We start from the raw sequence: 57,671 nt of genomic DNA on the forward strand, positions 1-57,671 counted from the left end.
ACCAACGACCGGCTCCGCCGGACGGGTTCCGTGGGTGAGGCGGCCGGCGGGCTGTTCGGCAGCCTGCCTGTCAACGAGCGGTCGTACCGTCGGTTTCCCGAGCCGCCGGAGGTCGTCCGCGCGTCCAGCCGTCCCAACGAGCGGGTCCGGGACGACGACGAGCCGGGCTTCGTCATCCACCTGCCGATCCGGGTGCCCGACCTGGCGGCGGCCACCGTGCTGGCCGGTCGGGTCGCGGAATCCCTGGGTTTCCTGCCGGAGCTGGACGCCGGCGAGACCACCGTGTCGAACGCCGACGACCAGAACAACCGGCACCGGGTCTTCTGCGACCTGCTGCTGCCCGACCGGTCGCGCTGCCCCCAGGGGTACGAGCACGCCGGGCCGTGCGGTGAGCTTCCGGCGCCGCCGGAGCAACGTCCCGCACCTCGCTCGGCCAGCGGACCGTAGGCTGTGCCTCGAACAATTCCGCACCGAGAGGGAGCCCTTCAGCGATGCAGAAGTGGGAATATTCCACGGTCCCGCTGCTGGTCCACGCGACCAAGCAGATCCTCGACAACTGGGGCGAGGACGGGTGGGAGCTCGTCGCCGTGGTCCCCGGCCCGAACCCGGACCAGCTGGTCGCCTACCTGAAGCGGCCCAAGGCGTGAGCGCGAGGAGTGCAGCGCAGCGGAGCCCCGCAGTCGCGAACCACGGGGTGACGCGATGAGCAGCGGCCCGCACGCGAAGCTCGCCGAGCTGGGTCTCGAACTGCCCGAGGTGGTGCCGCCGGTGGCCAGCTACGTGCCGGCCGTGCAGTCCGGGCAGCACGTGTACGTCTCCGGTCAGCTTCCGATCGCCGAGGGGAAGCTGCTGGCGACCGGCAAGGTCGGCGCCGGCATCTCCGCCGAGCAGGCGAAGGATCTGGCCCAGCGCTGCGCGCTCAACTCCCTGGCGGCGGTCGATTCGCTGGTCGGTCTGGAGAACGTGGTCAAGGTGGTCAAGGTGACCGGATTCGTGGCCTCCGCGCCCGGCTTCACCGGCCAGCCCGCCGTCATCAACGGCGCCTCCGACCTTTTCGGCACCGTCTTCGGCGAGGCCGGACGCCACGCCCGCAGTGCTGTAGGGGTGGCCGAACTCCCCCTGGACGCCCCGGTCGAGATCGAGCTGATCGTCGAGGTCGCCTGACCCGTCCGCCTCCCGCGATCTTGCACTTTCTGCCCCGACGAATGTCGTGAACGGGCACGAATCAGGTGCCGCAAGTGCAAGATCGCGGGGCGTGGCGAGCGGGGTCGTACGATCGCAGCCATGAGTGGGCACGTGACGGGGGCGGTGGCGGCGCTTGCCGACGAGCTGCCCCGCTGGGTTTCGCTGCTGCGTGCTCCCAACCCGGGGCCGATGACCCTCGACGGCACCAACACCTGGGTGCTGCGCGCCCCGGAGGCGGACCACTGCGTCGTGGTCGACCCGGGGCCGGCCGACGAGGGGCACCTGGCCCGGATCGCCGAGCAGGGCCCGGTCGGGCTGATCCTGATCACCCACGGCCACCTCGACCACACCGAGGGCGCCGCCCGGCTGAGCGAGCTGCTCGGCGGCGTGCACGTCTTGGCCGTCGACCCCGCACACACCATCGGCGGTGACCCGCTCACCGAGCCGGCCGAGCAGCTCGGCGGCTTCGGCCTGGAGATCCGCCTGCTGAACACCCCCGGGCACACCGCCGACTCGGTCTGCTTCCTCGTCGAGCACGGCGGCGAACGGGTGGTGCTGACCGGTGACACCATCCTCGGCCGGGGCACCACCGTCGTCGCCCACCCGGACGGGCACCTCGGCGACTACCTGCGCAGCCTGGAGCTGCTCTCCGCGTACACCGGGATCCCGGCTCTGCCGGGCCACGGCCCGGCGCTGGCCGACTGCGCCGCCGCCGCCGACTTCTACCTGGCCCACCGGCACGCCCGGCTGGACCAGGTCCGGGCGGCCGTCGACGCTGGCGCCCACACCCCCGCCGAGGTGGTCGGGGCGGTCTACGCGGACGTGGACCGCTCGCTGTGGTGGGCGGCCGAATGGTCGGTCCGTGCCCAACTGGAGTATCTGGGCGTCGGCACCGGGGAATCAGCGCCGGGGGTCAGTGGGTTGGAGCACACGTGACCTGCCCGGTGTGCGGAACCGTCGCCGTACCCGGCGCACGGTTCTGCCACAACTGCGGTGCCGCGCTGCCGGCCGCCGCGACGTTGCCGGCGGCCGAGCGCCGGGTCGTCACCGTGCTCTTCGGCGACCTCTCCGAATTCACCTCATGGTCGGAGGATCTCGATCCGGAACGCGTCGGCGCGGTCACCGACCGGGTGCTCGCCGCCCTCGCGGGCGCGGTGAAGACCTTCGGTGGGCACGTCGACAAGCTGACCGGCGACGGGATCATGGCGGTGTTCGGGGCCCCGGTCGCGCACGAGGACGACGCCGAACGCGCGGTCCGTGCCGCCCTGTCCATGCAGCGGGCGGTCCGCCGGGTGCTCGACGACGAGCGGGGCGGCGGTGCGCCGCTCGGGCTGCGGGTGGGGCTCAACACCGGTGACGTGATCGCGGGCATCCAGGCCGCCATCGAGTACACGGTCATCGGGGACACGGTGAACACCGCCGCTCGACTGGCCGACGCCGCCGCCGTGGGCGCGGTCTACGCGGGTGGCCGGACCGCCGCCGCCACCCGGCACGTCGCGTCCTGGCGGGCGCTGCGTCCGCTGCGGCTCAAGGGCAAGCGTGAGCCGGTCGAGGCGTACGAGCTGCTGGGTCTGCTGGACGCGCCGGGCACCCGTTCGGGGCTGGGCGACGAGGCACCGTACGTGGGCCGGGAGACCGAGATCGGCCGGGTGGCCGGCCGGCTCGCCGAGGTGATCGACCAGGGCGACCCGCGGGTGCTGTTGATGACGGCCGAGGCGGGCATCGGCAAGTCCCGGTTCGCCGCCGAGGTGGAACGCCTCGCCGCCGGGTACGACGTGGGCGCCGGCCGGTACGCCGCGCACACCGGCGCCCGGGTGCTCTCGGTGCACTGCGCCGCCTTCGGTGAGCGACGCCGACTCGCGCCGCTGGCCGACCTGGTCCGCGCCGCCGTAGGCCTGCCGAGTGACGCGGCCACCGCGTTGACCCGCCCCGCCGTGGAGGAGCGGCTGCGTCGGCTCGGCCAGCGGCTCGTCCGTGCCGACGCGGACACGCCCCCGATCGCCGTCGACCAGTTGCTCGCCCTGCTCGGCTACGCCGAACTCCCCGTGCACGCCGGCACCGACAACGGCGAGTGGGGCGGCGCGGGCGTGCCAGCCGACGCCGAGGCGGTGCCGAACGCGGTCGCCGACCTGCTCAGCGGGCTCGCCGCCGAGGCACCGCTGGTGATCGTGGTGGACGACCTGCACGACGCCACCGCCGAGACGATCCGCGCCCTCGGGGTGACCCTGTCCCGGCTCACCGGCCCGGTGCTGGTGCTGCTGCTCGGTCGGCCCGAGCTGGTGCGTACCGCCGGCGCCCTGACCCGGGTCGCGGACGCCGAGGTGCACTCCCTGCCGCCGCTGCGCGGCGCCGACGCGGCTCGGCTGCTCACCAGCTATCTCGGCGGCGGCAAGCTGCCCCAGGCCGACGCCGACCGGCTGCTCGCCACCGCTCAGGGCAACCCGTTCTACCTGGCCGAGCTGGTCACCCTGCTCATCGAGCGGGGCGCGCTCACCACCGCCGAACGGCCCGCCCCCGGCGTACGGGACCAGGGTCCGGCGTCCGGCTGGCGGTTGGTGCCCGGCTCACTGGGCAGTCGGCTGCTCTCCCGGGACCTCGCCGCCGTGCTGGCCGCCCGGATCGACGCGCTGCCGACGGACGCCCGCTCGGTGCTGCGCGACGCCGCGGTCGTCGGTGACACGGTGCCGACCGGTGCGCTGGAGGCGCTGCGGGAGCAGCGCGCCGGCCGGGACGGCCGGCCGTCGGCGGTGGTCGCTGTGGAACTCGACCGGGCCGTGGAGGAGCTGCTGCAACGCCGGATGCTGCACCGCACCCGTGCCGGCTACGCGTTCGCGACGCCCCTGATGCGGGAGGCCGCGTACGCCGGGGTGAGCAAGGCGGAGCTGGCCGAGCGACACGCCGCGCTGGCCCGCTGGGCGGCGCCGGTGGACGGGACTACGGCCGGCACGGTGGGCGGGTTCAGCGAGGAGGCCCGCGACGACTTCGTGGCGACGCACGTCGAGCGGGCCGCGAGGCTCGCCGACGCGGTGAAGCTGCGCCCCGACGCGCCGGCCCGGGCGGTGGGCCCGCTCGGGGTCGCCGCGCTCGGTCGGGCCGCCCGCCGCTCGCTGTCCGCCGGGGAGCCGGCGATGGCCGTGGAGTACGCCGAACGCGCCGCCGACCTGGCCCGCGACGGGGTGCCGCCGGCCGACCGGGTCGTGCACGCGCGGGCGTTGCTCCAGATCGGCCGGGTCGTCGACGCGCTCGCGTTCGCCGAGAAGATCGCCGCGAACACGGGCGACGAGGCGGTGCGGGCCAGTGCCCTGCTGCTCGCCGGTCAGGCCCAGCAGACCCTCGGCGACCAGGACCGGGCGGTGTCCGCCTGGCAGGAGGCGTTGCAGGTCGCCACGGCCGGAGGGCTGCCCTCCCTGCGCGCCTCGGCGATGCGCCGGCTCGGCATGGCCGACTTCGTGGGTGGGCGGTTGAGTCAGGCGAGCAGCCGGCTGGCCGCCGCGTACCAGGTGAGCCTCGGCGCGCAGGATCGGCGCGGGCAGGCGTGGTCGTTGCAGAACCTGGCCTGGGTGACCACCACCCGGGGTGACTTCGCCGGCACCGACGCGGTGCTCGGTCGGGCCGCCCGGCTCTTCGCCGAGCTGAAGGACCCGTACGGGCGTGCCTGGTTGCGGGGCACCACCGCGTTCGCGCGCCTGCTCGCCGGCCGGTTGGGCGAGGCGTGTCGGCTGGCGCAGGTCTTCCTGCCGTTCGGTGAGCGGGTCGGCGAGGCGTGGGCGGTGGGCACCCTGCGCGCGGTGGCGGCGTTCGCCACCGCCGAGCTGGGTGAGCTGGCCGAGGCGGACCGGGAGGCCCGTCGGGCGTACCGCGAGTTCGCCGCCGCGTCGGACGACTGGGGGCGCGGGTTCGCGCTGGTGGTCCGGGCCGTGGTGGCGCGTGGGCTGGGCGAGCCGGAGCACGCGGCGGACCTGCTGACCGACGCCCTGTCGTACGCGGAGCTGACCTCGCATCCGCTGCTCACCGGGATGGCCGGGACGCTGCGCGGCTTCGTGGCCCTCGACATGGGCGACTGCGAGACGGCCGAGCGGGTGGCCCGTGAGGTGCTGACCGCCGTGGAGCCGCACAACCCGCAGGCGCCGGCGCAGGTCGCGCCCCGGGTGCTGCTGGCCACCGCCCGGCTGGCCGGCGGTGACTCGGCGACCGCGGTCGGGCTGCTCGCACCGGTGGCGACCGCCGCCGCGAGCGCGCCGTCACTGCTCTTCTCCCGTCGCCAGACGATGGCCCGGTACGCGTCGGCGCTGCTGGCGCACGGCCAGCGGGAGCAGGCGTTGGACTGGGCGCGGCGGGCGGTCAGCGCACCGGCCGAGGACGTGCGCAGCCAGGTGATCGCGGCCGGTGTGCTGGCCGAGGCGTTGGCGGCCTGCGGTCACCCGCAGGAGGCCCGGTCCTGCGCGGACGAGGCGGTCCGCCTGGCGTACGCCACCGAGCAACGCAGCGAACGTGCCGCCGCGGACGCGCTGCGCCTCCGCCTCTCTTCGTGACCTGAATCTGGCGGTTTCGGGGATGTGGTTCGTCGGGCCCAGGGGCTAGCGTGGTAGCACCGTCGACCGGTCCACAGTGGTGGCCGTCGCCGTCGTGCCTGGGGAGGCCTTTCATGAAGCTGCCGCGTTCCGTCGCGGGCTGGACCATCGCGGTCTTCGGTGTGCTGGCGCTGGCGATGGGTGCGCTCGGGCTGCTCTGGCCGGAGGCGCAGCTGCGCATGTTCGGGTTCGAGGTGCCGGCGACCCGTGCCGCCGGTGACTACACGGGCACGTTCCTGCTGGCGTCCTCGATGGCGGCGTTCAACATGGGCGTTTACTACCTGCTCGCCACGGTCACCGAGTGGCGGGTGTTCTACCGGTTCACGGTGGTCTTCCGGCTGGTCACGTTCACGGTGTTCACCATCGCGGTGCTGGCCGACATCGCGCCGGACCGGTTCTTCGGGGTGGCGGCCTGGGAGGGGCTGGGCGCGGTGGCCACCGCGATCGGTCTGCGCCTGGACGCCCGCAGGGCCGCGTCGGGCGACACCGACGCGACGTCCGGCGGTGCCGATGGGACGCCCTCCGGCCGCGACGTGACGTCGTCCGGTGGCGGTGCGGCGGGCGACGTCGGGGACGCCGGGGCCGCTCCGGCGGACGCGGTGCGCTGAGCCGTCGGCCGGGTTGGGTATTTTCGAGCAGTGACCGACACCCCGACCGGCGGCTTGCCGGTGCCGATCGTGCCCGGTCTGACCGATTTGCGGGTCTTTGCCAGGGGCGGTTACGCCACCGTCTACCAGGCCACCCAGATCTCGGTGGGGCGCGAGGTCGCCGTCAAGGTGGAAAACCGGACGCTGGGCAACGAGCGCGACCAGGCCCGCTTCCTGCGTGAGGCGCGGGCGGCCGGCCGGATGTCGTCGCACCCGCACGTGGTGGATCTCTTCGACGTCGGGGTCACCGTCGACCAGCACCCCTACCTGATCATGGAACTCTGCGACGGGTCGTACGCCGAACGGATGCGCACCTCGCCGCTGGGCCCGGTCGAGGCCCGCGATCTCGGCATGAAGATCGCTGACGCGCTCGCCCACTCCCACGCAGCCGGAGTGCTGCACCGGGACGTGAAGCCGGCGAACATCCTCTACTCGAACTTCAACTCGGCGGTGCTCGCCGACTTCGGCCTGGCCGTGCTCGCCGAGGCCCGGGACGCCTCGGTCACCCTGGAGGTGCTCACCCCGGCGTACGCGCCGCCGGAGATGTTCAGCCACAGCCCGCCGTCGCCCGCCGTCGACGTGTACGCCCTCTGCGCCACCCTCTACGCGGTGATGCACGGCCGGCCGCCGCGCTGGCAGTCCGAGCGCAATCCCAGCCTGGTCACCGTGCTGGAGATGTTCAACCAGCCGCTGCCCGGCCTGCCGGGCGTGCCGGACGAACTGATCGACGTGCTGCGCGCCGGCATGGCCAACGACCCGGCCGAGCGGCCCTCCGCCCTCGAACTGCACGAGATGCTCGCCGGGCTGCCCCTCGGCCCACCGTCGGCGCCGGTCAGCGGTGCCCCGGTCAGCGGAGGCGCGACCTACGCCGGCCCGTACGTCACCAGCCAGCCGCTTCCCCGCCCCGCCGTCGAGGACGCCCATCCGACGGCCCCCGCAGGTCGGCGCTGGCGGCGACGCTGGTTCCTCGGCGGTGCGGGTGCGCTCGCGCTCGCCGCCTCGGCCACCGCCGGTGCCTGGGTGGCCGATAGTTCACCGCCGGCCAACCCGTCGCCCTCGGCCAGCCAGGTCGCCGCGCTGGCGACCGGGCCGCTGCCCGGCTGCACCACCGGCCCCGGCGCACCGACCGCCCTGCCCGACGGTGCCCGTTGCCTGCCCGAGCTGGAGTGCTTCGGCCCGATGCGGATCCGCGGGACCCGCGCCGAGGCGGCCCGCGTCCCGTGCGCGGGGACGCACACCTGGGAGACGTACGCCGAGGGTCTGCTGCCGGTGTCGCTGGTCGGCGCCGAGTACGACGAGGTGGTCGCCGCCGAACCGGTACGGCAGGTGTGCAGCGCCACCACCTTCCGGTTGACCACCGGGATCGCCGAACCGACCGGCTGGCACCTGGAGGTGCTGCCACCCGTCGAGGGCAGCGTCGACCGCGCCTACCGCTGTCTGGCCGGGCGGGGCGTGAACGCGCTCAGCGCGCCCACCCTCACCGATCGCTGAGCCCGTCCGACCCGCGCCGCCGGTCGCGTACCGCACGTAACGCGTCCCGGCTGTCCAGCGCGTCGAGGGTGTCCGCGTCGATCCCGTACGGCATCAACTCGGGTGGGCCGGCCGCTGCCGGACGATCCGCCGGCTCGGGCGTGTCACGCTGTCGGGCGGCGGAGGTGGCGACCCCGGCGACGGTGGCCAGTAGGACGCAGAGCAGCGCGAGCACCACGCCGAGCAGATCCTGCCGACGCCAGACGATCACTGTGGCCAGCAGCGCGAGGGCTCCCAGCGCCGCGACCACCGCGACCGTCCGCGCATCGGGCCTGGGTAATTGACTCACCCCTCCAGCATGTCCGGCCCCGGTCGGCTGTCAACCGGAGAGCCGACGCCGCGCCGATCGTCCAATCCCGCCGGGTGCCCGGCGCGTGCGCGTACGCAGTGGACCGGAGTGGTTACTCTCGGTGTTCCGCAGGCTGTTGCGTCAGCGAGGTCACCATGAACCCACGTAGATTCCAGTCCCGGCTCCGCGCCGTCGCGACGACGCTGGCGGTCGCCCTGACCCTCACCCTGGCCGCCGCCGGCGGCTGTGACAGTCGCAAGGAGCCGGACCTGCCGTCGGTGCAGGAGAAGCTGCGCGAGACGCACATCTACGGTCAGTCGAAGCTGCGCATCGGCGTGGCCACCGACGAGCCGCTGATGGGCGACCTGCGCAACGGTCAACACGTCGGGTTCGACGTGGAGATCGGCCGTTACGTGGCCGCCTCCCTCGGCTACGAGGGGGACCAGCGTCTGGAGTTCGTCTCGGTGGCCACCGAGGACCGCATCCCGGCCCTGCAGGGCGGCATGGTCGACCTGGTGGTGTCCAGTTTCTCCATCACCGAGGAGCGCAAGAAGCTGGTGAGCTTCGCCGGGCCGTATTTCGTCACCACGCAGGAGGTGATGGTGACGACCCGACTCAAGGACAAGATCCACACCATTGAGGACCTGCGCGACCCGGCCTACAAGATCTGCACCAGCGGCGGCTCCACTACCGAGGCCGAGTTGGAGAAGCGCCAGGTCAAGGCGTTGGTGGTGAAGGACGTCGCGGACTGCGTCGAGGGCATCCGGGAAGGGCGCTACGACGCGGTCAGCTCCGACGAGACGATCCTCGCCGGATTCCTGGCCAGCTATCCCAAGGAGTTCGAGATCGTCGACCTGCCCTTCGGCACCAGCGAACTGCTGGGCATCGGCGTGCCGATCGGCGACCCGGCGCTGCGCGACCTCGTCGCGTTCTTCCTGCAGAAGAGCTACCAGCAGGGCCGGGACGGCCAGGCGAGCCCGTGGCAGACCGCGTACAACCGGACCCTCGGCCCGTGGCTGCGCGCCGAGAAGCGCCAGCCGCAGCCGCTGGACGTGCCGAAGCTGGTCGACTTCGACGACAAGGCGCCCTCGAAGTGAGCACGGCACCGACCGCCATCGGTGGCGACAGTCCGGTCCCACCGCCCCGGGCCGCCGTGCCACCCGACGCCGGCGCCGTACCGGCCGGGTGGCCCGCCGCCGTGCCAGTGGCCGAACCCGCCGAGCCGATCGCCGACCGGGCCGAGCCGGGGCGCGTGCGGTGGGATCCGGCGGAGCGACGCGCGCGGGCCAGCCAGTCGTTCTGGACCGCCGTGGTGGGCGTACCGGCGATCTTCTCGGTGCTGCGACTCGGCGTGGAGGCCGGCGGGGAACTCCAGACCACACTGCTGCTGGTGGCCAACGTCGGCCCGGTCAACCTGCTCGCCGGCTTCCTCACCACCGCCGCCCGGCTGCTGTCCACCGGGCTGGTCGCCGTCTTCGCGCTCGGCGCGGTGCTGGCCGTCAGCGCGGACCGGCTGCCGCCGGGCACCCGTCGTCGTCCGCTCTTCGCCCGCTGGGCCGACGTGACCCCCGCCTGGGTGGTGCTCGCCAGCTTCCTGCTCGCCCTGCTCACCTGGCCGCTGCTCTACCTGCCGCTGCTGCTGCCCGCGTTCGTGGCCGCGTTCCAACTGCGCCCCGAGCGGCTGCACGAGCGGCACCTGCCCCGTGTGCTCCTGATCGTCGCTCTGCTCGCCGGGTACGGCTGGCTCCTGCTGCCCACGCTGCGCGACGCAACGGCACAGCGCGAGTGGTTGGTGCTGGCGCTCGTCGTGGTGCCGCCGCTGCTGGCCGTGTTCATCGCCGGGCCGCTGCCCGGCATGGTGATCCGACCGCTGGCGACGGTGACCGAGGTGGCGGTGCTGGCCATGCTGGTCTGGGCCGCGGTCCCGGTGATCAGCACCCCGGTGCTGCCGCTGACCGTCACCACCGTGGGCGCACCGGGCGGCCCCACCGAGGACGTACGCGGGCACGTGATCACCACCGACGACGTCAACATGGTGATCCTGCAGGAGCGCGGCGGCGTGCGGTACGTCCCGGTCGACCTGGTACGCGCGCAGGTGCTCTGCCCGAGCGAGGAGGAACTGCCCCGGCACCGGCTGCGTATCCACGACTTCCACGTCGAGGACTCGCTGCTGGAGGGCATGGGTCGCCGCGTCCGCCCGGTGCACCGGATCGACGCCGCCTGCCGAGCGCCGGGCTGATCAACCGGCGGACGTCGCCTCCCGTGCCCGGCGGTTGTCGCGCACGAGTGCGAGGGTGGCCAATGGCACGCCGACCGCGCCGAAGGCCGCGACACCGGCGAGCAGGTAGGCGATGCGGTGGTTCTGCGGGGCACGGCGGTCGGCCACCTCCGCCTCCGGGTCCTGCGGGTCGTACACGATGGGGATCTCGTCGCCCAAGGCCGGAACGGCTCCGGGCGGCTCGTCGCCCTGACCGACCAGCGCCTGCGACCGCCGCCCGTCCGCGGTGTCGAATTCGACGTGGATCGGTAGACCCAAGGTCTCTTTAGGACGGTGTCAGTAGGACTTGTCCTGGCCGAGGGCGTGCTGGGCGACGAAGTTGAGGATCATCTCCCGGCTGACCGGGGCGATCCGGCCGGCGCGCACCGCGCCGAGCAGGGTGGCCACCCCGTACTCGGTGGTCATGCCCGCCCCGCCGAGGGCCTGCACGGCGGTGTCCACGGCGAGCGCGGCGGCCTCCCCGGCGGCGTACTTGGCCATGTTGCCGGCCACCCCGGCCTCCAGGTCCCGGCCGGCGTCGTACAGGGTGGCCGCCTTCTGAATCATGAGGCGGGCCAGCTCGACCTGCACCGCCGCGTGGGCGAGGGGATGCGAGACGCCCTGATGCGAGCCGATGCTGCGGCCACCCCAGACCTTGCGGGTGGCGGTGTACTCGCTGGCCCGCTCGATGGCGTACCGGCCGGTGCCGGCACCCATCGCGGCGACCGTGATCCGCTCCGGGTTCAACCCGGCGAAGAGCGCCGGCAGTCCGGCGTCCAGCGACTCGCCGACCAGCGCGTCGGCGGGCACCCGCACGTCGTCGAGGTAGAGCAGGAACTGGTTCTCCGGGGACACGATCTCCATGTCCAGCTTGGAGCGGGTCAGTCCGGCCGCGTCGGTCGGCACCAGGAACAGCGCGGGCTTCAGCCTCTGCGGAGACGCGTCCCCTGAGCCGGCTGGGCCGTCATCGACGGCGACACGGGCCACCACCAGCACGTGACCGGCCTCGTCGACGCCCGAGATGTAGCACTTGCGGCCATTGAGCAGCCAGCCGTCACCGTCGCGGCGGGCCACCGTGCCGAGGCGGTGGAAGTTCGAGCCGGCCTCCGGTTCGGTGATCGCGAAGACGATCTTCTGCGACCCGTCGGCGAGGCCGGGCAGGTGCCGTTTGCGCTGCTCCTCGGTGCCGTGCCGGTTGAGTACGGTGGCCGCGATGGCGGGGGACACCACCAGCAGCAGCAGCGGGCAGCCGGCCGCGGCCAACTCCTCGCACACGATGGCCAGCTCGGTGATGCCGCCGCCCCCGCCGCCGTACTCGGTGGGGATGTTGACCCCCAGGTAGCCGAGCCGTCCCGCCTCGGCCCACAGCTCGGTGGTGTGTTCGCCGGCCTTCGCCTTCTCGACGAAGTAGCCGTGGCCGTAGCGCCGGCCCAACGCCCGCACGGCGTCGCGAAGCTGGTCCTGCTCGGGGGTGAGGTCGAAGGTCATCGGGGGTCCTCCTCGGGGTTGACCACGGCCAGCACGGCTCCGGTGTCCACCTGGCCGCCGACCGGCACCGGCAGTTCCGCGACGACGCCGTCGGTCGGGGCGAGCACGGGATGTTCCAGCTTCATCGCTTCCAGGGTGAGCAGTGGATCGCCGGCCGAGACGCGCTGGCCGACCTCGACGTGCACCCGGGTCACCGCGCCGGGCAGCGGCGCGAGCAGCGACCCGGCCGCCAGCTCCACCGTGGGCAGCGGGAGACGGGGCAGCTCGGTGAGGCTCGCCGCCCCCGCCGGGCCGTCCACGAAGACCTCCGACCCCACCCGGTGTACGCGCAACTGCCAACGGCTGTCCAGCACGGTCAGCACCACCCGGTCCGGGGTGGCCTCCTCCAGCCGGGCCGGGACCTCACCGGCCGGATCCGTCGACCATTCGGCAAGACTGCCGTCGCGGTCCAACCGGTAGCGGACCTCGATCTCCTGCCCGGCCCGGTCGACGTACCGGGCCACCTGGGGGAACGCCGGCACGTTGCGCCAACCGGAGGGGAGCCCGGCGAGCACGGGGGCGGTCGCCCGCCGCGCGGCGGCCGAGGCGAGCGCGGCGGCCAGCGCCGCCACCGGCAGCAGGTCGGCGGGCAGCAGCGGGGCGAACACCTCCGCATGTCGGTCGAGGAAGCCGGTGTCGACCTCCAGCCCGCCGAACTCGGGGCTGCGCAGCACCCGCACCAGCAGATCCCGGTTGGTGGCCACACCGTGCAGTTCGGCCCGCGCGAGCGCGCCGGCCAACGCCCGGGCCGCCTCGGCGCGGGTGGGCGCCCACGCGATCAGCTTGGCCAGCATCGAGTCGTAGTGCACGCTCACCGTCGAGCCGTCCAGCACGCCGGAATCCAGGCGCAGACCCTTGGTCGGCGTGAACTCGCCGGTAAACCCGGGGATGGCGAACCGGTGCAGGGTGCCGGTGACCGGACGGAAGTTCTGGGCCGGATCCTCGGCGCAGAGCCGTACCTCGATCGCGTGGCCGTCGGCCGGCGGAGTCGTCGTGAGCGGTAGCGGCTCGCCCTCGGCGACCAGCAGTTGCAGCCGGACCAGGTCCAGCCCGGTGACCGCCTCGGTGACCGGGTGCTCGACCTGGAGACGGGTGTTCATCTCCAGGAAGTGGAACTGGCCGTCGGGGGCGAGCAGGAACTCCACAGTGCCGGCGCCCACGTACTCGACGGCCCGACCGGCGGCCACCGCCGCCGCGTGCAGCCGGTCCCGCAACTCCGGAGCCAGGACCGCCGGAGCCTCCTCGACGATCTTCTGGTGCCGGCGCTGGATCGAGCAGTCGCGCGCCCCGAGGGCCACCACCGTGCCGTGGGTGTCACCGAAGATCTGCACCTCGACGTGCCGGCCGCGCTCGACGTACCGCTCGATGAAGACCGTGCCGTCGCCGAACGCCGCGGCCGCCTCGCGGCGCGCGGAGGCGACGGCCTCGGCGAGACCGTCCTGGTCGCGGACCACCCGCATGCCCCGGCCGCCGCCACCGGCGGTGGCCTTGACCAGCACGGGGTAGTCGGCCACCTGGCCGGCGTCGGTCCACGTGGGCAGCATCGGCACGCCCGCGTCGGCGAGCAGCGCCTTGGCGGCCATCTTGTCGCCCATCGCGGCGATCACCTTCGCCGGAGGGCCGACCCAGGTCAGCCCGGCGTCGTCGGTGACCCGCGCCGCGAACTCGGCGTTCTCGGCGAGGAATCCGTAGCCGGGGTGCACGGCGTCCGCGCCGGACCGGCGGGCCGCGCGCAGGAGCTGCACCATGTCCAGGTACGTCTCGGCGGGTGTTTTCCCGGGCAGGTGTACGGCCAGGTCGGCCTCGGCGACGAACGGCGCGTTCGCGTCCGCGTCGGAGTACACCGCGATGGTGGTGATGCCGAGGGCCCGGCAGGTGGCGAAGATCCGACGGGCGATCTCGCCCCGGTTGGCGACGAGAAGTCTGGTGATCACAGCGCCTGCCTTTCGTTCGCGACCTCGGTACTCCGCTTCGCTGCGTTCCTCGCGCTCACGGGGAGCCCGCTCACATCCGGAAGACGCCGAAACCGTCGGCGCCCCTCACCGGTCCGTTGTGGATCGCCGAGAGGCAGAGCCCGAGGACGGTACGGGTGTCCCGGGGGTCGATCACCCCGTCGTCGTAGAGCCGGCCGGAGAGGAAGAGCGCGCCGGACTGCGACTCGATCTGCTGCTCGACCATCATCCGCATCGCCGCGTCGGACTCCTCGTCGTAGTCCCGTCCACGGGCGGCGGCCGCCTGCCGGGCCACGATCGACAGCACACCGGCGAGCTGCGCCGGGCCCATCACCGCCGACTTCGCGTTCGGCCAGGTGAACAGGAACCTCGGCTCGTACGCCCGGCCGCACATCCCGTAGTTGCCGGCACCGTACGAGGCGCCCAGGTTCACCGTCAGGTGCGGCACCGTCGAGTTCGACACCGCGTTGATCATCAGGGCGCCGTGCTTGATGATGCCGCGCTGCTCGTACTCGGTGCCGACCATGTAGCCGGTGGTGTTCTGCAGGAAGATCAGCGGAGTGTCGGAGGCGTTGGCGAGCTGGATGAACTGGGCCGCCTTCTGCGCCTCCGCGCTGAACAGCACCCCGCGGGCGTTGGCCAGCACACCGATCGGCCAGCCGTGCAGCTCGCCCCAGCCGGTGACCAGCGCGTCCCCGTACGCCGGCTTGAACTCGTCGAAGTCGCTGCCGTCCAGGATCCGGGCCAGCACCGCACGCGGGTCGAACGGCACCTTCAGATCGGAGCTGACGATGCCGAGCAGCTCCTCCGGGTCGTACTTCGGCGGCTCCGGCACCGCCGTGCGTGGTGGCGGACCGTGCTTGCGCCAGTTGAGCCGGCGTACGCACTGCCGGGCCAGCCGGATGCCGTCGCGCTCGTCGGCGGCCAGGTAGTCGGCGAGCCCGGACGTGCCGGCGTGCATCGCCGCGCCGCCCAGCGACTCGTCGTCGGTGATCTCGCCGGTGGCCATCTTCACCAGCGGCGGCCCGGCCAGGTAGACCTGCGACCGGTCCCGAATCATGATCACGTGGTCGGACATCCCCGGCACGTACGCGCCGCCGGCCGTGGCGTTGCCGAAGACCACGCTGACCGTGGGGATGCCGGCCGCCGAGAGCCGGGTCAGGTCCCGGAACACCCGGCCACCCGGGATGAAGATCTCCGCCTGGGTGGGCAGGTCCGCTCCCGCCGACTCGACCAGGTTGACCATGGGCAGCCGGTTGGCCAGGGCGATCTCACCGGCCCGTCGGGTCTTCGCCAGGGACCAGGGGTTGACCGCGCCGCCGCGTACCGTCGGGTCGTTGGCGACGATCAGGCACTCCACGCCCTCGACCACACCGATGCCGGTGACCACGCTGGCCCCCACCGGGAAGTCCGTGCCGTACGCCGCGACCGGCGACAGCTCCAGGAACGGACTGTCCGCGTCGACCAGCAGCTCGATCCGCTCCCGGGGGAGCATCTTGCCGCGGGCGTGGTGCCGGGACACGTACTTGTCGCCGCCGCCCGCCCGCGCCTGGTCCAACGCGGCGTCCAGCTCGGTCAGTCGCTCCAGCAGCGCCGCCCGGTTCGCCAGGTATCCGGGCGCGGCCGGGTCGATCGCGCTGTCCAGGATCGTCACGGTGCACCCTCGATTCGCGGCTGCGGGGCTCGCAAAACCGGCTCACTCCTCGCGCTCACGGTGCACCCTCGATTCGCGACTGCGGGGCTCGCAAAACCGGCTCACTCCTCGCGCTCACAGGCCCATGCCTTTTGCGATGATCTCGTTCATGATCTCGGTGGTGCCGCCGCCGATCCCGAGGATCCGGGCGTCCCGGTAGTGCCGCTCCACCTCGGCGTCGCGCAGGTAGCCGAAGCCGCCGTGCAGCTGCAGCGCCTGGTCGACGACGTGGTCGCAGGCGGCCACCGCCACGTTCTTGGCCATCGCCACCTCGGTCACCACCGGCTCGCCGGCAGCCACCCGAGCGGCGACCTCGTGCACGTACGACCGGGCCGCCTCGGCCCGCGTGTGCATCTCGGCCAACCGGTGCCGGATCAACTGCCGGCTCGCCAGTGGACGTCCGAAGGTCTCCCGGTCCCGGCACCAGCGCACGGCCAGCTCGACGCAGCGCTGCGCGGTCGCGTACGCCTGGGTCGCCAGCGAGAGCCGCTCCGCCGCGAAGTGCTGCATGATCGCCAGGAAGCCGGTGTTCTCCGCGCCGATCCGGTTGGTCACCGGCACCCGCACGTCGGCGAAGGACAGCTCGGCCGTGTCCGAGCAGTGCCAGCCCAGCTTCTCCAACCGGCGTCCCACGGTGAACCCGGGCGACCCCTTGTCGATGATCAGCAGGGTCAGTTCACCGCTGCCGGGGAAGTCGGTGCACACCGCCGTCGTCACGAAGTCCGCCCGGTGCCCGCTGGTGATGTAGGTCTTCGACCCGTTCACCACGTAGTGGTCGCCGTCGCGGCGGGCCGTGGTGCGGATGCCGGCCACGTCCGAACCGCCGTCCGGCTCGGTGATCGCCAGGGCACCGATCATCGTGCCGGCGAGGGTGGGCCGGACGTACCGCGCGATGAGGCCGTCATCGGCGGGCGGCGAGGTCGCGCCGAGCCGGCCGCCGAGCGAGCCGCCGGTGCGGGCACCGGCCGCCGCCACCATGTGCGGCAACGCGATGCCGTGCGTGAACAGCGCTGCGACCAGCCCGGACGAGCCGCCGGAGCGGATCAGCTCCTCGGTCACGATGATCGAGTCGAGCAGATCCCCGCCGCTGCCGCCGACCGACTCGGGGAAACCGATGCCGAGCAGGCCGAGCTTCGCGGCGGTCGCGTGCAGGGCACGGGGTACCTCGCCGGCCCGCTCCCAGTCGTCCAGGTGCGGCAACACCTCCCGGGTCACGAACGAACGGGTCAGCTCGCGCAGCTGCCGCCGCTCCGGGGTGTCCACGAGGGTCATCGGGCCGCTCCCGTCGGCAGGTCGGCCGGCAGGTCGACGATCCGGGCACGCAGCAGCTCACCGAGCGCCTTGGCCTGCGGGTCGAACCGGGTGGACGCGGCCACCCCCGCCCCGAGCAGGCCCTCGATCACGAAGTTGACCGCGCGCAGGTTCGGCAGCTCGTAGCGCCGCACCGACAGCGGCGCGGTCTCCGGCAGCAGTTCGGCCAGCCGCTCGACGGTCAACCAGGCGCGCAGCCACGCGTATCCGGCGTCGGAGCGCGCCCAGACACCCAGGTTGGCGTCGCCGCCCTTGTCGCCGGAGCGCGCGCCGACCAGCTCACCGAGTGCTCCGCGCCGGCTCGGACCGTCGACCGGCGCGTCGCCGCCCGAGGTCGTCCCGTCCGGCGCCGTGGGTGCGGTACGGATCGGCGGGGCGATCGGCACCCGCGCGCCGCCGGGCAGCACCGCGACGTGGTCGACCCCGTCCTGCGGCACCTCGTCGGCGGTGAAGACGCCGTACGGTGTCGCGTCGCCCGGCAGGGTGGTCAGCGTGCAACCCGGGTACGAGGCGAGCGCCAGCTCCACGGCGGCGGCCGAGAAGGCCCGCCCGGCTCGCGTCCGGTCACTGTCACGCAGGTGTACGTGCAGCAGCGCGCTCGCGGCCTCGGTGTCGGCGGCGTCCGGGTGGTCGGTCCGGGCCAGCGTGAACTCCAGCCCGTCCTTGCCCACCGACTCCTCGATCTGCCCCCGGACCAGCGCCGCCTTCGCGTCGATGTCGAGTCCGCAGAGGACGAACGTCATCGAGTTGCGGAAGCCGCCGAGGTTGTTGACGCCCACCTTGAGCGTGGGCGGTGGTGGCGTGCCCCGGGCACCGGAGACCCGGACCCGGTCCGGCCCGTCGGGGCGCAGCCTCACCGTATCCAGCCGGGTGGTCACGTCCGGCCCGAGGTAGGCGGGCCCGCCGACCTCGTAGAGCAGTTGGGCGGTGACGGTCTCCACGGTGACCGCGCCACCGGTGCCCGGATGTTTGGTGAGCACGGTGGAACCGTCCGCGTACACCTCGGCGATCGGGAAGCCGGGGCGGTGCCCGCCGTCGGGCAGTTCGGTGAAGAAGCTGAAGTTGCCGCCGGTGACCTGCGCGCCGCATTCGATGAGGTGCCCCGCGACGGTTGCCCCGGCCAGCTCGTCGAGGTCGTCGCGGCCCCACCCGTACCGGGCGATGGCCGGGCCGACGACCAGCGAGGCGTCGGTGACCCGGCCGGTGACCACCACGTCCGCCCCACCGTCGAGGCAGGCGGCGATCCCGAACGCGCCCAGGTAGGCGTTCGCGGTCAACGCGTCCGGCCGCGAGATGGCGTCACCCTCGACGTATCCGATCCGGGCCGGCAGGCCCAGCCGGGTGGCGAGAGTCTCGATGGCCGTGGCCAGGCCGGCGGGGTTCAACCCGCCGGCGTTGGTCACGATCCGGACCCCCCGGTCGAGGGCGGTGCCGAGGCAGGTCTCCAGTTGACGCAGGAACGTTTTCGCGTAGCCGAGGCCGGGGTCGCGCAGCCGGTCCCGGCCGAGGATCAGCATGGTCAACTCGGCGAGGTAGTCGCCGGTCAGGACGTCGAGTTCACCACCGTCGAGCATCTCCTGCCAGGCGGTGAACCGGTCGCCGTAGAAGCCGGACGCGTTGCCGATGCGGATCACGCCGGTGCTCCGTTCCCGCTGACCGGCTCCCGGCCGCTACCCGGCGGCCCGGCGAAGGCCTGCGCCACGTCGAGCCACTCCTCGGCGACCGGGCCGCTGGCGAGCAGGGCGAGGTCCGCGCGGTGGCGGCGCTGGGTGACCAGGAGGCAGAAGTCGAGGGCGGGGCCGCTCAGCCGCTCGGCGGCGTCCGCCGGACCCCAGGCCCAGGTGTCGCCGCCGGGCCCGGCCAGCTCGACCCGGATCGGCGTCGTCGGTACCGGACGGCCGTGGGCGGCGAAACCGTGCCCGAGGGTACGCACGCCCAGGTGCGCCACGTGCCGGAGCCGGTCGCTGGCGGGGCGGACGACACCGAGGGCGTCGGCCACGTCCTCGCCGTGCGCCCAGGTCTCCATCATCCGGGCGGTCGCCATCGAGGTGGCCGACATGCGGGTGCCGTACCAGGGCAGTTTCGCGCCGGCCGGGACGGCGGCCAGGGCGTCGGCCAGTGCCGCCCGACCGGCGCGCCAGCGGGCGAGCAGCTCGGCCGGTGGCGCGAGGAACGCCTCGGCGCCATGGTCGACGAGTCGGGTCACGTCCGGCGCCTCGGTCACCGTCGCGTAGAACGCCTCGGGATCGGTGGCGGCCAGCAGCGCCACGTGGTCGGTCCAGGCGAGGTGGGCGATCTGGTGCCCGATGCTCCAGCCCGGTGCGGGGGTCGGCCGTGTCCAGTCGCTCGCGGGTAATGGTGCCACCAGGGCGTCCAGGTGGGCGGACTCGTCGGCCAGGTCCGTGAGCAGGTCGGTGAGGTCGACCATGGTGCCTCCGGTCGGTGGGGGCCGGTGCGGCCGGCGGTCAGGGCGTGAGCAGGGTGGCGAGCTGCCGTTTCCAGGTGGTGAGCAGGGCGGCGCGGCGGGCCGAGTCGTCGCTGAGCAGGTTGGCCACCCCGAGCCCGCGCAGCAGGTCGAGGGTGGCCTGCACCGCCTCGCGGACGCCGGGTCGGCGCTCGTCGACGCCGAGCAGGGCAACGGTGAGGCGGTGCATCTCCCGGCCGACGGTCGCCTCCAGCGGCACGAGGGCGTTCCGAAGCTCCCGATCCGTGCGGGCGGCGACCCAGAGTTCGAGTGCGGCCACGAACAGCGGCCCGGTGAACGCCGCACCGAGCAGGTCGACCACCCGGTCCAGCCGTTGCGGGCCGGCCGGCAGGGCCTCGGCCTCGGTGCGCAGCTCGTCGGCCCGCCGTTCGGCCAAATGGGCCACGGCGGCCGTCACGAGCGCGGCCTTCGTCGGGTAGTGGTGCAGCTGAGCGCCGCGCGACACTCCGGCCCGGGCGGCGACGACCGTGGTGGTGGTGCCGGACCAGCCGTGCTCGATCAGGCAGTCGACGGTCGCCTCCAGCAGCCGGGCCTGGGTGGCGCGGCTGCGCTCCTGCTGAGGGACACGCGTCGATGCGGCGGACACGGGAACAGCCTGCGGCCTACGAAACAAACAGTCAAGACTGACTTTTTCCAGTGCGCCAACGGCCGACCGCGCCCGGGCGGGGCTCGCCTGGCTTCCCACCGCCCTCGGCGCGTCCACTGTCCGGCCCTGGGTGCACTCCCCGTAGCCTGTAGAGCTGCCCCGGATATGGGGCGGACCCTTCGAAGTGGACAGCACGGACAGCACGGGCAGCACGGACAGCACGAACAGCACGGACAGCACGAACAGCACGGACAGCACGGACAGCACGGGCTCCAGTTCTCCTGGAGCAGCCACACACGTGACCCGCCCCACTTCTGGGGCAGCTCTACAGGCTGCGGAGGACACCACCCCAGCCGCCGGCCATAACCCCACCCGGCACGGCCCGTGGCCTTGATGCGCACGACGCTGCTCACGAGCGGCCGCCACGAACCAGCGATTCTGCGGCGGGCAGACGAAACCGTCCCCGCCTCCCGTCGGTGACGAGAGGCGGGGACGGGACGTACCGCTCAGACGCGGGCGCGGCGGGCCAGGCGCTCCGGGTCCAGGATGATGATGCTCTTGCCGTCCAGACGCAGCCAACCGCGCGAGGCGAAGTCGGCCAGCGCCTTGTTGACCGTCTCCCGAGAGGCGCCGACGAGCTGGGCGATCTCCTCCTGAGTGAGGTCGTGGGTCACCCGCAGCACGCCGCCGTCGCGGGTGCCGAACCGGCCGGCCATCTGGAGCAGGTTCTTCGCGACCCGGCCCGGCACGTCCGTGAAGATCAGGTCGGCGAGCGAGTCGTTGGTCCGACGCAGTCGCCGGGCCAGCACCCGCAGCAGCTGCTCGGCGATCTCCGGGCGGTTGTTCAGCCACGGCCGCAGCGCCTGCTTGCGCAGTCGTACGAGCCGGGTGTCCGTCACCGCGGTGGCGGTCGCCGTACGCGGACCCGGGTCGAAGAGCGACAGCTCACCGACCATGTCCGACGGGCCCATCACCGCGATCAGGTTCTGTCGGCCGTCCGCGGCGCGGCGACCAACCTTGATCTTCCCGGACAGCAGGATATAGAGACTGTCACCGGGCTCGCCCTCATTGAAGACGACCTCGCCCTTGCGGACCTCGATCGTCTCCATCTCCTTGGCGAGCGCCTCGGCAGCTTCCGGGTCAACACCCTGGAAGATCCCGCTGCGGGCCAGTACCTCATCCATCGCGCACCTCCGGTTGCGCGTGCCGTCCGTCGGCCGGGGCCGCCGTCCGCTGATCCCCTCGCGCGCCGCCAAGTCTAGGCGCACGTGAGCACGAATCAGAGGTCGGCCCTGGAATCTTGATCGGTAGGCGTAACCTGCCCGACGTGCTGAGGGAGCCAACTCTGACCAGCCGGGTCGAGGACGGGCGGAACGTCCCGCTTCTCGTCTGGCGCGCCGACGCGCCCCTGCGGGCGGTCAGCAGCGGCCCGCTCGGCGGCGGAATCGGCGTCCGACGCTGGGTCCTGAACGCGACCGTGCCGATGTCGTACGACCGGGACGACCCGGCCGCCCACCTGGCCGCGCTCGCCGCGGACCTGGCCCTCGACGGGCCCGGGGTGGGTCTGCTGACCGGCGTGGACGTGACCGAGGTGGTAGGCCGCACCGACACCGGCGTGCGGGCCTGGGCGACGGTCGGCCTCGGCATCCCGATGCCCGCCGCGGCGCCGGCTCCGTCGGCGCTCGCGCAGCGGGTCGGCACGGTCAACATCGTGGTGTACGTGCCGGCCCGGCTGGCCGACTCGGCACTGGTCAACGCGGTGGCCACCGCGACCGAGGCGAAGACCCAGGCGATCATGGAGCTGGGGTTGCCGGGCACCGGCACCCCGACCGACTCGGTCACCGTGCTCTGCCCGGTGGACGGGCCGGAGGCCACCTACGGGGGGCCGCGCTCGACCTGGGGTGCCCCGCTGGCCCGCGCGGTGCACGCGGCGGTGCTCGCCGGCGGTGACCGGCCGGTGGTTCCGTGGTCGGAGCGGCTGACCAGCTGAACATTCGACCGATCGGCCCTCGTCGGCGCGTTTACGGCCCCGTAGGGTCGCGGGCGATGTACGCTCCCGCCCCCTCGCGTCCCGCCCGCGTCGCCGGGCAGGGCAAGATCACTGCGCCGACCGGCGGTTGACCCGCGGGGGAACGTCCGGGGCGCGACGTAGGCTGACCGTCGTGACCAGTAGCCCACCCGGTGCCAGCGAGACCGACCTCGGGCGCAAACGTCGTGCCCGCAAGATCGGCCGGGTGCTGGCCGAGACGCACCCCGACGCACACTGTGAACTGGACCACTCCAACGCACTGGAGCTGGCCGTCGCCACCATCCTCTCCGCCCAGTGCACGGACAAGAAGGTCAACGAGGTCACCCCCAAGCTCTTCGCCCGCTACCCGACCGCGGCCGCGTACGCCGGGGCCGACCGGGGCGAGATGGAGGAGCTGATCCGGCCCACCGGCTTCTACCGCAACAAGACCGACTCGCTGCTCAAGCTCGGGCAGGCACTCCTCGACCGGTACGACGGCAGGGTCCCGGGGCGGCTCGTCGACCTGGTGACGCTCCCCGGGATCGGCCGCAAGACCGCCAACGTGATCCTGGGCAACGCCTTCGACGTCCCGGGCATCACCGTCGACACGCACTTCCAGCGGCTGGTCCACCGGTGGCGGCTGACCACCGAGACCGACCCGGTCAAGATCGAGCACGCGATCGGCGCGCTGTACGACAAGCGCGACTGGACCATGCTGTCGCACCGGATCATCTTCCACGGGCGGCGGGTCTGCCACGCCCGCAAGCCCGCCTGCGGCGCGTGCACGCTCGCGAAGCTCTGCCCCTCGTACGGCACCGGCCCCACCGACCCGACGGCCGCCGCCAAGCTGCTCAAGGGCCCCCGGGCACGTGACCTCGCGGTGGCCGCCGGGGTCGACCCGGAGCTGGTGCCGGCCCAGGCGGTCGCCGCGGAGGTGCCGTGAACCGGCAGCCCGCACGTGCCGCGAAGCGCCGCCTCGCCCTGCTCGTCCTGCCGCTGGCGCTGATCGTCGGTGGCTGCACCGCGGGCACGGCCGACGACCCCGTACCGAGGCAGGCGGTCACCGAACGCCCGTCGCCGTTCCGGGACTGCGCCGCACTGGGCACGCCACCCACGGCCGCGTCCCCCGCCCCGTCCGTCAGCGCCACGGCGGCACCCGGCAGCGGGCAGGTGCTGCCGGAGCTGACCTTCGCCTGCTTCACCGGCGGTGCACCCGTCGCTCTGCGGGACGTGGCCGGGCCAGCCGTGATCAACGTGTGGGCGTCCTGGTGCGGGCCGTGCCGCAAGGAACTGCCCGCCTTCCAACGGCTCAGCGAGCGGACCGCCGGCCACCTCCAGGTGGTCGGGGTGAACACCCGCGACAGCCGGGGCGGCGCCCAGTCGATCGGTGAGGACTTCGGCGTACGGTTCCCGATCCTGGTCGACCAGGGCGACGCGCTGCAACGGGAGTTGAAGCGCAACGCCTTCCCGCTGACCCTCTTCGTCGACGCGCAGGGCCGGATCCGGCACATCGACGCCACCGGGGCCCTCGACGACGCCCAGCTCGCCAAGCTCGTCCGCCAGCACCTGGGCCTGGTGGTGTCGGCGTGACCCGCCAACCACCCGACTGGATCGAGCCGCTGCTGACCCGGCTGGGCACCGCCCGCGCCGAGGACTTCACCCGGCTCACCACACCGGCCGAGGGCGGCCGGGAGAGCGCCGTGCTGGTGCTGCTCGGTGAACAACCCGGCATCGGCCCGGACGTGCTTGTCCTGCAACGCGCCGCCACCCTGCGCAACCACGCCGGGCAGCCGGCCTTCCCCGGTGGCGCCGCCGACCCGGAGGACGCCGACGTCCGCGCGACCGCGCTGCGCGAGGCGAACGAGGAGGTCGGCCTCGACCCGTCCAGCGTGACCGTGCTCGCCGAGCTGCCGAAACTGTGGATCCCGGTCAGCGACTTCGTGGTCACTCCCGTACTGGCCTGGTGGCACGACCCACACCCGGTGCATCCCCGGGAGCCCGCCGAGGTGGCGCACGTGGCGCGACTGCCGGTCCGCGAACTGGTCGACCCGGCGAACCGGCTGCGGGTCCGCCACCCGAGCGGGTGGATCGGGCCGGCGTTCTCGGCGCGCGGGATGCTCGTCTGGGGTTTCACCGCCGGGGTGCTGGCGACCCTGCTGGAAATGGGCGGCTGGGCGCGTCCGTGGCCGCACGGCCGGGTGGTGGAGCTGCCCCCGACCGGGGCGACCCCGGCACCCTCGGCCGGCACCGACGAGATCGACGAGACGGCCCTGCGCTGATCGCGCGGTCACCTTCCGCAAGCGATGGTCATCTCGCGGGCGTCCTGCCCGTACGCTTGAGCCGTGTCCGCCGTGGATCTCGTCCTGTTGCTGCTCATGCTCGTGTTCGCGATCAGCGGATACCGCCAGGGCTCCGTCATCGGAATCCTGTCGTTCTCCGGCTTCTTCCTGGGCGCTCTGCTGGGCCTCCAACTGGGGCCGCTGCTGGCGCGACAATTCGTGGACAGCGGCATCCGGGTGCTGATCTCGCTGGTGGCGGTCTTCGGGCTGGCCGTGCTCGGTCAGGCGTTGGCCGGCTGGCTCGGCTCACACCTGCGTAAGACGATCACCAGTGAGGTGGGTAAGCGGGTCGACGACGTCGGCGGGGCGTTCGTCTCGCTGTTCGCGGTGCTACTGGTCGCGTGGCTCGTCGCGGTGCCGCTCGGGTCGTCCTCGTTGCCCTGGCTGGCCGCCTCGGTGCGCAACAGCGCGCTCATCACGGTGGTGGACCGGGTGCTCCCGGACCAGGCACAGCAGCTCTCCACCGCGCTGCGGGACACCGTCGACACCAACGGCTTCCCGGACGTCTTCGGTGACCTCGCGCCCACCCGGGCCCGGCAGGTCGAGCCACCGGATCCGGCGTTGGCCGGCTCGCAGGTCGTGGTCAACGGCCAGCGGTCGGTGGTCAAGGTGCTGGGCTCCGCGCCGAGCTGTTCGCGTCGCATCGAGGGCTCCGGTTTCGTGTACGCCGACGACCGGGTGATGACCAACGCGCACGTGGTGGCCGGCACCCGTTCGGTGTCCGTGGAGCTGGGCGGCAAGCGGTACGACGGCCAGGTGGTGGTGTACGACCCGGACCGCGACCTGGCCGTGCTGCACGTGCCGGGGATGCCCGGCCCGTCGCTGCGCTTCGCGGCCGGCAACGCGGGCAGCGGCGCCGACGCGATCGTGCTCGGCTTCCCCCTCGACGGCCCGTACAACGCGCAGTCGGCGCGGGTACGCGACGTCGACCGGATCACCGGGCCGGACATCTACTCCTCCGGTGACGTCACCCGGGAGATCTACACGATCCGGGCTCTGGTCCGCAGCGGCAACTCCGGCGGCCCGCTGGTCTCGTCCAACGGGCTGGTGCTCGGCGTCATCTTCGCGGCGGCTGCCGACGACCCCAACACCGGCTTCGCGGTGACCGCCGCGGAGGCCCGCCCGGTGGCGCTGGCCGGCGCCGAGCGCACCCGGGGCGTCGGCACCGGCGAGTGCACCTGAGCGTCGCGCCGGGTCAGCTCCGGGCCGAGACCGCGGGCCGCCCGGTTGGCAGCTGCGCCCGTCCCCACCGCAGTCCCCGGTCCAGCACCGCGCGCGCCATGATCGCGACGCAGGTGCCGCCGTTGAGGAAGGACGCCAGCACGTCGCTCGGGTGGTGCATCCCCCGGTACATGCGGGTCAGCGCCACACCCAGCGGCACCACCAGCAGCAGGGTCCACCAGGCGACCTTCGCCCCGGTGCTCCGCGCCCGCAGTGCCATCAGCACGGCGATACCGACGTAGAGCGCCACCGCCGCCGAGGTGTGCCCGGACGGGAAACTCGACGTGGGTGGCGAGACGTCCATGTGCTCCACGGCGGGCCGCTGCCGGTCGATCGCCAGCGTGGTCAGCAGGAACACCAGCGCCTGGGCGGTCACCGCCGCGCACAGGAACAGCGGTTCCCGCCAGCGCTTCAGCCAGAGTCGCAGCGCCAGCGCCACCAGCACGGTGACCACGACGATCATCTGGGTGCTGGCCAGGGTGCTGAACACCAGCGAGACGTCGTTCCAGCCGGCGGTGCGGTCGCCGGCGAGCTCCCGGTTCACCGCGTCCTCCACGGTGAACGGCCAGGTCCGGGCGAACACCCGGGTGACGAGCACCCCCAGCAGCACCATGAGGCCGAGCAGGAGGGACACCGGCAGCAGCACCCGCCGGACGATCTGGACCACGGTGTCGGACATGAGCCGGCCAATACCCGTCCGGCGTCGTCGGCACGCCTCAGGTCTCGTCCGGATGCCGATCGACCTCGGGAGCGATGCCCTCCCGGGCCGGCCGGACCGGTCGGAGGCCGGTGTGCGCCCGCCAGCTGGTGAAGGCGGCGGCGGTCGCCGCGACCACCGCCGCGCCGAGCAGCCAGCCGCCGACCACGTCGCTGGTGAAGTGCACACCCAGTGCCACCCTGCTCAACCCGGTCACCACGGTGAGCAGCACGGCGACGACCCACAGCATGACCCGCCACACCCCCCGCCCGGCGTACGGCAGGAGCACCAGCAGCAGCACCCCGGCCGCCAGGGTCGCGTTCAGCGCGTGCCCGGAGGGGAACGAGTAGCCGGCGGCCCGGGCCACCGGGTCGAGCAGCTCCGGCCGGTCCCGGCCGACGAGCAGCTTGAGCAACGGGCCCATCAGGCCACCGACCACCAGGGTCGTGCCGGTCCAGACGGCCAGCCGGCGGGCTCCCCGGCGGAGCAGCCAGATCACCAGGAGCAGGGCGGCGGCCCGCAACGGCATGGGCGCGAACACCTCGGTCCAGACCCGCATCAGCACGACCCAGGCGGGGTGGTCGAGCGCGTAGCCGTGCAGCGCGTCGGTCACCGACATGTCCAGCCGGTGCAGCGGCGCCCACGCCCCGAGCACCAGCAACGCGAGTAGCGAGAACGGCACCAGCACCAGGAACGCCGCCGTCACCGCCAGGGTCAGCCGCAACCCCAGCGCGTGATCCGGGTCGAGGCGGCGGCGCTGCCAGGACGGGCGGGCGGGGGCGACGGTGTGCGGGCCGGACGTGCTCATGGCGACCGTTCTACCCCACTTGCGGCCCGCTCAGCCCTGCCGGTGCGAGCCCGGGATCAGCGGACCCGTTGCCGGAACCGGCGCACCATCAGCGCCGTACCCGTCACCAGGGCGACGAAGAGCACCGCGCCGACCCACAACTGTTCGGGTGCCGAATCGGCCGGTGCGCCCGCCGGGCGGGCCGTCCAGCGGGTCTGGTGGCGGGGGGCGGTGAGCCCGAGCGGGTCGGTGCCCGCGCCGGCCACCGGGTTGTCGTCGGCGGAGCCGGGAGCCGGACCGAAGCCGACCACACCCGGCGACGTCTGGTCGTCCAACGGGTTGGCGGTCACCGGCGGCACCTGCGCGGTCAGCGCGGCGACCGGGTCCACCACCCCGTACCCGAAGCGGTCGTCACGGCCGGTCGGGCCGATGTCCCGGGCGGTGACCAGCAGCCGGTTGACCACCTCACCCGCGGACATCTGCGGGTAACGCGACCGGACCAGCGCGGCGGTGGCGGCCACCAGCGGCGCGGCGAAGCTGGTGCCCTGCACCCGCCAGTACCCGCTGGGAGGACGCGCGCCAACGAGACCGTTGGCGGGGGCGGCGAGCGCCGTCGCCCGGCCGGTGATCGACCCGGACCACAGGTTGTCGCTGTTGCGTTCCAGGCCGGACACTGCGATCACGCCCGGCTCCCGGGCCGGATACCAGACCTTCAGGTCGATGGAGGTGGCCAGGTTGCCGGTGCAGGCGACCACCACCACGTCCCGGGCGAACGCGTAGTCCAGGGCCGCGGCCAGCGCCGGGCTGTCACCGCTACCGCCCAGCGACAGGTTGATCACGCGGGCACCGTGGTCGACCGCCCAGCGCACGCCCTGCGCGACGATCAGGGCGTCGTCGTACCGGTTCCGCTCGTCGAGCACCCGCACCGGAAGGATCCGGGCATCCGGTGCCAGGCCGACGACGCCCCGCTTGTCGTCCTTGCGTCCGGCGATCAGGCCGGCGACGGTGGTGCCGTGCCCCACCGGGTCCGGTCCGGCGCCACCGGCGACGCCCACCAGGTCCTTGCCGGGCAACACCTGCCCGACGAGGTCCGGATGGTTCGCGTCCACTCCGGAGTCGATCACCGCCACCGTCACGCCTCGGCCGGTCGAACTGCGCCACGCCGTCTCGGCCCGCAACTCGTCGAGCTGCCACTGCTCGTCGCGGACCTGGTCGGTGCGGCTCACGCTGTCGCCGGGGGCCACCGCCAACGGCGCGCCGGCCAGCTGACCACCGGTGGTGGGCACGGCGACGGGGACGGCGGCTGCGGTCGGGGCCGCCACGGCGAGCACCGCCGCCAGGCCGAGAATCGCCTGCCGGGCCACTGCCGGACCGCTGTGCCGAACCCCAGTCACATCCCCAGCCATTCATCCCGACGGAACCATGACGATCGGAGATTACCGGTTTCCCCACCCGTCACGGGAAGAACCGGGGGGAACAGGTCACGGTGGCGGCAGTTGAGCGAGCTGCACGAGGCGTACACCCTCTCGACGGGTGACCAACCGACCACGGCCCGGCGGCAGCGGGCCGGGCCGGACCGGCCCGACCAGCGCGCCCTCGTCCGGGCTGCCGGCCATCACCAGACCGGCGGTGGACAGCTCCCGCAGCCGCTGGATCATCGGCTCGTACTGGGCCCGGCCCGCACCACCCGAACGGCGGGCCAGCACCAGGTGCAACCCCACGTCCCGGGCGTGCGGCAGATGCTCCTCCAGCCCCCGCAACGGGTTCGCCGGCCCGGCCGCCACCAGGTCGTAGTCGTCGACCAGAACGAACAGCTCCGGTCCGGACCACCAGGACCGGTCGCGCAACTGCTGCGGGGTGACCTCCGGGCCGGGGGCACGCCGCTCCAGGTAGCCGGCGGCCGACTCGACCAGGTCGGCGGTGTGCGCCGCCGCGGTGCCGTACCCGATCAGGTGGGGCGTCTCGATGGCGCCGAGCAGGCTGCGCCGGTAGTCGACCAGGATCACCCGGGCCTGTTCCGGAGTGAACCGGGTGACGATCGAGGTGGCCAGCGCGCGGAGGAACGACGACTTGCCGCACTCCGCGTCGCCGAAGACCACGAAGTGCGGCTCGGTGGCGAAGTCGAGCACCACCGGGCGCAGGTCCGCCTCGGCGATGCCGATCGGCAGCCGCAGCCCGGTCGTCGCGGTGAGATCCAGATCGGCGTACGACAGCACCGGCGGGAGCAGCCGCACCCGGGGTGCCGCCGGGCCATTCCACCCCTCGGCTACCCCCTTGACCAGGTCGGCGGTGTCCCCGCCAGCGGCGAGGCGGGGCAGTGCGGTGAGGAAGTGCAGGCTCTCCGCGGTCACCCCCCGGCCGGGGCGCTCCGGCACGTTCGCGGCCGCCCGCCGGGCCACCAGCGAGTCGGCCGGGTCGCCGAGACGCAACTCCAGCCGGGAGCCGAACAGATCCCGGATCGCCGGACGGAAGTCCAGCCAGCGCAGCGCGGTGGCGACGACGTGCACCCCGTACGACAGGCCCCGGGTGGCGAGGTCGGTGACCAGCGGCTCCAAGTCGTCGTACTCGCCACGGACGGTGCTCCAGCCGTCGATAACCAGGAACACGTCGCCGAACGGGTCGGCGCCCGGCTGGCCAGCCGTCCCCGCCGCCGCACGGCGCTGCCGGTACGCGGCCATCGACTCCACGCCCAACTCCGCGAAGCGGCGTTCCCGGTCGGCCAGCAGGGTCGTCATCTCGCCGACGGTGCGTCGTACCGCGGTCGGGTCGGCCCGCCCGCTCACCCCGCCCACGTGCGGCAGGTCGCGGACGGCGGCCAACCCGCCACCACCGAAGTCGAGACAGTAGACCTGCACCTCGGTCGGGGTGTGGGTGAGCGCAAGCGCGCAGATCAGCGTGCGCAGCACGGTGGACTTGCCGCTCTGTGGCGCGCCGACCACCGCGATGTGCCCGGCGGCGCCGTCCAACGCCAGCCACAGCAGGTCGCGGCGCTGCTCCAACGGCCGGTCCACGACGGCCACCGGCACCCCGAGCGCGCCGTGCAGCTCCGGGTTGCCCACGACGAGCCCGCGCGTCGGGTCCACCTCGACCGGCCCGAGTAGCTCGTCCAGGGCCGGTGGCTCGCCGAGCGGCGGAAGCCACACCTGGTGGGCGGGTGGGCCCTGCCCGACGAGCCGGTCGGCCAGCAGGTCGAGCAGTGTCTCCTGCCCGCTCTCGTCCTCGGCCACCATGGGCAGGGCGGGTGTGGCCGGCTCGGGCACCGGCACGACGTGGGTGGTGAAGGTGAGCAGCCGGGCTCCGCCGCCACCGGTGGCGCCCGCCGGCACGGCCCGGCGGCGCACCGCGCCGGACACGTACGCGGCCTTGAATCGGGCCAGCGGGTCGGTGCCGGCGCGCAGGTAGCCGTGGCCCGGCGAGCGGGGCAGCTCGTGCGCGTCCGGCACCCCGAGCACCGTGCGGGACTCCAACGCGGAAAAGGTGCGCAACCCGATCCGGTACGACAGGTGAGTGTCGAGCCCACGGAGCCGACCCTCCTCCAGGCGCTGACTGGCGAGCAGCAGATGCACACCGAGCGACCGGCCCAGCCGACCGATCTGCACGAACAGGTCGATGAAGTCGGGTTTCGCCGAGAGCAGTTCGGAGAACTCGTCGCAGATCAGCAGCAGCGACGGCAGCGGGGCCAGCGGGCTGCCGGCGGCACGCGCCCGCTCGTAGTCCCGCACGCTGGAGAAGTTGCCGGCGCGTCGCAGCAGCTCCTGCCGACGTACCAGCTCCCCGTTGATCGCGTCGACCATCCGGTCGACCAGGGGCAGCGCGTCGGCCAGGTTGGTGATCACCGCGGCGGTGTGCGGCAGACGGTCGAACGACGCGAACGTGGCGCCGCCCTTGAAGTCGACGAGCACGAAGTTGAGCTGCTCGGAGCTGTGCGTGGCGGCCAGCCCCAGCACCAGCGTACGGAGCAGTTCGGATTTGCCCGAGCCGGTGGCCCCGATGAGCAGGCCGTGCGGGCCCATCCCGTCCTGGGCGGACTCCTTGAGGTCCAACTCGATGGCGCCGCCGTCCACGCCCACCCCGATCGGCACCCGCAGCCGGTCCCGTGCCGACCGGGGCACCCAGCCCTGCTCGGCGGTGAAGCTCTCCGGGTCGCCGAGGCCGAGCAGTTCGGGCAGGCCCAGCTCGGCCTGGAGCGGGGCGTCCGGGCCGCGTGCCGCGCCGGCCAGCCGCAGCGGCGCCAACCGCCGGGCGACCGCCTCGGCGTCGGCCGGGTCGAGCTGGTCGGCCGTACCCACCTCGGCGTGCCCGTCGATCGACAACGAGTGCAGCCGCCGGCCGCGCAGTTCCAGCAGCAGCGCGTACCGGTCGAGCAGGCGCGGCGGCGGGGTGTCCAGGTCCAGGACGGTGACCGCGTCGATGCCGCCGTCGCCGGTCAGGTCGGTGGCGCCGGTCAGGTCGCCGCCGTCGAGGACCACCACCACGTGCGGGCCGTCGGTGGCCGGGCCGGCCGGACTGAACCGGGACCGGCTGGCCAGCACGTCGCCCAGCAGCCGCTCCAGCTCGACGGCGGAGCTGGTGACCAGCCGGACCGGGCCGAGCGCGTCGGTGCGGCCGGGATGGTGGGCGTGCGGCAGCCACTTCACCCACTCCCAGCCGGCCCGCCGTTCCGGTCCGGCGCAGATCGCGACGAGCAGCTCGTCGGGCGCGTGGAAGACGGCCAGTTGGGTCAGCATCGCCCGGACCAGCGCCTGTGCCGCCGCGTCGCCGGTCGGTGGGCCGGCGCTCGGCGGTCCGCCGCCGGTCCGGCCGGCGGTCCGCACGTACACCCGGGCGAAGCTGCGCAGCGACAGCGCCACCGGCAGGTCCGGCACCACGGAGTACGCGTCCAGGAAGCGACGCAGCGCGCCGGCCGTCATCGGCTCCAGCTCCTCCAAGGGCCGGGTGACCGGCGGGACGAGCGGGGTGGCCAGGGTCTGCGGCCCGACGGCGACGCGGACCACCGCGAAGTCCGGGTCGGCGGGACGGCGTTCCCAGACCCGGTGGCTGTCCACCGTCGACCACAGGCGGCCGGGGTCGGGGTGCCGGTAGTAGAGCCCGGCCCGCTGCCGCCCGGCGGTCTGCCGGACCCGGCGGCGCAACGTTGCCAGGTGCCGCAGGTACTCCCGTCGGGCGGCCATCATCTCGGACTTCTTCGGGGTGCCCGAGGCGCTGCCCCACGAGGTCACCAGCATCGCCAGCGAGGACAGCCCGAACATGCCGCCCACCACGTACGAGTAGGCGCCGCCGCCCCGGCCGAACATCATCGCCATCGCCACCGTGCCGCCCAGCATGGGCAGCAGCATGAGCATCTGCTGCCACCGCCCCCCGGTCACCGCCGGGATCTCCGGTGGCGCCTCGACCGGCAGCTCACCGGCGGGGATCTCGGGCGCCGGCCGGCGCGGCGGGCGCTTGATGACGACGGTGGACACTCGGCCTCCTGACAGCGCTGGGTAACCCGAGCCTGGCTCATGGTAGGTAAAGTCCTGTCGTCCGCGCAGCCTCCGATCCCCCTCGATATGGAGATCAGTCGATGACAACCGGGCTGGCCCGCGTCACCATCAGCGCGCCGCAACGGCGGGTGGACGTCGCCCTTCCGGAGCAGGTGCCGCTGGCCGAGCTGCTGCCCGACGTGCTCCGGCACGCCGGTGAGGGCCTCGCCGACGACGGCGAACGGCACGGTGGTTGGGTGCTGCGCCGTACCGACGGCGCGCTGCTGGCGACCGCCCAGGCGCTGCTTCCGCAGGGGGTCCGCGACGGTGAGGTGCTGCACCTGGTGCCGGCCCGTGCGCACTGGCCGGAGCTGGAGTACGACGACGTGGTCGAGGCGATCGCCGAGGGCGCCCGTCGCCGGGGCGGCGCCTGGTCGGCCGGAGCCACCCGTGCGGCCGCCCTGGCCGGTGCCGCCGTACCCCTCGGTGTGGGGTTGCTCGCCCTGCTCGCCGGTGGCCCCGGGCACCGGGCCGGCTGGCTGGCGGCGGCCGTGGTGGCGCTGCTGCTCACCGTCGCCGGCGCGGTCGCCTCGCGTGCCCACGGCGACGGCGCCGCCGGCGCGACCCTCGGCGGCTACGCCCTGCCGTACGCGTTCGTGGCCGGCGCCCTCGCGGTCGGCTCCGGCGACCCGGTCGGGCCGTTCGGGCCGGTGCGGTGGGTGGGCGCGCCCGAGTTGCTGACCGGGTCGGTGGCGCTGCTGCTGGCGGCGCTGCTCGGGCTGCTCGGGGTGGCCAGCCGGCTGCGGGTCTTCGTGGCCGGCGTCACGGTCGGTCTGGTGGGCGCCGGTGCGGCGCTCGGCGGGCTGCTGCTGCCCCCGGCCGGCACGGCGGCGGTGCTGCTCAGCGCGCTGGTCTTCGCCGTCGGGGTGGCTCCGCTGCTGGCCATCCGGTTGGGCAAACTGCCGCTGCCGCCGATCACCCTGCCCGCCGCGGGCCCCGCCGGGGAGCCGGAGCGGGTCCGGGACCTGCCCGACCGGGGCCGGGTGCACGCGGCGGTGATCCGCACCGAGGAGATGCTCACCGGGATGCTGCTCGGGCACGCCCTGCTCGTGGTGGCGGCGGCGGGCGTGCTCGGGGTGGCCGGCGGGACCTCCGGCCGGGTGCTGGTGGCGGTCGCCTCGGCCGTGCTGCTGTTGCGGTCGCGGCTGTTCGTGGCGCTGCGACACCGCGTACCGACGGTGCTCGCCGGCCTCGCCGGCTACGCGGTGCTGGGCGCGGTGCTGGCCGGCCGGGCCGACGACGCCGGGCGGCTGGCGCTGGTCCTCGGCGGCGCGGCGCTGGCCCTGGTGGCCGCCGCGGCCGGCACCGGGTACGCCCACCGGCCGGTCTCGCCGTACCTCGGTCGGATCGCGGATCTCACCGACACGGCGCTGGTGGTCGCCGTGGTGCCGGTGGCCTGCGCGGTGCTCGACCTGTATGACCGGGCCCGAGGGCTGCTCGGTTGAGCGGCTCCCGGGCCCGGTGTGTCAGCGTTCGTCAGTGGTTGGTCTCGCCACGCGCCTCGGCGTCCCTGGCCCGCTGGTAGGAGGCCCGGATCTCGGCCTCGGCCTCGGTGCGGCCCACCCAGGTGGCGCCCTCGACCGACTTGCCGGGCTCCAGGTCCTTGTACACCTCGAAGAAGTGCTGGATCTCCAGGCGGTCGAACTCGCCCAGGTGGTGGATGTCGCGCAGGTGCTCCTGGCGGGGGTCCTCGTAGGGCACGCAGAGGACCTTGTCGTCGCCGCCCTTCTCGTCGGTCATCCGGAACATGCCGATGGTCCGGCAGCGGATCAGGCAACCCGGGAAGGTCGGTTCGGGGACCAGCACCAGCGCGTCCAGCGGGTCGCCGTCCTCGCCCAGCGTCTCCTCAATGAACCCGTAGTCGGCCGGGTACTGGGTAGACGTGAACAGGGTGCGGTCCAGCCGGATCCGGCCGGTCTTGTGGTCCACCTCGTACTTGTTCCGGTGACCCTTGGGGATCTCAACCGTCACGTCGAAATCCATCTGCACGCTCCCTCGTCTGCCCACGCTGGCTAACGGAACCACTGGCGGCCCTCCGGACGGGTGAATGCCCACCCGCCGACTCCGGCCGCCGCATAGTCTTCGGACCGAAGTAGTGTCACCCAAGCCGATTTTCGCTGGGGGAGGAGGGGGTCGTGGGGAGGGAAGATTCACACTACCGCCCGGACGGGGGCGTCGCGCGCGGTACCGGACGATCCGGCGCCGGCGGTGCCACCGGGCGGGTTCCGGTGCCCGACGCGCACCTCCCGCGGGCTCCCGAGCCGCAGTCGGCACCGGAGCCGGTGACCGAGCGTCCCGCTCCGCTGCCCTGGCATCCACCTGCGGGTTCGGCCCCGGTCGTACCGAACTCGGGCCGTTTCCCGGTCGCCGGTGGTGATCGACCCACCGGCGCGCCGCCGCGCGGCAGCGCCACCGTCCCGACCGGCCCGGCCCGGCCCGGCTACGCGCCCGCCGCGCCGAACGCCGTCCCACCGCTGGGCCCACCGATCTCCGCGCTGCCCGCGCCCGCCGGCGCCGCGCCCGAACCCGCCGCGCCGCCCCGTCGGCGCCGGCTGCCGATGGTGCTGGCCCTCGTGGTCCTGCTGGTGCTCGCCGGCGTCGGGGTCGTCGTGACCAGGCCCGGGCCGGTCGCCGGATGGCTGGGCGACGACGCCGGGTCCGCGCCCACCGCTGCGGCCGCGACCCCCGAACCGGACCCGTCGGACGTGCTGGCCGGTCCGGACCCGAACGCTCCGGTGCCCAGCCCCGACGGGGTACGCGCCGCGCTGGACCCGCTGGTGGGTGCCGCCGCGCTGGGCGACCGGGTGAACGTCTCGGTGGCCGACGTGACCTCCGGCCAGACGTTGTTCGCCAAGGGAGCGGACGACGGCACGGTGCCCGCCTCGGTGACCAAGCTGGCGACCGCGGTGACCGTGCTGGCCGCCCGTGGCCCCGGGTACCGGATCCCCACCCGGGCGGTGGCCGGTGCGAAGCCCGGCGAGGTGGTGATCGTCGGCGGCGGCGACCCGACGCTCGCGGTCGACAAGAGGGGTTACTACCCCGGTGCCGCGCGCCTCGACGACCTGGCCGCCCAGGTGCGTACGGCGCTCGGCGGCACCGCCCCGACCAGCGTCATCGTCGACGGTTCGGCCTACTCGGGCCCGGTCTACGGCCCGGGCTGGGACGACGACATCCCCACCGGCGGGTACGGCGGCGCGGTGACCGCGTTGATGACCGACGGCGCGCGCAAGGACCCGGGTGCCGCCAGCGGTGGCGCCGTGCGGGTCGCCGAGCCGGATCTGACCGCCGGCCGGTCGTTCGCCAAGCTGCTGGGCGTACCGGCCTCCGCCGTGAAGCGCGGCACCGCTCCGGCGCCGACCGCGGCCGGTGGCGCCCCGCCACCCGGCACCGAGCTGGGCGTGGTGCAGTCCCCGCCGCTGATCCGGTTGGTCGACATCATGATCAGTCAGAGTGACAACCTGGTCGCCGAGGCGCTCGCCCGGCAGGTGGCGCTGGCCCGCAACCGGCCGGCCTCGTTCGACGGAGCCGCCGCGGCGATGGACGCCGAGTTGGCCGAGCTGGGGCTGCCCGCCGAGGAGATCACGCTCTCCGACGGCAGCGGCCTGTCCCGCAACAACCGGATCAGCCCGTCGCTGCTGACCGACCTCATCCGACTGGCCGCCAGCACGGACCATCCGGAACTCGCCGGTGTGTTCGGGGGCCTGCCGGTCGCCGGCTGGTCCGGCACCCTGGACGACCGTTACCGCGGTGCGCCCGGCACGGCGGCCGGGGCGGGTGCCGTGCGGGCCAAGACCGGCACGCTGACCGGGGTGCACGCCATCGCCGGCCTGGTCACCACGGCTGACGGCCGGTTGCTCACGTTCGCGGTGCTCACCGACAAGGTGCCCGGCGGCACGGACACCGCCCAACCGGCACTGGACCGGATCGCCGCCGCCTTGGCCGGCTGCGGCTGCGGCTGACCGCCCCGGATGCGGTCCCCGGCCACCCGCTGGGCGGCGACCGTCGTCGATAGCCGACGCGAGCCCGGGCCGGGGTGTCGCGGCGCGGGTACGGTGGGTCCATGGCGCAGTTCGTGGACTGGGATCTGGCCGCCGCCACCGCGGGGGCGTTGAGCAAGTCGGGCCCCCGGGTGTCGTACACCGAGGCCACCGACGTGGTGGGCGATCTGCGACGGCTGACCGACGAGGCGGCCGGGCACGTGGCCGACTACACGGGGCTGCGGGCGCAGGTGGCGCATCCGCCGGTCCGGGTGGTCGACCGCCGGGACTGGGCCGCCGCGAACATCGCCGGCCTGCGTGAGGTGATCACCCCGCTGGTCAGTCGGCTCTCCGGCGAGAAGCCGCCCGGCGCGTTGACCGAGGCGATCGGGTCCCGGCTGACCGGGGTCCAGGCCGGCACCGTGCTGGCCTACCTGTCCGGCCGGGTGCTCGGCCAGTACGAGGTCTTCTCCGCCGACCCCGGCCAGTTGCTGCTGGTCGCACCGAACATCGTCGAGGTGGAGCGCAAGCTTGGCGCCGACCCGCGGGACTTCCGGCTCTGGGTCTGCCTGCACGAGGTCACCCACCGCACCCAGTTCACCGCGGTGCCGTGGATGCGGGCGTACTTCCTCAGCGAGGTGCAGGCTTTCGTGGACGCCTCGTCCAGCGGCGGCGAGCACCTGACCGAGCGGCTGCGACGCGGCGTCGCGACCCTGTCCGAGGCGGTCCGCGACCCGGAGAGCCGGACCAGCGTGCTGGACATCGTGCAGACTCCGGCGCAGCGGGCCGTGCTGGATCGGCTGACCGCGCTGATGACGCTGCTGGAGGGCCACGCCGAGTTCGTGATGGACGGCGTCGGCCCGCAGGTGATCCCGAGCGTGGAGCGGATCCGGGCGTCGTTCAACCGGCGTCGCGAGGCGGGCAATCCGCTGGAGAAGGCGATCCGTCGCCTGCTCGGGGTGGACGTGAAGATGCGTCAGTACGCCGAGGGTCGCACGTTCGTGCACGGCGTGGTCGAGCGGGTCGGCATGGACGGCTTCAACTCGATCTTCAACTCGCCGCTGACCCTGCCCCGGCTGTCCGAGCTGGCTGACCCGGATGCCTGGGTGGCCCGGGTGCACGGCCCGGCCGGCACCATCCCGGCCGCCGGCTGAGCCGCCCTCCGGTGGCTGCGCTCGCCCCGCCGGTGGCCGCGATCCGGGTGGCGGTTCGCCGCGCCCTGATCGGTCTGCCGACCGGACGGCCGGTGCTGGTCGCCTGCTCCGGTGGCGCCGACTCGCTCGCCCTGGCGGCGGCCGCCGTGTTCGTGGCGCCCCGGCTCGGCCTGGCCGCCGGCCTGGTGACCGTCGACCACGGCCTGCAGGCCGGTTCCGCGCAGCGGGCCGCCGAGGTGGCGACCTGGGCCCGTGACGCCGGCTTCCCGCTCGTGCAGGCCGTCCGCGTCGAGGTGGCCGGCCGCCCGGGAGGGCCGGAGGCGGCCGCCCGGGAGGCCCGGTACCAGGCGTTGACCGAGGTGTCCCGGCAACATGACGCGGTCGCCGTGCTCACCGGGCACACCCGTGACGATCAGGCGGAGACCGTGCTGCTCGCGCTCGCCCGCGGTGCCGGCCCGCGCGGGCTGGCCGGGATGCCGGCCCGGCGGGACCTGTCCGGTGTGCCACTGCTGCGCCCGCTGCTGGGGATCGCCCGGGAGCAGACCCGCGCCGCGTGCGCCGTGCTCGGGCTTCAGCCGTGGCAGGACCCGCACAACACCGACCCGTCGTACGCCCGGTCCCGGGTGCGGGCCGACGTGCTGCCAGCTCTGGTGCGGGCGCTCGGGCCCGGCGTGCTGGACAACCTCGCGCGCACGGCCCTGCTGGTGGCGGCCGACAACGCCGCCCTCGACGAGCTGGCGGAGACGGCGCTGACGGCGGCCCGGCATCCCGAGGGTGGGCTCGCGGTGCCGGCGTTGACCATCCTCGCCCCCGCCGTACGCGGCCGGGTGCTGCACGCCTGGGCGCGTGAGCTGGGCGCCCTGCCGGGTGCCCTGTCCCATCGGCACGTCGCCGCGCTGGACGCGTTGATCACCGACTGGCACGGTCAGGGGCCGGCCGATCTGCCCGGGGGGGTCCGGGTGCTCCGCCGCGCCGACCGGCTCGCTCCGGTGAGCCCGGACTGACCTCAGACGCTGTGTGTCCGGTCCCGGAAGGTGGTCCGGTAGCTGTGCGGGGTGGCACCGACCCGGCGGCTGAAGTGGTGCCGCAGCGCCGCCGCGTCGCCGAAGCCGGCCTGGTCGGCGACCTCCTCCACGCTCAGCGGCGTCTCCTCGAGCAGCCGTCGGGCGAGCAGCACCCGCTGGTTGGTGAGCCAGTCGTGCGGGGTGGTGCCGGTTTCGGCGCGGAACCGGCGGGCGAACGTGCGGGCAGCCATGCCGGCGCGGGCGGCCAGCTCCTCCACGGTGATCGTCCGGTCGAGGTGTCCCATCAGCCACTCCAGCACCGGCTCCAGGGTGGGTGCCTCGGGCGCCTTCGGGATCGGCGCCTCGACGTACTGTGACTGGCCCCCGTCGCGGTGCGGCGGGACCACCATCCGCCGGGCCAGGCGGGTCGCGGTGGCCGAGCCGTGCTCCTGTCGGATCAGGTGCAGGCAGGCGTCGATACCGGCCGCGGTGCCGGCGCTGGTGAGCAGCCGCCCGTCCTGGACGTAGAGGTAGTTGCAGCGCACCCGGGCGCGGGGATGACGGCGTTGCAGCTCGTCGACGTACCGCCAGTGGGTGGTGCACTCCCGGTCGTCGAGCAGCCCCGCCTCGCCGAGCAGGAAGGCGCCGGAGCAGACGCTGAACAGGTGCGCGCCGCGGGCGTCGGCGCGGCGCAGCGCGTCGAGCACCGGGCCCGGAACGACGGTGCCCTGCGTGTGCGCGGGGACGGCCACCAGGTCGGCGTCCTCCACCGGGCCGAGGTCGGCGTGCGGGGTGAGGTGGAAGCCGGAGGAGGTGCGGACCGCCGCGCCGTCCGGGCTGCACAGCTGGAAGCGGTAGCCGGGGAAACCGTCGACCGTCCGGTCGGTGCCGAACACCTCGGCGAGCACGCCGAGTTCGAACGGAGCGACCTGGTCGAGGACGAGGACGGCAACGTTGCGGAGCATGTGACGAGGGTAACCCCAGAGGTGGCAGTAAATCGATGCCCAGTGGCATCACTGCCACTGTCCGGTCGGCGCGAGGGGTCGCAGACTGGTGTCAGTCCGGTGCGCACCGGCGGCGAAACCGACAGCAACCATGCGAAAGCGAGCGCCGCCATGGAGTTCCTGCTCTTCCTCCTGTTCCTCGTCCTGCTCGTCGCCGCCTCGGCGACCGGCCTCACTGCCGACAGTCACGATTCGGCCGACTGGAAGCCCAGCGAGGACGGCCGCCGCTGGCGGTCACGTACGAGCTGAGGTGTTAGCGGCTTATGCGGCGAAAAATCCCGGGCGGGACCGCGCCAAAAGGTGCGGCCCCGCCGACGGAGGCCATCCGACGTACGGCAGGCTAGGAGTCATGGCTGACGGCTCCTGGTACGACGCCGACATCGACCACGTGATCATCTCCGAGGCGCAGATCCGCGAGAAGACGGCGGAACTGGCCAAGCAGGTCTCCGCCGACTACGCCCACGTGGGCGACGGACTGCTGCTGGTCTGCGTGCTCAAGGGCGCGGTGATGTTCATGGCGGACTTCGCCCGGGCGTTGGGCCGCAACGGCCCCCCGGCCGAACTCGACTTCATGGCCATCTCTTCCTACGGCCAGGGCACCACCTCCTCCGGCGTGGTGCGCATCCTCAAGGACCTCGACCGGGACATCGCCGGTCGGCACGTCGTGGTCGTCGAGGACATCGTCGACTCCGGCCTGACGCTGTCCTGGCTGCTGCGCTACCTGGAGTCCCGCTCGGCGGCGAGCGTCGAGGTCGTCGCGCTCTTCCGCAAGCCGGACGCGGTCAAGGTGCCGGTGCCGGTGAAGTACGTCGGCTTCGACATCCCCACCGAGTTCGTCGTCGGGTACGGCCTGGACTTCGGCGAGCGTTACCGGGAGCTGCCGTACGTCGGGGTGCTCAAGCCCGAGGTCTACGCCCGCTCCTGACGGCACGCCGTGGCCGCCGGCAGACGGTGTGAGGCCAACTCGTATCGGTATCCGTCAAGCCGACGTTCAGCGGGCTCTCAGTTGTTGCGGTTACCGTGGAGCCCGGTGGCGCGGAATGTAACTCCGCGTCCGGCTCCCTCGACCGCGTGACCGGGCGTTCGGGTGGCCGGGACGGACTCCCCGCCACGCCGGTTTTCGCCCGGACCCGCCGTACGTCGGTGCGGGGCTGGCGGGCCTGCCCACGGTGTGCGCCGTCGATGTCGAAGGTGCGCGAAGTGCGGGGCTCGCAAGCTCACTCCTCGCGTACACGGTGTACCGTCGAATGACCGCGGCGCGGCAGTTGCGCGCCTCGGGGTCGAGGCCGGCCCGCACGGCGGCTCCGGCCGCCGCACACCGCGGCGACACCATCAGACGGTCAGGACGTCGATCAGGAGGATGCGGGCGCCCCGGCGCTCGACAACAGTATGGAACGTACGCGTTTCTTCCGCCGACCGGTGGTCTGGATCATCCTGGTCATCCTCGGCGCCGTTGTGCTCAGTCAGCTGTTCACCGCTGGTCCCAGCTACCACCGCGTGGACACTTCCGTTGCGCTCGACCAGCTGCACACCGCCAAGATCAATAAGGTCGTCTTCCAGGACAAGGAGCAGACGCTCCAGCTCGACCTGGCCCAGAAGACGAAGTTCGGCGAGACCACCACCAACAAGATCGAGGCCCAGTTCCCGTACCAGGTGGGCGACGAGGTCTGGAACGAGGTGCTGGCGGCCAAGGCGGCGAACCGGGTCACCGGCCCGGCCGACGCCAAGGTCTCGTCGGACAGCATCTGGATGAGCCTGCTCATCAACCTGCTGCCCATCGCGCTGCTCGTGCTTTTGCTGCTGTTCTTCATGTCGCAGATGCAGGGCGGCGGCTCCCGGGTGCTCAACTTCGGCAAGTCCAAGGCGAAGATGATCACCAAGGACACCCCGAAGACGACCTTCGCGGACGTCGCGGGCGCCGAGGAGGCCGTCGAGGAACTGCACGAGATCAAGGACTTCCTGCAGAACCCGGCGAAGTACCAGGCCCTCGGAGCCAAGATCCCGAAGGGCGTGCTGCTGTTCGGCCCGCCCGGTACCGGTAAGACGCTGCTGGCCCGCGCGGTCGCCGGCGAGGCCGGGGTGCCGTTCTACTCCATCTCCGGCTCCGACTTCGTGGAGATGTTCGTCGGCGTCGGCGCCAGCCGGGTCCGTGACCTCTTCGAGCAGGCCAAGGCGAACGCCCCGGCGATCGTCTTCGTCGACGAGATCGACGCCGTCGGTCGACACCGTGGCGCCGGCATGGGTGGCGGCCACGACGAGCGCGAGCAGACGCTCAACCAGCTGCTCGTCGAGATGGACGGCTTCGACACCAAGGGCGGCGTCATCCTGATCGCGGCCACCAACCGACCGGACATCCTCGACCCGGCGCTGCTGCGCCCGGGCCGGTTCGACCGGCAGATTCCGGTGGACGCCCCCGACATGGAGGGCCGCAAGGCCATCCTGCGGGTGCACGCCAAGGGCAAGCCGTTCACGCCCGACGTCGACCTCGACTCGGTGGCCCGGCGTACCCCGGGCTTCAGCGGCGCCGACCTGGCCAACGTGATCAACGAGTCGGCTCTGCTCACCGCCCGCAAGGACCAGCGGGCGATCACCAACGACTCGCTGGAAGAGTCGATCGACCGGGTGATCGCCGGTCCGCAGCGACGGACCCGGGTGATGAGCGACCAGGAAAAGAAGATCACCGCGTACCACGAGGGTGGGCACGCGCTGGTCGCCTGGGCGCTGCCGCACGCCGCTCCGGTGCACAAGGTGACGATCCTGTCCCGTGGTCGCTCGCTGGGCCACACCCTGGTGCTCCCGACCGAAGACAAGTACACCCAGACCCGCGCCGAGATGATCGACACCCTGGCGTACGCGCTGGGCGGCCGGGCCGCCGAGGAACTGGTCTTCCACGAGCCCACCACCGGTGCCGGCAACGACATCGAGAAGGCCACCCAACTGGCCCGCGCGATGATCACCCAGTACGGCATGAGCTCCAAGCTCGGTGCGATCAAGTACGGCACCAGCGGGGACGAGCCGTTCCTCGGCCGCAACATGGGCCACGAGCGGGACTACTCGGACTCGGTGGCCGCCGAGATCGACGGCGAGATGCGGGCGCTGGTCGAGCTGGCGCACGACGAGGCCTGGGAGATCCTGGTCGAATACCGGGACGTCCTGGACAACATCGTGCTCGAGCTGATGGAGAAGGAGACCCTCTCCACGGCCGACATGGCGCGGATCTGCTCCCGGGTGGTCAAGCGCCCGCCGCTGGCACCGTACAACGGCTTCGGCAAGCGCCAGCCCTCCACCGAGCCGCCCGTGCTCACCCCCGCGGAGAAGGACAAGCTCAAGGCACAGGCCCAGGCCGACGGCGCGCAGGCGTCCGTCGGTGGTGGGGCGCCGTTCAACAACTCGGACGGTACGCACTGAGCAACGACCCGACGGCCAGCTCCCCCCACCGGGAGCTGGCCGTCTCCGCGACCGAGCCCGACGGCGACGACGGGCTCGACTACGTGGCCGCCCGGCTGATCAGCGGCAGGCTGACCGGCCGACCGATCGAGGACGCCGTCGACCTGGGCCGCATCGAGAAGGCGGTCCGGGAGATCCTCATCGCGGTCGGCGAGGACCCCGACCGCGACGGACTCCAGCAGACACCCGCCCGGGTGGCCCGCGCGTACGCCGAACTCTTCGCCGGCCTCCGGGTCGACCCGGCCCAGGTGCTCAGCACCACCTTCGAGGCCAACCACGAAGAGCTGGTGATCGTGCGGGACATCGACGTGATGAGCCTCTGCGAACACCACCTGCTGCCGTTCCGGGGCAGCGCGCACATCGGCTACATCCCCGGCCCGGACGGGCGGATCACCGGCCTGTCCAAGCTGGCCCGGCTGGTCGAGGTGTTCGCCCGCCGCCCCCAGGTGCAGGAGCGGCTCACCTCGCAGGTCGCCGACCTGCTCATGAGCAAGCTCGCCCCGCGCGGCGTCGTCGTCGTGCTGGAATGCGAGCACATGTGCATGGCGATGCGCGGCATCCAGAAGTCCGGTGCGAAGACCATCACGTCGGCCGTACGCGGACTCCTGCAATCGGACTCCAAGTCACGGGCCGAGGCGATGGCGCTGATCATCCCCCGCTGACCGTTCGACCGAACACGGCCGGCCGTCCCCACCAGGGCGGCCGGCCGTCCCGTACGCACACCCCGCCGTCGGTCAGCCGGCCAGCAGGGCCAGCGACAGACCGGCCGTGACCAGCACCGCCGGCACCAGGCAGACCAGCGCGCCGAAGCGCACCGTACGGTCCAGACGCTCACCCGGGTCGGGCCGGAACACCCGTCCGACACCCAGCCAGGCGACGGCGAAGGCGACCGCCGGCATCGGCAGCCCACAGATCACCGCGGCCACGCTCGCCGGACCCGTCCCGGTCGCCGCGTACACCACGATCTGGATCAGCGGCACGAGCAGTGCCAGCGGCCCGTACACCAGCAGATTGCGCACCCGGGCGGGCCAGGACCCCGGGCGGAGCCGGCGGCGCGCGGCGAGCGCCGCGTCCGCACCCTCGGCCCACCCCCGCGCCGTCCGCAGCGAAGCCAACACGGCCGCCGGGCCGCCCGCCATCGACCGGGCCGCCTCGGACAGCTCCGGCGGCGACGGCACCAACGAGATCGCCGGTACGCCCAACTCCCGCAGCCGTTCCTGCTGACTCGCCAGCCCGGTCCGGACCAGCGTCAGCTCCTCCCGAGCGGCCTCCGCCGACCGGGCCTGCTCACCGGCGGCAGCCGCCGCGCCGCGGCGTACCCCATCCAGCTGGCGGGCCGCGGCGAGGTACTCCGACCAGGCCGTCGTGGGTTCCGCGTCGGGCCCGGCGGTACGCTGCCGCCCCGGCCCGGTCACCGTCGCGTTCGGACCCACACCCACACCCTCCGCGTCCACCGCCGGATCACCCGGCCTCGTCGGCGAACGGCACCAGAACCGTGCCCCGCTCGTCCGGACCGTCCCAGAGCACCGCCCGATCGGGGCGGCCCCGCCACTCCACCGGCCGGCCGAAGACCGCGGAGAGCTGCGCGGCCGGCACGTCCAACACCGCCACGGCCGCCACCTTGTCCACCTCGCCGTCCGGCTCCAACAGCGCGGCGAACGGCGGCACCGCCCGCCACCAGCCCAACAGGTGTCGACCGGCCGGCGGCCCGTCGCGCAGCAGCGCGCGCAGCTGGTCCACCGGCAACTCCCGCGGCCCCGGCCGGTCCAACCCGAAGACCACCAGATAGGTCGGCAGGTCAGCGTCCACGTCCGTGAGCAACGTCGGCAGGTCCACCATGCTGGCCGGATGGCGGGCGGCCAGCTCGGCGGTCAACGCCTCCGCCAGCGGCCGGGCACCCGGATCCGGTGCCGCCACCAGGAACCGGGCCGTGCCCGGCGGATGATGGACGGCCGTGCTGCGGGCCGCCGTCGCGAGCAGCCCGCCCGCCGCCGGCCCCGACCCCAGCACCGCGAGGTTGCGTCCCGCAGCCGGCCCCAGCGGTACGGCGACCGTCGAGCGGGCCACGTCCACCGCCCGCCCCAGCAGAGCCGCCGGCCCGTGCGCCTGCCCGGCCGACGCCGCCCGGTAACGCGGATCATTGCCCAGCAGCGGTCGGGCGTACCCGGCGAACACCACCGGTGGCACCGAACCCGCCGGCCGGGCCTCCCACAGCTCGTGTCGCAGCCGCTCCACCACCTCCGGGTGGTCCTGCGGGTCCGGATGCCGGATCAACCGCTCGTGACCCCGGGTCGCGCCGCGCGGGCCGCCGAGCCCGCCAGCCGTGTTCACCACCGCGCTGCCCACCGGCAGACCGGCGGCCGAGTCATTGGTCGGCTCCAGCACCGGGCTGCCACCCGGCAGTGCCACCCGCACCGGGAACTGCCCCAGCACCGAATCCCGGTGCCCGGCGTCCGCGCGGGCGGACAACCCCAACTCACCCGCGCCGGCCAGCACCAGATGCACACCCCACGCCCGACCGGCCCGCGCCAGCCCGTCCAACTGGGCGGCCACCTCGGCGGCCAGCCGGTCCCGTTCGGCGAAGAGCAGCGGCACATTGTCCACCACGCAGACGATCCGGGGCAGCGGCCGGTGCTCGCGCAGCTCCGCGAAGCGCTGCCCACCGGCCCGCCCACCCGCCTCCGCCCGACGCCGCACCTCGGCCGTCAACTCGTCGAGCAGATCCCGGACGTACTCCCGGTCGGCGGCCATCGCGGCCGCCCGCACCTGCGGAATCCAGGACCGGTCCCGTTCGGTCTGCAGGAACTCCACGAAGGACTCACCGTCGCCGAGATCCACCAGGTGGAGCGCCAGGTCGTCCGGGCCGTACCGGGCCGCCAGACCGAGCAACGCGGTGGTCAGGAACGCCGCCCGGGCCTCACCGGACCGGCCGCTCACCAACCAGTGCGGCGTCAACTCGGTGAAACCCAACGGCACCGCCCGCCCCCCGGCGTCACCGACCGTGGTCGTCAACCCGTTCGCCGGGTCCGACTCCCAGAGGCGGTCACCCGTCGGCGGTAGCAGCTCCGACAGGCCCAGCCGGGAACCCGCCTCCACCTGCGCGGCGAGCCGTCGACACACCGCGTTCACCAGATCGGCCGGAGGATCGGCCTCGACGAAGACCGGCGAATTCAACCCACCCGGTGCCTCCGCACCCGGACCCGCGAAGGAAGCCCCCGGCGGATCACCGAGCAACGCGTACGCGTTACGCAGCGCCAGAGCCGTCGCGTGTGGCAGCGGTGCCCGAGCCGCGTACGGGCCGGCAGGCGGCCAACCGGCCACCACCAGGTGCAGCCCGGCCGTCGGCCCCTGCTCGGCCAACGCCTCGATCCGCGCCAGATCCGTCGACCCGGTCAGCTCCGGCAGCGCGGCAACCACCAACAGCAACGTACGGTCGTGACGCCGCCGCCCACTCGCCCCCGGAGTCACCCACTGCTCCGCCTCCGTCAACACCGCCCGCAGACCCGCCACGTCCACCGCCGGCGGCGGCAACAGGCCGGCATCAGCGAGCGCCCCGAACGGGGCGAGCACAGCGCCCGTGGCATCCACCGCACGAACCAGCAGCGAACCAGCCGGCGCCGCACCCAGCGACCTCAACAGCACGGCCCGGAGCAGCCCCGCCACCCGAGGCTCCCGCGCGTCGACGTCCACACTCAGATGACCCGTGCCGACAAGAGGCACCAGCGCCGGAAAGCGGGCATCATCCAACGGCGCCGCCGTACCGACCCGGACGAAGAGCGGCGGCCCGTCGCCCGCCGGAGAGTCCACCGTCAGCGAATCCAGGGCAGCCCCCGACCAACCCGGAGCCAGCCGCGCCGCGACCACCCGAAGCCGATCGGCCGCCTCGTACTGGCGGCGCTGATCGGCAGGAGCCGGTCGGGTCTCGTCGAGGATGCCGGCCGCAGACGTCGCCGCGGCGGCAGCCCGGCGGTGCAGAGCTGCGGCGCGGTTCGTGCGAGCCCTCAGACCGGCCACCGCGTCCACCCCCTCAAGCCGAGGTTGGCAACCCCTCCCCGAGCAGAGACGGTATCCCAGCCGAGGCCGCTCCTACGGGAGGTGCCGCGGCGGTGCGCCGGTGTTGTCGGGGATCTCACCGGTGGGGAGGGGTCCGTCACGATCCGCTGGATCTGAGGCATTGGCTCCGGGGCGTCCAGCCGATAACGTCAGGAGGTGGAATCAGTGCAGCCCCCCGCCGGTTCCCAGGTCTCCCGCGTACCGGCCCAGCGGACGCCGTCCGAACAGCTGCCGCCGGCCCCGGCCGCGCCGGCACCTCAACCGCCGCGCCGCCGAATGCGGACCGTGCTCACCGTGGTCGCCGGAGTGCTCGCCCTACTCGCCGTCGGCGCTGGCATCACCGCTTACGTGCTGTACGACCGCGCCACAACTCCCGACCGCAGCGCACCAGATGTGGTGGTGGACAACTACCTGCGCGCATTCCTCGTCGATCGCAACGATACGAAAGCGGACCTCTTCACATGTGAGAGCGGGACGAACCTCCAGGCACTACGGGACCTCCGTGTTGAGACGGAGCAGCGTGAGTCGAAATTCGATGTCACCGTCCGAGTCAGTTGGGGGCCATTGACCCGCACACCGTCTGGGACGGGTGAGTCCGTGGGCACGACCTTGACCATTGCCGGGTCTGCTGATGGCGTTCCCAGGAGCAGTCGGCGAGAGGACTGGGTGTTCAACGTGGTCGAGGGCGATGACGGTTGGCGGGTCTGCGGCGGTACTAAGACTCCCTGACCATCACTCGATCCACAGCAGATGCACCGGGACCTCCAGGGTGGTGGGTGACTGGCCGCGCCAGGCCCAGCGGTACCACTCCACCTCCTGCGTGATCCGGACGCAGATGTCTCCCTCGGCTCCCGAGTAGGTTTCGGTGACCGCCCGCAGGTCACGGTGCTCCCGCGCGCCCTCAACGTGCACCACCCGCCGCCCTGTCACCGCGTCCGCCTCGAAGACGGGCGTGGGGGACGGGTGTGCCGGGCCGTCCAGCGAGACCAGCCGGAGGCCGCTGGTCCGGGCGCCACCCGGTCCTGGCCGCTCACTGACGGTCTCCACCCAGACCCGCTCCACCGGAACCAGCGGCGCGAACACCTCGACCTGCTCGGCCTCTGCCCGGTACCACTCGTGTTCGGGAATCACCGGCACGTAGGTGCGGGCACCCTGCACCACCCGGTCGTCTGCCCGCAGGTCACCCCGCCAGCCCAGCCCGGGCAGCCCGACCAGCACCCGCCGTCCGCGCAACTCCACCCGGTCGGTGGCAGGGACGATGGACAGTGGGCGGGGTGGCTGGGGTGCCCAGTCGGGCTGGTCGGCGAACGGGTCTGGCAACGGTCCGGTCATGCCTGCGGTGGCCTCACGCCGGACGGCGCAGCGGAGCGCCCCGATCGCGCATGAACGGCACCGGGTTCACGGCACCGGAGGGGTTGCGGTCGTTGCGCAGGTGCACCTCGAAGTGCAGGTGCGGGCCGGATGAATTGCCGCTGCTGCCTACCTGGCCTATCACTTCGCCGGCCGCAACCATCTGTCCCTTCTTGACGCGGGGCTGGACCACCATGTGGCAGTAGCGCGTGACGTAGCCGCCGGCGTGCAGCAGATCGACGAACCAGCCGCAGCCGCCCTTGTCGGGGTATCCGTCCACGTTGCAGTCCTCTCGGCCGCGATGGTCCGGGTCGCATTTGGCGGTCAGCACGCGGCCGGCCGCTGCGGCGCGGATCTCGGTGCCCTTGGCCACACCAATGTCGGCCCCGTCGTGGCCGGGTCGGCTGGCGGTACGGAAGCCGGAGACGACATTGCCGGGTACCGGTGCGGTCCAGCCGGAGGCGGCGATCTGGCCGCGTTCGGCCGCGTTGCACACCGCCTTACCGTTGATCTCGACGGTGCGAGCTGCGCCGCCGGCCAATGCGTTCACGATTCGGCTGGACACCTCCTCGTGCTTGGCGTACGCATCCGGATAGGCGCTGATCTGAACTCGCTGTGCCACCGCGGTCAGCGGTTGATGCTGCCAGGTCCGCACCTTGACGAGCTTCTCGTAGAACTTCCGAGCGGTGTACGCGGGTGTCATCCGTTGGGCGACTGTGCCCCACCCTGGCCGTTGCTGGAACAGGCCCAGCGAGTCGTGGTCGGCACCGACGCCCTCGTGTGGCAGGGCCAGCGACGCGGGTACCTTACTGTTCGCCAGATTGCGTAGGGCGGACTCCTGCATCGCTGTGGCCAGGGCGATCACCCAGCCACGAGACGGCACCTTCATGTCTTGGCCGACCTTGATGATGATTGCGGCGTTGCGGATCTGTGCGTCGCCATACTCGATGAACCGCGGTAGTTCGCCCGTAATGTTCACCGATCGGATCGGCCCACACTCCAGGCTCGCCTGATCGTTCCCGTCCTTCGCGTCGTCGCCGCCGAGGCCGGTGAGGAAGAACGCCGCAGTGCCTCCGGTGCAGCACAGCAGGAGCAGCAGACCGGTGAGAGTTGCGGCGATCACGCCGAGTCGGAGGGGCCGACGGCGGGTGGCGGCACTACCAGCGCTGATCACGGCCTCTCCCAGTCCACCACGTCGACCAGCCATCCTCCATCGGAGGCGACCAGTTCCAGCCGAAGCTGCCCGGCGTCGAGGGGAAGCAGCATCTCGACGAACGTCTCGGTCCGCTCCCGCATGGTCGGGGATCCCATGACCTTCTCGGCGGGCACGGTCTCGGGCTCGGCGCCGGACAACTTCTCGATCAGCGTCGGAGTGGAGAGCGGTCGCATCCCGGCCTGCCACTCTTCGGCGGTCATTCCGGGGCGGCCGAGCCAGGCGGCAGCGAACTGCTCGGCGGTCTGCTCGGGTGTGCGGGCGCCGGACCGGGTCACCGGCGATGGTGGCGCCTCGGTGGAGAGCACACCGTCGTCGCCGGCCGTCGGGTCGACGGTGGTGATCGGCCGGTTCGGTCGACTACTCAACCCGTCTCCGGAGTCGCCCGGGCCAGCAACGAGGCGGGCCGCTCCGATCACGCCGAAGATGAGCACCGCGATGACCAGCGCCACCCCCAGCCGGGAACGTAGCGCCCGGGTGAAAAGAAACTCGAGTGCCCGTCGCATCGCCGTCACCGTGCCTCGGAGCGCACCCGCGGTCCGGTGCGGTCGGGTGCACGCTCGGTGGACCCCGGTCGGTACACCACGAACGACGGGTTCTCGGCGGGCACGTCCGGCTCGGTCCAGGTCGCCGGCTGTCGCCGGCGAGGTTGCGGCGGCACCGCACCACGTCGACCACCGGACTCCTGCGCGGGCGCCTCGTCCACGCGTTCACGACCGTCCGGTCGCCCGGCGTCGGTGCGGCCGCCACCCACAGGGGCCGGCGAGGTCGAGGTCGGATCCTCGTGCCGCGCCTCCGGCCGTAGCCGGGTCTGCTCGGCAACTGGTGACCGGCGCCGACCGCCGACGGGTTCCGCGGTGCCGCCGGGCTCCACCACGTCAAGGCGCGCCGCGACCCGCATGTCGCGGAAGAACCGACGATGCCAGGAGCCAGCCGAGCTGACCGCCTCGCTGCTGTCCTTGCCGCCGAGTTGGGTGATCCGTCGGTACGGCCGCAGCAGCAGCCAGCCGACCACCCCGCAGAGCCAGACCAGCACCACCTGGAGCCAGCCCGGCAGCGTGGGTGTGCTCATGATCAGGTCGACCGCGAACAGATAGATGGCAGCGCCAGTACCGAAGATGGCGATGTTGAAGACCGCAGCGACCACCGCGTTCGCCAGTCGCCGCAGCCCTGCGCTGGCCGGCCGAAGAAGCCCGACGGTGCCCAGGATGGGTGCCGCGATCACCGCCCACCGGAAGATCAGGAAGCCCAGCAGAACCAGCACCGACGCGGTCAGGTCGAACATGGCGAAGAGCACCGAGGACAGAACCGCGATGAATCCCGCGCCCACCCGGTCCATGTCGCGCACGCCTTGGAGGTACTCGTACGCCTCCGGGTCCTCAGTCTTGATCTGCTGAGCCACCCGCGCCCACTGCTGCTGCTTAGCCTTGATCGTCGCCTCCCGGGTAGCCGGATTGGCGCGTAGCTTTTCGGCCTCCTCCCAGGAAAGCGCCTTGGCGTCGTAAAGCGCGGGGCCGTACTTGCGAGCGGTCTCGCTGTCGGCCGAGCCGAGCACACCCCGTAGCCAGTTCCTGTAGAGCATCGCCTCCGTGGCCGTGTCACTGGCTCGCACAGCGGGTGGTCGGTTGTCCTTACAGGCGTCAGGTGTCGGATCGTCACACTGATCCGGTGGTGTGTCCCGGGCGGCAGGACCTACAGCGTCATGCACCACGCCCAGAGCGGTGACCAGAGTGCCGTCCGCGATGTTCGCTGACTTGACAGGCCAAGCGGCGAGTGCAGTGACAGCGACCATCACCAGGAGCGCCCACCCGGCGGTGGTCATCGCGTTGCTCATGTCCGACTGGCGTGACCGCCAAAGCAGGTACAGACCCACCACGCACAGAGTGACGATCCCGAAGACGCTGAATACCTTCTGGTACACGGCCTTGGTCGCTTGTTCGACCAGCGGATCGGCCCAGCCCCACATCGACCGTGGATCCCACGCTCGCTCCCGCAACGCGTTCGAGGCACCCACGATCGCGGTGGCGACCATGAACTCGCCGTTCGCCACTGTCGTGGTGAACTTGTAGTCCGGATGTAGGACCGATGATGCGCAGCCGCCCGGGATGTCGTACGTCGGATAGCTGTAACCGGCGTAGCCGTAGTCGCTGTAGAGGCCCTTCGGTCCGGGCTGCTTGGCGGAGTCCGGACGACCTGCGAACCAGCCTGCGAGGCCGGAGTCCGGTGTGCCGGGGGTAGGCGCGTTGCGGCAGCTGATTTCGTCCTCGCTGACGGCTTGGAGCTTCGCCACGCAGGCGCGGAAGTCGGCCTGCCATTCCGGGGTCGTGCAGAGGTCGGCGCGGGCCTGCGTGACGGGTGGTGCGGCGGCAGCCGCCTCCGCACCGATCAGTGGCCAGGTGAGGCTGGCCCCGGCCACTACGCCGAGGGCGAGCAGGAACGACGCGATCCTTGCCCGGGCCCTCGCCATGTCACGCCTCCAGATCCGGCAGGGGGATGCTCGGTAGCACTCCGGCCGCCGCGGCGATTGCGGCGGGCGTCGTGTCGAGGTGGTCCAGCAGTCCGTCGACGTACGAGACGTCGACGCGGACCTTCTGCACCCGGCCGTCGACGTCGCGCATCACGAACTCGCGGAAGCCGAGCCGGTTGGCCGAGCTGGTGTCGGCGGCGGAGAGGGAGGCCAGGGTGGCCTCGTATCCGTCGTTGACCGGCACCCGCAGCAGCCGTAGTGCCTCGGAGGCGATCTCGGCGTCTTCGGCGATGCGGCCGACGAAGACGGTGGAGACCAGGTTCTGCACGTCGAGGCCGAGGATGTCGCGGGGGTTCTGCGAGGCGACCAGGGCGGCGAGGTTCCACTTGCGGGAGTCTCGGGCGAGTCGGACCAGGAACGACCGGCCGGAGCGCCAGCCCTCCATGAAGTGCGCCTCGTCCAGGCCGACGAGTTTGCGTGACGACATCGACCCGCCGTAGCAGCGGCGGACGGCGAGCCGGTGTGCGGTGTGCAGCATCGGCAGGGCGAGGGCTTCCTCGGCGGACCAGTACTCGCGCTCGATCTTCAGGTCGGGCAGCCGCAGCCCGGCCATGGTGATCACGGTGAGCGCCGCGTCGGCCCCGAGCAGCCCTTCCGGTGGCCGGCCGAAGAAGAGCATGGCCAGCGGCATCTCGGCCGTGTCGAGCAGCAGGTTGGCCAGTTCCTTGCCGGCGTCGTCGTCGAGACGCCCGAGGCAGCTGACCACGTCGTCCAGGGTGGAGGTCTCCTCGGCGGGGACCTGGCGGACGGCGTGCCGGAACAGGGTGGCGGTGGACGCTTCCCGGGCCACCTGCGGTGGCACCAGCATCATGCAGATGTCCTGGACGAGCATGCGTCGTTCGGCGCGGGCGTTGGAGACCGCGATCTCGAACTCCCGGTCACCGGCAGCACCCACGCCGAACTCGCTGCGCAGCGGTGTCGGGATGAGTGAGTAGGGCGCGAGGGTGCCGTGCTCCGAGCCGGTCAGGTTCAACACCCGGGAGTACGGCCGCAGTTCGGGCATGGTGCAGAGTCGGGCCAGTGGGCCGGACGGGTCGAGCAGGGTCACCTGGACGCCCCGTCGGGCGGCCAGGTAGCCCAGTGCGCCGAGCAGGGTCGACTTGCCGCCTCCTGGCTCGGCGACGAAGACCGCGAGCCCGGAGCGTTCCCGGACCTCCATGGGGAAGTGCAGGTCGAGGAAGACCGGGCGGCGGCAGGTGCCGGCGGTCCGGCCGATCAGGTCGCCCCGCCGGTCGCCCACGTTGGACGCGGCCTGCGGGAGGGCGGCGGCGAGCAGCGGTACCGGCATCCGGCGGACGTACCCGGTGTTGGCGATCGGCTCGCCGGGGATGAACTCGCGGGCCAGCCAGTCCTGGTTCTTCGGATGCTGGAGCGAGATACGCAGCTCGCGGGAGTAGAGCTGGATGAGGCGGCGGGCCCGCTCCAGGCATTCCTCCCTCGTCCGGCCGCCGACCGCGATCCGGTGCCAGCCGTGTGCGCGGGCCGAGTCGACGGGCAGCCCGGTGGTCATCTCGTCGCCGATCACCAGCGCCCGCTTGGCGAGCCGTTCCAGCTCCGGGGGTGCGTCGATGCCGTGCTCGGCGTAGTCGAGCTGCTGTGAGCGGATCATCCGCAGTCGGTGTTCGAGATTGCGGAACGAGTCGCCGGAGCCGAGGATGTCGACCCGGGTGGAGATTTCCATGGGCCAGGGCAGTCGCTCGTGGAAGTGCAGCCAGGGCTCGTGTCGTTCCGGGATCTCCAGCGGTTCCATCCGGCCGACGGCGAGTACGGCGACGTGCCGTTCCTCGCCGGTCATCCGGTTGACCAGCTTCACGGTGGAGCCGTACGGGGTGCGGTAGCGCTCGACCTGTTCGGTGAGGGCCAGCAGGTCGCCGCGTTCCCACCGGCCGTCGGTCACCGGGGAGAGCGTGCCCGGGGGTGCCATGCACAGCGCCACCGAGCGGTAGAGCAGCCACTCCAGCTCCTGTGCGGTGACCCGCCGGCCGCGCATGCCGAACGCGCCGAGCACCTCGTCGAACTGCTCCACGGTGCGGCCCAGCTTGCGGCGTTCGCCGTCGGCGGTGCCCCGGCCGAAGGTGCGCAGCAGCCGCTCGGTGAGCGAGTCACCGAGGGACCGGCGGGCGAAGGTGACGCCCAAATAGGTCTGTCCTTCGGCGTGGTTGACGGCCATCAGGTGCCGCTGGGCGGCGACCAGGTGGTCGGCCCATCCGGCCGTGCCGGGTACGTCGGGAAGCGGCGACGCGGTGTGCGCGTCGATGGTGCGCGCCCACTCGTCGGCGGGGAACGGTCGGGTGGTGCGGCGCAGGTGCAGTCGGAAGCCGGCCAGGCCGGCGTACTGCTCGGAGATCGCCGACAGCAGCGCCTCGCGTTCGGCGTCGGGCCGGAATGCCCAGCGCACCTCGGGTAGCCAGTACCAGGCGGTGACGGTGTTCGGCGTGAAGGTGAGGTGGCCGGCGATCTCGGTGATGGCCAGTTCGACCGAGGGGTCGCGATCACCGAACTTGATCTTCGGCGCGCGCACTCGGGTCGGTCGGACGGGTCGATCCTGCCGGCTGGCGGTGCGCTGCCGTGGCGCGGCGACCTCCTTGCCGGCCTCCCTGGGCCGCTCCGGGGCGGCCGTGCGGTGCGGCGCACCCTCCAGAGTCGGCCGGGCCGCCGGGGCGGTGCGGGCCGCCGGCGCTGCTGCCCGGTCCACCGCCGGCCGGTCCGCCGGGGCGGGTGGTCGTTCGACGGGCCTGGTGCCGGGTGCCCGGGTCGCCGGGCCGGCGGTCGACGCGGACGCGCCTCCGGCGGTCGGCGCAGGGTCGTTGGCGGGGTGCAGCGGTGGCAGTCGGTCACCCGCCTGATGCGGCACCCGGGACTCGCTGCCCGGGTGGGCGTCCGCCCATCGTGGTTCGACGGGCCGCCGGGCGCTGGTGGGCCGGTCGTCGGGCGTCCACGGTGGCTCCAGCTCGGGAGCCGGACGGGCCGGAGTCGGCGCGGCAGCGGGTGGTTGCTGCGGGATCGCCGGCTGTTCGCGGGTGGCCGGCCCCGCGGTCACGGCTCGTGCAGCGCCGGGGCGCGGGCCACCGAACAGGTCCAGGAAGGGTGAGTCGATGTCGGCGTTCTCGCCGGCCGTCACCGCGGTGGGCTCGGCGGGCGGCGTACGCCGGGACACCGGCCGGGGCGCCTGGAAGACGCCGACCGCCCCGTGCCCGGGCGAGGTCACCAGCGCGGGGTCGAGGGCCACCTCGTCGTCACCTTCGGCGTAGTCGAACGACTGCGCACGGTGACCTGCGGGTGCGCCCGGGCGGCCGGCCGGGGAGCCCGGCGTGGAAGAGCGGCTCATGCGATCGCCCCACCCGCGTTGTACGACGGACCGATCGGTGTACGCCCGGTCATGCCAACTCCTCCCGGATCCTGATCCGGCTGCCGACCAGGCGCGGATCGCGCTGCTCGACCGCCGGCTCCCGGGTGCGTCGCCAGTCGGTCAGCGCGGTGCGGATGACCACCCGCGCCGGCCGGTCCGGGTCGACGTGCCGGAAGATGAACGACGTGGTCACGATGGCCAGTGCGATCTCCCAGGCGGGGAAGAGCTCGACCGTGAACGTGAACAGCCAGTGGATGAACATGTAGAGGGGGACGAGCAGCATGAAGAGCCCGTACTGGGCGTACGGCAGGTGGACCGGCAGGGTGTAGCCGGGCGGCCCGAGGTAGACCAGGCGTGCCCGGTAGATGTCGTCGTCGGTGCGCAGCCGCATCTGGTGAACGCGCCTATTCGAAGATCAGGTCGATCAGGTAATCGCCGACGAAGAAGAGTGTTGCCGCGCCGGCGATGAAGGCCAGCCCGACGATGGCGATCGCGGAGCTGGTGAGCACCTTGGAGATCTCGCCCCGGCTGGCGCGGCCGATGAAGATGACGCCCAGGACGGCGAGCAGGATCGGTGCGATCTTGCTGGCGAAGAAGGTGACCACACTGTTGGTGTCGATCCCCTTCGGGGCCGGCTCGGCGAGCGGAGCCGACGCCAGGGTAGAGAGCGCGTGGGCGACGCCGGACGACGCCGTCTCCATGAGCTCGAAGGCGATCACTGGAACCTCCCCATAGCGCGGCCGGCGGTGCCGCGGCGGTGCAATAGGCAAGCCTTGCGGGAAATGTGCTCCACAGGGCGCAGCGTTCTCGACCCTGTGTTCGTTACTCACCACGGAGAGTGGTGAGCTTTGGGCGGTTTTCCCCCGCTTCGGCCCTCCCTCCACGCTTCGCCGTCTCGATGCTGGCCAATTCCAAAGCGTACGGGCCGCCCCGGATTGCGACAAGCCGCGAAGGGACTGCCCGATTCTGCCCGGACGACCGATCGTACACCTGTTCTAACTCGCACGTCAGGGATGGTCGACCCGGGTCGGAGGGTGCCGCCACCGCGACCGGTACCGTCTAGTCGTGACCGATCTGGTACGGGCTCCGGGCCCGGTGGTGATGGGCGTTCTCAACGTCACGCCGGACTCCTTCTCCGACGGCGGACGGTACGCCGACCTCGACGCCGCCGTCGGACACGGCGTCCGTCTGCGGGACGCGGGAGCCCACCTGGTGGACGTCGGCGGCGAGTCGACCCGACCGGGCGCCGAGCGGATCGACGCGGCGACGGAGGCCGGCCGGGTACTGCCGGTCATCCGCGCGTTGACCGCGGCCGGTGTGCCGGTCAGCATCGACACCAGCCGGGCCCGGGTGGCGGAGGCCGCCCTGGGTGCGGGCGCGGCGGTCGTCAACGACGTCTCCGGTGGCCTGGCCGATCCGGACATGGCCCGGGTGGTCCGCGACGCCGGTTGCCCCTGGGTGCTGATGCACTGGCGGGGTCACTCGCGGCAGATGCGCGAGCTGGCCAGCTACGGCGACGTCGTGGCCGACGTCCGTGCCGAGCTGGCGCAGCGGATCGACTCGGCGCTGGCCGCCGGCGTCGCCCCCGACCGCATCGTCATCGACCCCGGCCTCGGCTTCGCCAAGACGGCCACCCACAACTGGGAACTCAGCGCCCGCCTGCCGGAGCTGCTGGACCTGGGGTATCCGCTGCTCTTCGGCGCCAGCCGCAAGTCGTACCTCGGTGGGCTCCTCGCCGCCGCGGACGGCACGCCGCGGCCCACCGCGCAGCGCGAGGCGGCCACCGTCGCCACCAGCCTGCTCGCGGTGGCGGCGGGCGCCTGGGGGGTACGCGTGCACGACGTGCGCGCGACCGCCGACGCGCTCGCCGTCTGGACGGCCACCGGCAGGCCGCGGGTGACCGCCGGCCACGAGCGAGAGGTGCGGTGATGGCGACCGACCGGATCCAGCTCACCGGCCTGCGCGCCCGCGGCCGGCACGGGGTGT

50 protein-coding genes (2 of these 50 running past the window's edge) are annotated in these 57,671 nt (G+C 73.0%); 25 read left to right on the forward strand and 25 right to left on the reverse strand.

Features of this window, described 5'->3' with window-relative positions; all coding sequences use genetic code 11:
* From O7620_RS27025 to O7620_RS27055, 7 genes are all read left to right on the forward strand, one after another.
* Nucleotides 1–447, forward strand: partial view of a hypothetical protein gene (locus O7620_RS27025; RefSeq protein WP_278125913.1) — the 3' portion only. It extends 39 nt beyond the left edge of the window; 447 of the gene's 486 nt are visible here — the last part of the coding sequence; its start codon lies off the left edge, out of view; the stop codon is at nucleotides 445–447.
* Nucleotides 448–491: 44 nt separating this feature from the next.
* Nucleotides 492–647 (forward strand): DUF4177 domain-containing protein, encoded by a 156-nt coding sequence (locus O7620_RS27030; protein WP_007466198.1) that lies wholly within the window; start codon nucleotides 492–494, stop codon nucleotides 645–647.
* Nucleotides 648–702: 55 nt separating this feature from the next.
* Complete coding sequence (locus O7620_RS27035) at nucleotides 703–1,164, forward strand: RidA family protein (RefSeq protein ID WP_151488032.1); 462 nt, start codon at nucleotides 703–705, stop codon at nucleotides 1,162–1,164.
* A 120-nt stretch (nucleotides 1,165–1,284) separates the two neighbouring features.
* Nucleotides 1,285–2,121 (forward strand): MBL fold metallo-hydrolase, encoded by an 837-nt coding sequence (locus tag O7620_RS27040; protein ID WP_278125914.1) that lies wholly within the window; start codon nucleotides 1,285–1,287, stop codon nucleotides 2,119–2,121.
* Nucleotides 2,118–5,717 (forward strand): adenylate/guanylate cyclase domain-containing protein, encoded by a 3,600-nt coding sequence (locus O7620_RS27045; protein WP_278125915.1) that lies wholly within the window; start codon nucleotides 2,118–2,120, stop codon nucleotides 5,715–5,717. Before O7620_RS27040 ends, O7620_RS27045 begins: the two co-directional genes overlap by 4 nt.
* Nucleotides 5,718–5,830: 113 nt before the next feature.
* Complete coding sequence (locus tag O7620_RS27050) at nucleotides 5,831–6,364, forward strand: hypothetical protein (RefSeq protein WP_278125916.1); 534 nt, start codon at nucleotides 5,831–5,833, stop codon at nucleotides 6,362–6,364.
* A 30-nt stretch (nucleotides 6,365–6,394) separates the two neighbouring features.
* Nucleotides 6,395–7,894 carry a serine/threonine-protein kinase gene (locus O7620_RS27055; protein WP_151488035.1) on the forward strand — a complete coding sequence of 500 codons (1,500 nt, stop codon included), beginning with the start codon at nucleotides 6,395–6,397 and terminating at the stop codon, nucleotides 7,892–7,894.
* On the opposite strand, the gene O7620_RS27060 is transcribed toward O7620_RS27055, so the two are convergent.
* The gene (locus O7620_RS27060; RefSeq protein ID WP_151488036.1) at nucleotides 7,881–8,222 is read right to left on the reverse strand and encodes a hypothetical protein; all 342 of its coding nucleotides are present in this window, start codon (nucleotides 8,220–8,222) and stop codon (nucleotides 7,881–7,883) included. The two genes, O7620_RS27055 and O7620_RS27060, sit on opposite strands and share 14 nt — an antisense overlap.
* Before the next feature lie 155 nt (nucleotides 8,223–8,377).
* Here O7620_RS27060 and O7620_RS27065 point away from each other — a divergent pair, with 155 nt between their 5' ends.
* Both O7620_RS27065 and O7620_RS27070 read left to right on the forward strand, forming a co-directional pair.
* Nucleotides 8,378–9,319, forward strand: coding sequence for a transporter substrate-binding domain-containing protein (locus O7620_RS27065; RefSeq protein ID WP_278125917.1), 942 nt, complete (start codon nucleotides 8,378–8,380; stop codon nucleotides 9,317–9,319).
* Nucleotides 9,316–10,461, forward strand: coding sequence for a hypothetical protein (locus tag O7620_RS27070; protein WP_151488038.1), 1,146 nt, complete (start codon nucleotides 9,316–9,318; stop codon nucleotides 10,459–10,461). Before O7620_RS27065 ends, O7620_RS27070 begins: the two co-directional genes overlap by 4 nt.
* On the opposite strand, the gene O7620_RS27075 is transcribed toward O7620_RS27070, so the two are convergent.
* The 9 genes from O7620_RS27075 to O7620_RS27115 form a co-directional block, all read right to left on the reverse strand.
* On the reverse strand, nucleotides 10,462–10,758 hold the full coding sequence (locus O7620_RS27075; protein WP_278125920.1) for a DUF3592 domain-containing protein: 297 nt from the start codon (nucleotides 10,756–10,758) through the stop codon (nucleotides 10,462–10,464).
* Nucleotides 10,759–10,776: 18 nt separating this feature from the next.
* Complete coding sequence (locus O7620_RS27080; RefSeq protein ID WP_278125923.1) at nucleotides 10,777–11,967, reverse strand: acyl-CoA dehydrogenase; 1,191 nt, start codon at nucleotides 11,965–11,967, stop codon at nucleotides 10,777–10,779.
* Nucleotides 11,964–13,940: a biotin carboxylase N-terminal domain-containing protein gene (locus O7620_RS27085; protein ID WP_278125925.1), complete on the reverse strand. Its 1,977-nt coding sequence runs from the start codon at nucleotides 13,938–13,940 to the stop codon at nucleotides 11,964–11,966. The genes O7620_RS27080 and O7620_RS27085 overlap by 4 nt, the downstream gene beginning before the upstream one ends.
* Before the next feature lie 70 nt (nucleotides 13,941–14,010).
* Complete coding sequence (locus O7620_RS27090; protein ID WP_278125926.1) at nucleotides 14,011–15,612, reverse strand: carboxyl transferase domain-containing protein; 1,602 nt, start codon at nucleotides 15,610–15,612, stop codon at nucleotides 14,011–14,013.
* A 114-nt stretch (nucleotides 15,613–15,726) separates the two neighbouring features.
* Nucleotides 15,727–16,923 (reverse strand): acyl-CoA dehydrogenase family protein, encoded by a 1,197-nt coding sequence (locus tag O7620_RS27095; protein ID WP_278125927.1) that lies wholly within the window; start codon nucleotides 16,921–16,923, stop codon nucleotides 15,727–15,729.
* Nucleotides 16,920–18,596, reverse strand: a complete 1,677-nt coding sequence (locus O7620_RS27100; RefSeq protein ID WP_278125929.1) for an acyclic terpene utilization AtuA family protein — start codon at nucleotides 18,594–18,596, stop codon at nucleotides 16,920–16,922. Before O7620_RS27100 ends, O7620_RS27095 begins: the two co-directional genes overlap by 4 nt.
* Nucleotides 18,593–19,390, reverse strand: a complete 798-nt coding sequence (locus tag O7620_RS27105; RefSeq protein ID WP_278125931.1) for a TIGR03084 family metal-binding protein — start codon at nucleotides 19,388–19,390, stop codon at nucleotides 18,593–18,595. The genes O7620_RS27100 and O7620_RS27105 overlap by 4 nt, the downstream gene beginning before the upstream one ends.
* A 37-nt stretch (nucleotides 19,391–19,427) precedes the next feature.
* On the reverse strand, nucleotides 19,428–20,033 hold the full coding sequence (locus O7620_RS27110) for a TetR/AcrR family transcriptional regulator (RefSeq protein ID WP_278125932.1): 606 nt from the start codon (nucleotides 20,031–20,033) through the stop codon (nucleotides 19,428–19,430).
* 506 nt (nucleotides 20,034–20,539) lie between these two features.
* On the reverse strand, nucleotides 20,540–21,217 hold the full coding sequence (locus O7620_RS27115) for a Crp/Fnr family transcriptional regulator (RefSeq protein ID WP_007073398.1): 678 nt from the start codon (nucleotides 21,215–21,217) through the stop codon (nucleotides 20,540–20,542).
* A gap of 143 nt (nucleotides 21,218–21,360) precedes the next feature.
* Here O7620_RS27115 and O7620_RS27120 point away from each other — a divergent pair, with 143 nt between their 5' ends.
* The 5 genes from O7620_RS27120 to O7620_RS27140 all read left to right on the forward strand — a co-directional run bounded on the left by O7620_RS27120 (nucleotide 21,361) and on the right by O7620_RS27140 (nucleotide 25,562).
* Nucleotides 21,361–22,023: an adenosylcobinamide amidohydrolase gene (locus O7620_RS27120; RefSeq protein WP_278125936.1), complete on the forward strand. Its 663-nt coding sequence runs from the start codon at nucleotides 21,361–21,363 to the stop codon at nucleotides 22,021–22,023.
* Between the two features lie 172 nt (nucleotides 22,024–22,195).
* A complete protein-coding gene (gene nth, locus O7620_RS27125) occupies nucleotides 22,196–22,984 on the forward strand; it encodes an endonuclease III (RefSeq protein WP_347403782.1) in 789 nt (262 codons plus the stop codon).
* A complete protein-coding gene (locus tag O7620_RS27130; RefSeq protein WP_278125937.1) occupies nucleotides 22,981–23,631 on the forward strand; it encodes a TlpA disulfide reductase family protein in 651 nt (216 codons plus the stop codon). Before nth ends, O7620_RS27130 begins: the two co-directional genes overlap by 4 nt.
* Nucleotides 23,628–24,320: a CoA pyrophosphatase gene (locus tag O7620_RS27135; RefSeq protein WP_278125938.1), complete on the forward strand. Its 693-nt coding sequence runs from the start codon at nucleotides 23,628–23,630 to the stop codon at nucleotides 24,318–24,320. The genes O7620_RS27130 and O7620_RS27135 overlap by 4 nt, the downstream gene beginning before the upstream one ends.
* A gap of 63 nt (nucleotides 24,321–24,383) precedes the next feature.
* On the forward strand, nucleotides 24,384–25,562 hold the full coding sequence (locus tag O7620_RS27140) for a MarP family serine protease (RefSeq protein ID WP_278125939.1): 1,179 nt from the start codon (nucleotides 24,384–24,386) through the stop codon (nucleotides 25,560–25,562).
* Nucleotides 25,563–25,575: 13 nt separating this feature from the next.
* Here O7620_RS27140 and O7620_RS27145 read toward each other — a convergent pair whose 3' ends face one another.
* The 4 genes from O7620_RS27145 to eccCa all read right to left on the reverse strand — a co-directional run bounded on the left by O7620_RS27145 (nucleotide 25,576) and on the right by eccCa (nucleotide 32,547).
* The gene (locus O7620_RS27145) at nucleotides 25,576–26,280 is read right to left on the reverse strand and encodes a phosphatase PAP2 family protein (protein WP_151488052.1); all 705 of its coding nucleotides are present in this window, start codon (nucleotides 26,278–26,280) and stop codon (nucleotides 25,576–25,578) included.
* Between the two features lie 37 nt (nucleotides 26,281–26,317).
* Nucleotides 26,318–27,106, reverse strand: coding sequence for a phosphatase PAP2 family protein (locus tag O7620_RS27150; protein WP_278125941.1), 789 nt, complete (start codon nucleotides 27,104–27,106; stop codon nucleotides 26,318–26,320).
* A 56-nt stretch (nucleotides 27,107–27,162) separates the two neighbouring features.
* On the reverse strand, nucleotides 27,163–28,491 hold the full coding sequence (mycP, locus tag O7620_RS27155; RefSeq protein WP_278125943.1) for a type VII secretion-associated serine protease mycosin: 1,329 nt from the start codon (nucleotides 28,489–28,491) through the stop codon (nucleotides 27,163–27,165).
* A gap of 75 nt (nucleotides 28,492–28,566) precedes the next feature.
* Entirely contained in the window at nucleotides 28,567–32,547 is a 3,981-nt protein-coding gene (eccCa, locus tag O7620_RS27160) for a type VII secretion protein EccCa (protein WP_278125945.1), read from the reverse strand.
* A 101-nt stretch (nucleotides 32,548–32,648) separates the two neighbouring features.
* On the opposite strand from eccCa, the gene eccD reads away from it, so the two are divergent.
* Nucleotides 32,649–34,052: a type VII secretion integral membrane protein EccD gene (gene eccD, locus O7620_RS27165; RefSeq protein WP_278125947.1), complete on the forward strand. Its 1,404-nt coding sequence runs from the start codon at nucleotides 32,649–32,651 to the stop codon at nucleotides 34,050–34,052.
* Nucleotides 34,053–34,083: 31 nt separating this feature from the next.
* Here the strand turns inward: eccD and O7620_RS27170 are convergent, their stop codons facing one another.
* Nucleotides 34,084–34,590 (reverse strand): inorganic diphosphatase, encoded by a 507-nt coding sequence (locus O7620_RS27170; RefSeq protein WP_278125949.1) that lies wholly within the window; start codon nucleotides 34,588–34,590, stop codon nucleotides 34,084–34,086.
* A 575-nt stretch (nucleotides 34,591–35,165) separates the two neighbouring features.
* On the opposite strand from O7620_RS27170, the gene dacB reads away from it, so the two are divergent.
* From dacB to tilS, 3 genes are all read left to right on the forward strand, one after another.
* Nucleotides 35,166–36,566, forward strand: a complete 1,401-nt coding sequence (gene dacB / locus O7620_RS27175; RefSeq protein ID WP_347403806.1) for a D-alanyl-D-alanine carboxypeptidase/D-alanyl-D-alanine-endopeptidase — start codon at nucleotides 35,166–35,168, stop codon at nucleotides 36,564–36,566.
* A gap of 101 nt (nucleotides 36,567–36,667) precedes the next feature.
* Nucleotides 36,668–37,738, forward strand: coding sequence for a zinc-dependent metalloprotease (locus tag O7620_RS27180; RefSeq protein WP_278125952.1), 1,071 nt, complete (start codon nucleotides 36,668–36,670; stop codon nucleotides 37,736–37,738).
* A gap of 11 nt (nucleotides 37,739–37,749) precedes the next feature.
* Nucleotides 37,750–38,742 (forward strand): tRNA lysidine(34) synthetase TilS, encoded by a 993-nt coding sequence (gene tilS, locus O7620_RS27185; RefSeq protein ID WP_278125954.1) that lies wholly within the window; start codon nucleotides 37,750–37,752, stop codon nucleotides 38,740–38,742.
* Between the two features lie 2 nt (nucleotides 38,743–38,744).
* Here tilS and O7620_RS27190 read toward each other — a convergent pair whose 3' ends face one another.
* Nucleotides 38,745–39,707 (reverse strand): helix-turn-helix domain-containing protein, encoded by a 963-nt coding sequence (locus tag O7620_RS27190; RefSeq protein ID WP_278125956.1) that lies wholly within the window; start codon nucleotides 39,705–39,707, stop codon nucleotides 38,745–38,747.
* A gap of 99 nt (nucleotides 39,708–39,806) precedes the next feature.
* Between O7620_RS27190 and O7620_RS27195 the strand changes: the two genes are divergently transcribed.
* The 4 genes from O7620_RS27195 to folE all read left to right on the forward strand — a co-directional run bounded on the left by O7620_RS27195 (nucleotide 39,807) and on the right by folE (nucleotide 43,855).
* Complete coding sequence (locus O7620_RS27195; RefSeq protein ID WP_278125957.1) at nucleotides 39,807–39,995, forward strand: hypothetical protein; 189 nt, start codon at nucleotides 39,807–39,809, stop codon at nucleotides 39,993–39,995.
* A 100-nt stretch (nucleotides 39,996–40,095) separates the two neighbouring features.
* Nucleotides 40,096–40,671 carry a hypoxanthine phosphoribosyltransferase gene (gene hpt, locus O7620_RS27200; RefSeq protein ID WP_030328005.1) on the forward strand — a complete coding sequence of 192 codons (576 nt, stop codon included), beginning with the start codon at nucleotides 40,096–40,098 and terminating at the stop codon, nucleotides 40,669–40,671.
* A gap of 464 nt (nucleotides 40,672–41,135) precedes the next feature.
* The gene (gene ftsH, locus O7620_RS27205; RefSeq protein WP_151488061.1) at nucleotides 41,136–43,154 is read left to right on the forward strand and encodes an ATP-dependent zinc metalloprotease FtsH; all 2,019 of its coding nucleotides are present in this window, start codon (nucleotides 41,136–41,138) and stop codon (nucleotides 43,152–43,154) included.
* A gap of 35 nt (nucleotides 43,155–43,189) precedes the next feature.
* Nucleotides 43,190–43,855, forward strand: coding sequence for a GTP cyclohydrolase I FolE (folE, locus tag O7620_RS27210; RefSeq protein WP_151488062.1), 666 nt, complete (start codon nucleotides 43,190–43,192; stop codon nucleotides 43,853–43,855).
* Between the two features lie 72 nt (nucleotides 43,856–43,927).
* On the opposite strand, the gene O7620_RS27215 is transcribed toward folE, so the two are convergent.
* Both O7620_RS27215 and O7620_RS27220 read right to left on the reverse strand, forming a co-directional pair.
* Nucleotides 43,928–44,626, reverse strand: a complete 699-nt coding sequence (locus tag O7620_RS27215) for a hypothetical protein (RefSeq protein WP_151488063.1) — start codon at nucleotides 44,624–44,626, stop codon at nucleotides 43,928–43,930.
* 28 nt (nucleotides 44,627–44,654) lie between these two features.
* Nucleotides 44,655–47,216: an FtsK/SpoIIIE domain-containing protein gene (locus O7620_RS27220; protein WP_278125962.1), complete on the reverse strand. Its 2,562-nt coding sequence runs from the start codon at nucleotides 47,214–47,216 to the stop codon at nucleotides 44,655–44,657.
* 195 nt (nucleotides 47,217–47,411) lie between these two features.
* On the opposite strand from O7620_RS27220, the gene O7620_RS27225 reads away from it, so the two are divergent.
* The gene (locus O7620_RS27225) at nucleotides 47,412–47,975 is read left to right on the forward strand and encodes a hypothetical protein (protein WP_278127165.1); all 564 of its coding nucleotides are present in this window, start codon (nucleotides 47,412–47,414) and stop codon (nucleotides 47,973–47,975) included.
* Between the two features lie 3 nt (nucleotides 47,976–47,978).
* On the opposite strand, the gene O7620_RS27230 is transcribed toward O7620_RS27225, so the two are convergent.
* The 7 genes from O7620_RS27230 to O7620_RS27260 are packed head-to-tail and all read right to left on the reverse strand — an operon-like array spanning nucleotide 47,979 to nucleotide 56,404.
* Nucleotides 47,979–48,578 (reverse strand): hypothetical protein, encoded by a 600-nt coding sequence (locus O7620_RS27230; RefSeq protein ID WP_278125963.1) that lies wholly within the window; start codon nucleotides 48,576–48,578, stop codon nucleotides 47,979–47,981.
* A gap of 13 nt (nucleotides 48,579–48,591) precedes the next feature.
* On the reverse strand, nucleotides 48,592–49,767 hold the full coding sequence (locus tag O7620_RS27235; RefSeq protein ID WP_278127167.1) for a M23 family metallopeptidase: 1,176 nt from the start codon (nucleotides 49,765–49,767) through the stop codon (nucleotides 48,592–48,594).
* The gene (locus tag O7620_RS27240; protein ID WP_278125965.1) at nucleotides 49,767–50,324 is read right to left on the reverse strand and encodes a hypothetical protein; all 558 of its coding nucleotides are present in this window, start codon (nucleotides 50,322–50,324) and stop codon (nucleotides 49,767–49,769) included. The genes O7620_RS27235 and O7620_RS27240 overlap by 1 nt, the downstream gene beginning before the upstream one ends.
* Nucleotides 50,321–52,276 carry an MFS transporter gene (locus tag O7620_RS27245; RefSeq protein WP_278125966.1) on the reverse strand — a complete coding sequence of 652 codons (1,956 nt, stop codon included), beginning with the start codon at nucleotides 52,274–52,276 and terminating at the stop codon, nucleotides 50,321–50,323. The genes O7620_RS27240 and O7620_RS27245 overlap by 4 nt, the downstream gene beginning before the upstream one ends.
* Nucleotide 52,277: 1 nt before the next feature.
* Nucleotides 52,278–55,664 carry an ATP-binding protein gene (locus O7620_RS27250; RefSeq protein WP_278125968.1) on the reverse strand — a complete coding sequence of 1,129 codons (3,387 nt, stop codon included), beginning with the start codon at nucleotides 55,662–55,664 and terminating at the stop codon, nucleotides 52,278–52,280.
* 49 nt (nucleotides 55,665–55,713) lie between these two features.
* Nucleotides 55,714–56,076: a hypothetical protein gene (locus O7620_RS27255; RefSeq protein ID WP_139583242.1), complete on the reverse strand. Its 363-nt coding sequence runs from the start codon at nucleotides 56,074–56,076 to the stop codon at nucleotides 55,714–55,716.
* Nucleotides 56,077–56,089: 13 nt separating this feature from the next.
* Nucleotides 56,090–56,404, reverse strand: a complete 315-nt coding sequence (locus O7620_RS27260) for a hypothetical protein (RefSeq protein WP_030327982.1) — start codon at nucleotides 56,402–56,404, stop codon at nucleotides 56,090–56,092.
* 346 nt (nucleotides 56,405–56,750) lie between these two features.
* On the opposite strand from O7620_RS27260, the gene folP reads away from it, so the two are divergent.
* On the forward strand, nucleotides 56,751–57,614 hold the full coding sequence (gene folP, locus O7620_RS27265; RefSeq protein WP_151488071.1) for a dihydropteroate synthase: 864 nt from the start codon (nucleotides 56,751–56,753) through the stop codon (nucleotides 57,612–57,614).
* A protein-coding gene (gene folB, locus O7620_RS27270) for a dihydroneopterin aldolase (protein ID WP_278125971.1) crosses the window boundary here: on the forward strand, nucleotides 57,614–57,671 show its 5' portion. 311 nt of this gene lie beyond the right edge of the window; the window shows 58 of its 369 coding nt (coding positions 1–58); it begins with the start codon at nucleotides 57,614–57,616; the stop codon falls past the right edge of the window. The genes folP and folB overlap by 1 nt, the downstream gene beginning before the upstream one ends.

Source organism: Micromonospora sp. WMMD710, from assembly GCF_029626045.1.
Lineage (GTDB): Bacteria > Actinomycetota > Actinomycetes > Mycobacteriales > Micromonosporaceae > Micromonospora.

Excerpts from the sequence above, each read along its gene's own strand:
- O7620_RS27030 (WP_007466198.1), top strand. The coding sequence starts at position 492 with ATGCAGAAGTGGGAATATTCCACGGTCCCGCTGCTGGTCCACGCGACC.
- O7620_RS27035 (WP_151488032.1), top strand. The coding sequence starts at position 703 with ATGAGCAGCGGCCCGCACGCGAAGCTCGCCGAGCTGGGTCTCGAACTG.
- O7620_RS27040 (WP_278125914.1), top strand. The coding sequence starts at position 1,285 with ATGAGTGGGCACGTGACGGGGGCGGTGGCGGCGCTTGCCGACGAGCTG.
- O7620_RS27050 (WP_278125916.1), top strand. The coding sequence starts at position 5,831 with ATGAAGCTGCCGCGTTCCGTCGCGGGCTGGACCATCGCGGTCTTCGGT.
- O7620_RS27065 (WP_278125917.1), top strand. The coding sequence starts at position 8,378 with ATGAACCCACGTAGATTCCAGTCCCGGCTCCGCGCCGTCGCGACGACG.
- O7620_RS27080 (WP_278125923.1), bottom strand. The coding sequence starts at position 11,967 with ATGACCTTCGACCTCACCCCCGAGCAGGACCAGCTTCGCGACGCCGTG.
- O7620_RS27095 (WP_278125927.1), bottom strand. The coding sequence starts at position 16,923 with ATGACCCTCGTGGACACCCCGGAGCGGCGGCAGCTGCGCGAGCTGACC.
- O7620_RS27105 (WP_278125931.1), bottom strand. The coding sequence starts at position 19,390 with ATGGTCGACCTCACCGACCTGCTCACGGACCTGGCCGACGAGTCCGCC.
- O7620_RS27115 (WP_007073398.1), bottom strand. The coding sequence starts at position 21,217 with ATGGATGAGGTACTGGCCCGCAGCGGGATCTTCCAGGGTGTTGACCCG.
- O7620_RS27145 (WP_151488052.1), bottom strand. The coding sequence starts at position 26,280 with ATGTCCGACACCGTGGTCCAGATCGTCCGGCGGGTGCTGCTGCCGGTG.
- O7620_RS27150 (WP_278125941.1), bottom strand. The coding sequence starts at position 27,106 with ATGAGCACGTCCGGCCCGCACACCGTCGCCCCCGCCCGCCCGTCCTGG.
- mycP (WP_278125943.1), bottom strand. The coding sequence starts at position 28,491 with ATGGCTGGGGATGTGACTGGGGTTCGGCACAGCGGTCCGGCAGTGGCC.
- eccD (WP_278125947.1), top strand. The coding sequence starts at position 32,649 with ATGACAACCGGGCTGGCCCGCGTCACCATCAGCGCGCCGCAACGGCGG.
- O7620_RS27170 (WP_278125949.1), bottom strand. The coding sequence starts at position 34,590 with ATGGATTTCGACGTGACGGTTGAGATCCCCAAGGGTCACCGGAACAAG.
- dacB (WP_347403806.1), top strand. The coding sequence starts at position 35,166 with ATGGTGCTGGCCCTCGTGGTCCTGCTGGTGCTCGCCGGCGTCGGGGTC.
- O7620_RS27180 (WP_278125952.1), top strand. The coding sequence starts at position 36,668 with ATGGCGCAGTTCGTGGACTGGGATCTGGCCGCCGCCACCGCGGGGGCG.
- O7620_RS27190 (WP_278125956.1), bottom strand. The coding sequence starts at position 39,707 with ATGCTCCGCAACGTTGCCGTCCTCGTCCTCGACCAGGTCGCTCCGTTC.
- hpt (WP_030328005.1), top strand. The coding sequence starts at position 40,096 with ATGGCTGACGGCTCCTGGTACGACGCCGACATCGACCACGTGATCATC.
- ftsH (WP_151488061.1), top strand. The coding sequence starts at position 41,136 with ATGGAACGTACGCGTTTCTTCCGCCGACCGGTGGTCTGGATCATCCTG.
- O7620_RS27230 (WP_278125963.1), bottom strand. The coding sequence starts at position 48,578 with ATGACCGGACCGTTGCCAGACCCGTTCGCCGACCAGCCCGACTGGGCA.
- O7620_RS27245 (WP_278125966.1), bottom strand. The coding sequence starts at position 52,276 with ATGGCGAGGGCCCGGGCAAGGATCGCGTCGTTCCTGCTCGCCCTCGGC.
- O7620_RS27250 (WP_278125968.1), bottom strand. The coding sequence starts at position 55,664 with ATGAGCCGCTCTTCCACGCCGGGCTCCCCGGCCGGCCGCCCGGGCGCA.
- O7620_RS27255 (WP_139583242.1), bottom strand. The coding sequence starts at position 56,076 with ATGCGGCTGCGCACCGACGACGACATCTACCGGGCACGCCTGGTCTAC.